This window comes from Mesorhizobium sp. M1338 (assembly GCF_040318045.1).
Taxonomy (GTDB): domain Bacteria; phylum Pseudomonadota; class Alphaproteobacteria; order Rhizobiales; family Rhizobiaceae; genus Mesorhizobium.
Map to the genome: position 1 here is coordinate 1 of NZ_JAMYLL010000014.1, position 53,314 is coordinate 53,314.

A 53,314-nucleotide genomic window follows, 5' to 3' on the forward strand; every position below is an offset into this window, starting at 1 on the left:
TGCCGATCGCCATGGAAGAGAAGCTGCGCTTCGCCATCCGTGAAGGCGGCCGCACCGTCGGTGCCGGCATCGTCGTCACCATCAAAGAGTAATTTGGACTTAAACCGATCTGTCGCGGGCGCAGGAGTTGCCCGCGCCGCGCCAGAACAAGGAAGTGACGCATGAACGGACAGAATATCCGCATCCGCCTGAAGGCGTTTGACCACCGCGTGCTCGACGCGTCGACGAAGGAAATCGTGTCGACGGCCAAGCGCACCGGTGCCAACGTCCGCGGCCCCATTCCGCTGCCGACGCGGATCGAAAAGTTCACGGTCAACCGGTCGCCTCACGTCGACAAGAAGAGCCGCGAGCAGTTCGAGATGCGCACGCACAAGCGTCTGCTCGACATCGTCGATCCGACCCCGCAGACGGTCGATGCTTTGATGAAGCTCGATCTGGCCGCCGGCGTCGACGTCGAGATCAAGCTCTAAGGGAATGAGAGCGCGGTAAGGGGCGGTGCCCCTGGCCCGGAACTCTAAAGGAATTGAACCGATGCGTTCAGGTGTGATTGCAAAGAAGGTGGGAATGACCCGCATCTACAACGATGCCGGGGAACATGTTCCCGTCACCGTTCTCCAGATGGAGAACTGCCAGGTCGTGGCCCAGCGCACGCAAGAGAAGAATGGCTACACCGCCGTTCAGCTCGGCGTTGGCCTTGCCAAGGTGAAGAACACGTCGAAGGCGATGCGCGGCCATTTCGCGACCGCTTCCGTCGAGCCGAAGGCGAAGGTCGCCGAATTCCGCGTCTCCGCCGACAACATGATCGATGTCGGCGCCGAGATCACCGTCGAGCACTTCGTCGCCGGCCAGAAGGTCGATGTTACGGGCACGACGATCGGCAAGGGTTTCCAGGGCGTCATCAAGCGCCACCACATGGGCGGTGGCCGTGCGACGCACGGTAACTCGGTCTCGCACCGTACGCACGGTTCGACCGGCCAGCGCCAGGACCCGGGCAAGGTGTTCAAGGGCAAGCATATGGCTGGCCACATGGGCGACACCCGCGTCACCACGCAGAATGTCGAGATCGTCTCGACCGACGCCGACCGCGGCCTTATCCTGATCCGCGGTGCGGTTCCCGGATCGAAGGGCGCCTGGATCCTGGTCCGCGATGCGGCCAAGGTGGCACTGCCGGCCAATGCGCCGAAGCCCGCCGCGATCCGCGCCGTTGCGGCGGCTGCTAAGAACGAGGCTCCGGCCACAGAGGGAGCGGAATAATGGATCTCAAGATCACAACGCTTGGCGGCAAGGACGCCGGCAAGGTGAAACTCTCCGAGGAGATTTTCGGCCTTGATCCGCGCGAGGACATCCTGCAGCGCGTCGTGCGCTGGCAGCTCGCCAAGAAGCAGCAGGGCACGCACAAGGCCAAGGGCCGCGCCGAGATCGCGCGCACCGGCGCCAAGATGTACAAGCAGAAGGGTACGGGCCGCGCCCGCCACCATTCGGCACGCGCTCCGCAGTTCCGCGGCGGCGGCAAGGCCCACGGCCCGGTCGTTCGCAGCCACGAGCACGAACTGCCGAAGAAGGTTCGCGCTCTCGGCCTCAAGCATGCTCTCTCGGCCAAAGCCAAGAGCGCGTCGATCATCATCATCGACGAGCTGAAGCTGACCGAGGCCAAGACGAAGGCGCTGATCGCGAATTTCGCGACGCTGGGCCTGACCAACGCCCTGCTGATCGGCGGTGCCGAGCTTGACAAGAATTTCAAGCTGGCGGCGACGAACATCCCCAACATCGACGTGCTGCCCATCCAGGGCATCAACGTCTACGACATTCTGCGCCGCGGCACGCTGGTCCTTTCGAAGGCCGCCGTCGAGGCTCTCGAGGAGCGCTTCAAATGACCGACCTTCGTCACTACGACGTGATCGTCTCGCCGGCGATCACTGAAAAGTCGACCATGGCCTCCGAGCAGAACCAGGTCGTCTTCAACGTCGCCAAGAAGGCGTCGAAGCCGGAAATCAAGGCCGCCGTCGAAGCGCTGTTCGGCGTCAAGGTGATGGCCGTGAACACGCTTGTCCGCAAGGGCAAGATCAAGCGCTTCCGTGGCACGGTTGGCCGCCAGAGCGACGTCAAGAAGGCGATTGTGACGCTGGCAGATGGCCAGTCGATCGACGTCGCGACGGGTCTCTGAGCAAGGCCGCGAGGACAGAAACATGGCACTGAAAAAATTCAACCCGGTAACGCCCAGCACCCGTCAGCTGGTTATCGTCGACCGCTCGGGCCTCTACAAGGGCAAGCCCGTCAAGGGTCTGACCGAAGGCCTGACCAAGTCGGGCGGCCGCAACAACCACGGCCGCATCACCGCCCGCTTCATCGGCGGTGGTCACAAGCGTTCGTACCGCATCATCGACTTCAAGCGCCGTAAGTTCGACGTCGTCGGCACGGTCGAGCGCATCGAATACGATCCGAACCGCACCGCCTTCATCGCGCTGATCAAGTATGACGATGGCGAGCTGTCCTACATCATCGCTCCGCAGCGTCTGGCTCCCGGCGACAAGATCGTGTCCGGCGAAGCGGTCGACGTGAAGCCGGGCAATGCGATGCCGCTGGCTTCGATGCCGGTCGGCACCATCGTCCACAACATCGAGCTGAAGCCGGGTAAGGGCGCTCAGGTCGCGCGTTCGGCGGGTGGTTATGGCCAGCTGGTCGGTCGTGACCAGGGCATGGCGATCCTGCGCCTCAACTCGGGCGAGCAGCGTGTCGTTCACGGCTCCTGCATGGCCACTGTCGGCGCCGTGTCCAATCCGGATCATGGTAACATCAATGACGGCAAGGCCGGTCGCACGGTCTGGCGTGGCAAGCGTCCGCACAATCGCGGCGTGACCATGAACCCGGTCGACCATCCGCACGGCGGCGGCGAAGGCCGCACATCGGGTGGCCGCCATCCGGTTTCGCCTTGGGGCAAGCCGACCAAGGGCAAGAAGACGCGGTCCAACAAGGCGACCGACAAGTTCATCCTGCGCTCGCGCCATCAGCGCAAGAGCTAAGAAGAGGTAACGCCAAGTGACTCGTTCGATTTGGAAAGGCCCCTTCATTGACGGCTACCTTCTCAAGAAGGTGGACAAGGTTCGTGAAGGTGGTCGCAATGAGGTGATCAAGATGTGGAGCCGTCGCTCCACCATCCTGCCGCAGTTCGTCGGCTTCACCTTCGGTGTCTACAACGGCCAGAAGCATGTTCCCGTCTCGGTGAACGAGGACATGGTCGGTCACAAGTTCGGTGAATTCGCTCCGACCCGGACCTATTACGGTCACGGCGCGGATAAGAAGGCGAAGAGGAAATAATCATGGGCAAGGCCAAAGCTCCGCGCAGGCTTGCTGATAACGAAGCGCGCGCCGTGTTGCGCACGATCCGTATCAGCCCGCAGAAGCTGAACCTGGTTGCCGCGCTGATCCGCGGCAAGAAGGTCGCGACAGCGCTTTCCGATCTCGAATTCTCGGCCAAGCGGATTTCCGGCACGGTCAAGAAGACGCTGGAATCGGCAATCGCCAACGCGGAAAACAACCACGACCTGGATGTCGATGCACTGATCGTGGCGGAAGCCTATGTCGGCAAGTCGATCGTCATGAAGCGGTTCCATGCCCGTGGCCGTGGTCGCGCCAGCCGTATCGAGAAGCCGTTCTCGCACCTCACGATCGTCGTTCGTGAAGTCGAAGAAAAAGGGGAGGCCGCATAATGGGCCAGAAAGTCAATCCGATCGGTCTTCGCCTCGGCATCAACCGCACCTGGGATTCGCGCTGGTTCGCGAACACCGGCGAGTACGGCAAGCTGCTGCATGAGGACATCAAGATCCGCAAGTATCTCGAGAAGGAGCTCAAGCAGGCTGCCATCTCGAAGGTCGTGATCGAGCGTCCGCACAAGAAGTGCCGCGTCACCATCCATGCCGCGCGCCCGGGTCTGATCATCGGCAAGAAGGGCGCCGACATCGAGAAGCTTCGCAAGAAGCTGATGGAGATGACGAAGTCTGAGACGCACCTCAACATCGTTGAAGTGCGCAAGCCGGAAATCGACGCGACCCTGGTCGCCCAGTCGATCGCCCAGCAGCTCGAGCGTCGTATCGCGTTCCGCCGCGCCATGAAGCGTGCCGTTCAGTCGGCCATGCGCCTCGGTGCCGAAGGCATTCGCATCAACTGTGCCGGCCGTCTCGGCGGCGCCGAGATTGCGCGCATGGAATGGTATCGCGAAGGCCGCGTGCCGCTGCATACGCTTCGTGCTGACGTCGACTACGGCACTGCCGAAGCGCACACCGCTTATGGCATCTGCGGCGTCAAGGTCTGGGTGTTCAAGGGCGAGATCCTCGAGCACGACCCGATGGCTTCGGAGCGCCGTGCGACCGAGGGTGACGCTGCGCATGGCGGTGGTGGTGATCGCGAACGCGGTCGTCGTCGCGAAAACGCCTGAGACATTTAGGAATTTGGAGTTAGAACGATGCTGCAGCCAAAGCGCACAAAGTTCCGCAAGCAGTTCAAGGGCCGTATCCATGGTACCGCAAAGGGCGGCACCAATCTGGATTTCGGTGGTTTCGGGCTGAAGGCGCTTGAGCCGAACCGCGTTACCGCGCGTGAAATCGAGGCGGCCCGCCGCGCGATCACGCGTGAAATGAAGCGCGCTGGTCGCGTCTGGATCCGTATTTTCCCGGACGTGCCGGTCACTTCGAAGCCGACCGAAGTCCGCATGGGCAAGGGCAAGGGCGCGGTCGATTACTGGGCGGCGCGCGTCAAGCCGGGCCGCATCATGTTCGAGATCGACGGCGTCAATGAAGAAATCGCCCGTGAGGCACTGCGTCTCGGCGCGGCCAAGCTCTCGGTCAAGACGCGCTTCGTGCAGCGCATCGCAGAATAAGGACGGGCTGATCATGAAAGCCGAAGACATCCGGACCAAGACCCAGGACCAGCTGACCGACGACCTGGCCAGCCTGAAGAAGGAGCAGTTCAACCTGCGCTTCCAGAAGGCCACTGGCCAGCTTGAAAAGACCGCGCGCGTGAGACAGGTCCGTAAGGACATTGCGCGTATCAAGACCATCGCTGCGGAAAAGTCCGCGGCTAAGAAGGCTTAAGGACGAAAACCATGCCAAAGCGCATTCTGCAGGGCACCGTCGTCAGCGACAAGAACGAGAAGACGGTTGTCGTCAAGGTCGAACGGCGCTTCACGCATCCCGTGATGAAGAAGACCGTGCGCATGACCAAGAAGTACAAGGCGCACGACGAGAACAACGCCCACAAGGTTGGCGATCAGGTGTTCATCCAGGAATCGAAGCCGATTTCCAAGGATAAGCGCTGGATCGTCGTGTCTTCGGACCAAGCCTGACCTCGGGCGTAAACAACGAATTTTGGACAGACCGGGGAGGGGCTTTGAGCCCATCCCGTTAGAAAAGAAGAAGGCGGCCAGTCATGATTCAGATGCAAACAAACCTCGACGTCGCGGATAATTCCGGCGCCCGTCGTGTCATGTGCATCAAGGTGCTGGGCGGCTCGAAGCGGAAATACGCTTCCGTGGGCGACATCATCGTGGTGTCTATCAAGGAAGCCATCCCGCGCGGCCGCGTGAAGAAGGGCGATGTGATGAAGGCGGTCGTGGTTCGCACGGCCAAGGACATCCGCCGCCCGGACGGCAGCGTGATCCGTTTCGACAAGAACGCGGCCGTTCTCGTCGACAACAAGAAAGAGCCGATCGGCACGCGTATCTTCGGACCGGTTCCGCGCGAACTCCGCGCCAAGAACCACATGAAGATCATCTCGCTCGCGCCTGAAGTGCTGTAAGGAGCCGGACCAATGCAAAAGATTAGAAAAGGCGACAAGGTCGTCGTGCTGGCCGGCAAGGACAAGGGCCGTTCGGGCGAAGTCCTCTCGGTACAGCCGAAGGAAGACACCGCGCTGGTGCGCGGCGTCAACATGATCCGTCGTCACCAGAAGCAGTCCCAGTCCCAAGAGGGCGGGATCATCACCAAGGAAGCGCCGATCCAGCTGTCGAACATCGCGCTGGCCGACCCCAAGGATGGCAAGCCGACCCGTGTCGGTTTCATCTTCCAGAAGGACGGCAAGAAGGTGCGCGTCGCCAAGCGCTCGGGAGAAGTCATCAATGGCTAAGGCTCAAACCACGAAGCCCAAGGCTGAAAGCAAACAGTCCAAGGCCCAGAACACGCCGCGCCTCAAGCAGGTCTACAACGAGACCATCCGCAAGGCGCTGCAGGAACAGTTCGGCTACGACAACGAGATGCAGGTTCCGCGCATCGACAAGATCGTGCTGAACATGGGCGTTGGCGAAGCGACCGCCGATTCGAAGAAGCCTTCGATCGCGGCCGAAGACCTGGCGATGATCGCCGGCCAGAAGGCCGTCGTCACCCGCGCCCGCAATTCGATCGCCGGCTTCAAGGTCCGCGAGAAGATGCCGATCGGCGCCAAGGTCACGTTGCGCAAGGAACGCATGTACGAGTTCCTCGACCGCCTCGTGAACATCGCACTGCCGCGCGTCCGCGACTTCCGCGGACTGAATCCGAAGAGCTTCGATGGCCGTGGCAACTACGCCATGGGCATCAAGGAACACATCGTGTTCCCGGAGATCAACTACGACAAGGTTGATCAGATCTGGGGCATGGACGTCATCGTTTGTACGACTGCGAAGACGGACGACGAAGCCAGGGCATTGCTCAAGGCCTTCAACTTCCCCTTCCGCCAGTAACGGCAGCGAGAAAAGGAAAAATCTGAAATGGCAAAGACCAGCTCAGTCGAGAAGAACAACAGGCGCCGCAAACTTGCCGACCAGTACGGTCCCAAGCGCGCTGCGCTCAAGGCGATCATCATGGATCAGTCCAAGCCGATGGAAGAGCGCTTCCGCGCTCAGCTCAAGCTTGCCGCCATGCCGCGCAACTCGGCCAAGATCCGCATCCGCAACCGCTGCGAAGTCACCGGCCGTCCGCGTGCCTACTATCGCAAGCTCAAAGTATCGCGCATCGCGCTTCGTGATCTCGGCAACAACGGCCAGATCCCGGGCCTGGTCAAGTCGAGCTGGTAAGGAGGACATAACATGTCATTGAGCGATCCTCTCGGCGATATGCTGACCCGCATCCGCAACGCGTATGGCCGCAAGAAGTCGAGCGTTTCGACGCCGGCCTCGCGTCTGCGCACCCGCGTCCTCGACGTGCTGAAGGCTGAAGGCTATATCCGCGATTACAGCCAGACCGACTTCGACAACGGCAAGTCCGAAATCGAGATCGAGCTGAAGTATTTCGACGGCGCGCCGGTCGTGCGCGAAATCGCACGCGTCTCGAAGCCAGGCCGCCGCGTCTATGTTTCGGCCAAGTCGATTCCGCAGGTCGCCAACGGCCTCGGCATCGCCATCCTTTCGACACCGAAGGGCGTGATGGCCGACCACGAAGCACGTGAACAGAACGTCGGCGGTGAAATCCTCTGCCAGATCTTCTGATCTGGCAGCTGACCGCAAAGTGGAATCCGGTCTTCGGATCGTTCCCGAAGACAGAGACCTGAAACAAGAGAAGTGACGAGGACAACAAAATGTCTCGTATTGGTAAGAAACCCGTTTCGCTGCCGCAGGGCGTGACCGCGACCGTCAACGGCCAGACCGTGACGGCGAAGGGGCCCAAGGGTGAGCTGAAGTTCGTGGTGAACGACGAAGTGCTGGTCAAGATGGAAGGCAGCGAGATCGCTGTTCAGCCGCGCGACCAGACCAAGACCGCCCGCTCCAAGTGGGGCATGTCGCGCACGCAGATCGTCAACATCCTGCAAGGCGTCAAGGACGGTTTCGAAAAGAAGCTCGAGATCACCGGCGTCGGCTATCGCGCGGCACTTCAGGGCAAGAACCTGCAGCTGGCACTTGGCTTCAGCCATGACGTCGTCTACGAGACGCCGCAGGGCATCACCATCACCGTGCCGAAGCCGACTGAAATCACCGTGGCCGGCATCGACAAGCAGCAGGTCGGCCAGGTTGCGGCCGAGATCCGCGAGTATCGTGGCCCCGAGCCCTACAAGGGCAAGGGCGTCCGCTATGCTGGTGAGAAGATCGTCCGCAAGGAAGGCAAGAAGAAGTAGTCGTGAATGGTGAATGGTGAATGGTGAAATGGCAGTAGGATAGAGCAGGGGCCAGGTGGCACTCCGCTTCTACCGTTCACCATTTTTCCATTCACTATTCACTGCAAATCAACGCCGCGGGGAGCGGTCGCGGGGGGCGCTTTCGCCTACCGCATATGGCGGCCCCCGTTTTTTGAAGGCAAGGAAGACCATCATGGGTACCAAGGAATCCACACAGCGCCGTGCGCAGCGCGTCCGCCGCCAGATCAAGAAGGTCGCCGGTGAGCGTCCTCGTCTGTCGGTCCACCGCACGTCGAAGAACATCTACGTGCAGGTCATCGACGACGCCAAGGGCCACACCATCGCTGCCGCTTCGACGCTTGAGAAGGACTTCAAGGGTTCGCTCAAGACCGGCGCCGATACCGCCGCCGCCGCCGCGATCGGCAAGCTGATCGCCGAGCGCGCCACCAAGGCCGGCGTCAAGGAAGTCGTCTTCGACCGCGGCGCCTACATCTATCACGGCCGCGTCAAGGCGCTCGCCGAGGCTGCCCGCGAAGGCGGTCTTAGCTTCTAAGCATGATCCCGAGAAGTTGCAGACTTTTCGGATAAAGATTATGCGAAGGGAATGACTTTCGCCCCCGGTGACCCACAGAGGCGCCGGATCTTATCAGCAACCGTGCTTCCGGAAAAAAACAAGGAACAGGATATGGCACAGGAACGTAGGGATGGCGGCCGCGGCCGCGATCGTGAAGAACGTGACGACGGCATGGTGGACAAGCTCGTCCACATCAACCGCGTCGCCAAGGTCGTCAAGGGCGGCCGTCGCTTCGGTTTTGCGGCACTCGTCGTCGTCGGCGACCAGAAGGGCCGCGTCGGCTTTGGTCACGGCAAGGCGCGCGAAGTGCCGGAAGCCATCCGCAAGGCAACTGAATCGGCCAAGCGCGACATGATCTTCGTGCCGCTGCGCTCGGGCCGTACGCTGCATCACGACGTCGAAGGACGCTGGGGTGCCGGACGCGTGCTGCTGCGCGCTGCCAAGCAAGGTACCGGCATCATCGCCGGCGGCCCGATGCGCGCTGTCTTCGAGACGCTCGGCATGCATGACGTGGTCGCCAAGTCGATGGGTTCGTCGAACCCCTACAACATGGTTCGCGCCACTTTCGACGCGCTGAAGAGCCAGATGCATCCCAAGGATGTGGCTGCTGCTCGCGGCATCAAGTATTCGACCCTTCAGGCCCGCCGCGGCACCGCCGTCGCGGCTGAAGAATAGTCGATCTGACCAGGGATTTTGACCATGGCCAAGAAAGCAACCAAGACCATCACCGTTGAGCAGATCGGTTCGCCGATCCGCCGCCCGAAGGAGCAGCGCGCGACGCTGGTCGGCCTCGGCCTCAACAAGATGCACAAGCAGCGCACGCTGGAAGATACGCCCTCCGTGCGCGGCATGATCGCTGCCGTCCAGCATCTCGTCCGCGTCGTGGACGAGGGCTGAGCCAGAGCGCAGGAGAACTCAGATGAAACTCAACGATCTGCGTGACAAGGACGGCGCGACGCACTCCAAGAAGCGTCTCGGCCGTGGTATCGGCTCCGGCTCGGGCAAGACCGGCGGTCGCGGCGTCAAGGGCCAGAAGGCGCGCTCCGGCGTCGCCATCAACGGCTTCGAGGGTGGCCAGATGCCGCTCTACCGGCGCCTGCCGAAGCGTGGCTTCAACAACATCTTCGCCAAGAGCTTCACCGTCGTGTCGCTGGCCCGCATCCAGGTGGCCATCGACGCCAAGAAGCTCGACGCCAAGGCGACCGTGACGGCTGAATCGCTGGTTGCCGCCGGCGTTATCCGCCGCGTCAAGGACGGCGTGCGCATCCTCTCGGACGGCGAGATCAAGGCGAAGCTCGCCTTTGACGTTGCCGGCGCCTCCAAGGCCGCGATCGAGAAGATCGAGAAGGCTGGCGGCTCGGTCAAACTGCCGGAAAAGGCAGCTGCCGAGTAACGGCAATTTGAAGCGCGATCGGCAAGAGTGGGATCCATTTTTTGCTCATGATTGCGCTTTGATCTGCGCAATTTAGGCGGCCGCGTCGACGCGGCCGCTTGCATGTTTAGAGCCCGGAGCTTATCTCGTGAGCTTCGGTGAAACGCACCGCCTGACCTCAAGGGCCATCAAGCGTTACCAAGCGGAGAATCAGGCATGGCTTCGGCTGCAGAACAATTAGCCTCGAATCTGAATTTCTCGGCCTTCGCCAAGGCGGAGGATCTGAAGAAACGCATCTGGTTCACGATCGGCGCGCTGCTGGTCTATCGCCTCGGCACCTATATTCCGCTTCCCGGCATCAATCCCGAAGCCTTCGCCCAGGCCTTCTCCTCGCAGAGCAAGGGCGTGCTGGGCATGTTCAACATGTTCGCCGGCGGCGCCGTACAGCGCATGGCGATCTTTGCGCTCGGCATCATGCCTTACATCTCCGCCTCCATCATCATGCAGCTGATGACCTCGGTCATCCCTTCGCTGGAATCGCTGAAGAAGGAAGGCGAACAGGGCCGCAAGGTCATCAACCAATACACGCGCTACGGCACGGTGCTGCTTGCGCTGGTTCAGGCCTATGGCATTTCGGTGGGCCTGGAGAACGGCAACGGCATCGTCAGCGACCCCGGCATGTTCTTCCGCATCTCGACCGTCGTCACGCTGGTCGGCGGCACGATGTTCCTGATGTGGCTCGGCGAGCAGATCACCGCTCGCGGCATCGGTAACGGCATTTCGCTGATCATCTTCTCCGGCATCGTCGCCGGCCTGCCGCATGCCATCTCAGGCACGCTTGAGCTTGGCCGCACCGGCGCCCTGTCGACCGGCCTGATCCTGGCGATCATCGTGCTCGCCATCGTCGTCATCGCCTTGATCGTGTTCTTCGAGCGCGCCCAGCGCCGCTTGCTGATCCAGTATCCGAAGCGCCAGGTCGGCAACCGCATGTTCCAGGGCGATACCTCGCATTTGCCGCTGAAGCTCAACACGTCGGGCGTCATTCCGCCGATCTTCGCCTCGTCGCTGCTGCTGCTGCCGGCCACCGTCGCCGGCTTCTCGCAGACGACCAATATGCCGGCCTGGGCAAGCACGGTTCTGGCCTCGCTTGGCCACGGCCAGCCGCTCTACATGGCGTTCTACGCGGCGATGATCGTGTTCTTCGCCTTCTTCTACACAGCGATTGTCTTCAACCCGAAGGACACCGCCGACCAGCTCAAGAAGCATTCCGGCTTCATCCCGGGCTATCGTCCGGGCGAGCGCACCGCCGATTATATCGACTACGTTCTCACCCGCATCACCGTCGTCGGCGCCATCTACCTGGTGCTGGTGTGCCTGCTGCCGGAGTTCCTGATCTCGGCGACTGGCGTACCATTCTACCTTGGTGGCACATCGCTTCTGATCGTGGTCAGTGTCACGCTCGATACGGTTGCGCAGATTCAGGGTCACCTGATTGCGCACCAGTATGAAGGCCTGATCAAGAAGTCGAAGCTGCGCGGGGGGAAGAAAGCCAGATGAGGTTGATATTGCTTGGGCCGCCAGGAGCGGGCAAGGGGACACAAGCACAAAGACTGGTAGAAAAACACGGCATACCCCAGCTCTCGACGGGCGACATGCTGCGTGCTGCCGTCCAGGCTGGCACCGAAGTCGGCAAGCGCGCCAAGGCGGTGATGGATGCCGGTGAGCTGGTGTCCGACGCCATCGTCAACGCGATCGTCGCCGAGCGTATCGATCAGGCCGACTGCGCCAATGGGTTCATCCTCGACGGATATCCGCGGACGCTGGTGCAGGCCGACGCGGTCGAGCGGATGCTTTCGGATCGCTCCCAGGGCCTCGACGCCGTCATTGAGCTTGTCGTCGACGACAAGGCGCTGATCGGTCGAATCGTCAAGCGCGCCGACGAGGCGCAGGCCGCCGGTCTGCCTGTTCGCAAGGACGACAATCCGTCGGTGTTCGAGGAGCGTCTGCGAGAGTACTACAAGAAGACGTCGCCGCTGATTGGCTACTACTATGCCAAGGGCAAGCTCCGGAGCGTCGACGGCATGGCCGATATCGATGCGGTGACGGGGCAGATCGAAGCGGTGCTCAAGGACGCAGCGCGGGGGAATTAACGATTGCACTTGACGGAAGCGGTTCGCTGCGGTATGGCGGCCCGTCTTCCTATCAGGCATGGGCTTTGCTTGTCCGCAAGGGCAAGGCAGCCGCTTTGAACTGGAAACTCCCGCATGGGCCGGCCTCCACCGGACGCGGGGCAACTGAAGATAGCGCTGGACCCCGCCTTTCTGAAGGTTGGCCGGCCCACATGGAGAAGAGAAGAACATGGCTCGTATAGCCGGCGTCAACATTCCGACCAACAAGCGCGTCGTCATTGCGCTTCAATACATTCACGGCATTGGCAAGAAGTTCGCCCAGGAGATCGTCGACAAGGTCGGCATCCCGGCCGAACGTCGCGTCAACCAGCTCACCGACGCGGAAGTGCTGCAGATCCGCGAGGCGATCGACCGCGATTATCAGGTCGAGGGCGACCTGCGTCGCGAAGTCTCGATGAACATCAAGCGGCTCATGGACCTCGGCTGCTACCGTGGCCTGCGTCACCGCCGCTCGCTGCCGGTCCGCGGCCAGCGCACGCATACCAATGCGCGCACCCGCAAGGGCCCGGCCAAGTCGATCGCCGGCAAGAAGAAGTAATTAAGCGAATAGCGAGTAGCCAATAGCGGGTAGGAATCCCTATTCGCTATTCCCTACTCACTACTCGCTCTCCAGGTGGAGCCGCTGGCATTACGGCGGTGTAGAGATCAACTGAAAGGACCATCATGGCCAAGGAAGCCGCCCGTGTTCGCCGTCGCGAACGCAAGAACATTTCGTCGGGCGTTGCCCACGTCAATTCGACCTTCAACAACACGATGATCACCATCACCGATGCGCAGGGCAATTCGATTGCCTGGTCGTCGGCCGGTGCCCAGGGCTTCAAGGGTTCGCGCAAGTCGACCCCGTTCGCTGCCCAGATGGCTGCCGAGGATGTTGCCAAGAAGGCCCAGGAACACGGCATGCGCATGCTCGAAGTCGAGGTCTGCGGACCCGGCTCCGGTCGTGAATCGGCACTGCGCGCCCTGCAGGCGGCTGGCTTCACCATCACCTCGATCCGTGATGTGACGCCGATCCCGCACAATGGCTGCCGCCCGCGCAAGAAGCGCCGCGTCTAAGCAATTTACCGAACGTCGCGCGAGCGCCCTTTGGGGCGCTCCTCCACGGCATTCCAGGTCGCCCGCCACGATTGGATGGTGGCGGGTCAACGGAAGGAAAGCATCATGATCCAGAAAAATTGGCAGGAACTGATCAAGCCGAACAAGATCGAGTTCTCGTCGAAGAAGAAGACGCTGACCACGCTGGTCGCCGAGCCGCTCGAGCGTGGCTTTGGCCTGACGCTGGGCAACGCGCTGCGCCGCGTGCTTCTGTCTTCGCTGCGCGGTGCGGCTGTTACCGCCGTGCAGATCGACGGCGTTCTGCATGAATTCTCGTCCATCGCCGGCGTGCGCGAGGACGTCACCGATATCGTCTTGAACATCAAGGAAATCGCCATCCGAATGGAAGGCGATGGCCCCAAGCGCATGGTCGTTCGCAAGCAGGGACCCGGTGCGGTTCTTGCCGGCGACATCCAGACGGTTGGCGACGTCGAGATCCTCAACCCCGACCACGTCATCTGCACGCTGGACGAGGGCGCGGAAATCCGCATGGAATTCACCGTCGACACCGGCAAGGGTTACGTGCCGGCCGACCGCAACCGCGCCGAAGACGCGCCGATCGGGCTCATCCCGGTCGACAGCCTCTATTCGCCGGTCAAGAAGGTTTCCTACAAGGTCGAGAACACCCGCGAGGGCCAGGTTCTCGACTATGACAAGCTGACCATGACGATCGAGACCGACGGTTCGATCACCGGCGAGGACGCGGTGGCTTTCGCCGCCCGCATCCTGCAGGACCAGCTCGGCCTGTTCGTCAACTTCGACGAGCCGCAGAAGGAAGTCGCCACCGAGGCCGTCACCGAGCTCGCCTTCAACCCGGCGCTGCTCAAGAAGGTCGACGAGCTCGAGCTTTCGGTGCGTTCGGCCAACTGCCTGAAGAACGACAACATCGTCTATATCGGCGACCTGATCCAGAAGACCGAAGCCGAGATGCTGCGCACCCCGAACTTCGGCCGCAAGTCGCTGAACGAGATCAAGGAAGTCCTCGCGGCGATGGGCCTGCACCTCGGTATGGAAGTGCCGGACTGGCCGCCGGAAAACATCGAAGACCTCGCCAAGCGTTACGAAGACCAATATTGAGCATGAATTCCAAGGATCGGCGGCGTGGGCCGCTCGATCCGACGGTCATGCGGAAAACCATCAGAGGCTGCGGCCTCTTGAGCAACTGAAGAAGGAAAAGAGCCATGCGCCACGGTTTCAAAGGCCGCCGCTTCGCCCGAAGCATTAGCCATCGCAAGTCGATGTTCGCCAACCTCGCCGTGTCGCTGCTCGAGCACGAGCAGATCGTCACCACCCTGCCGAAGGCGAAGGATTTGCGTCCGATCGTCGAGAAGCTGGTGACGCTCGGCAAGCGCGGCGACCTGCACGCCCGCCGCCAGGTGATCGCGCAGATCGGCAATGAAGGCGTCGTCAAGCGCCTGTTCGACACCATCGCCCCGCGCTACGCCACCCGCAACGGCGGCTACCTGCGCATCATGAAGGCGGGCTTCCGCCACGGTGATAACGCTGCCATGGCGGTCATCGAATTCGTCGATCGCGATACCTCGGCCAAGGGCGCCGGCGACCGCGCCCGTATCGAGGCCGAAGGTACCGAAGCGGACGCCGCGGCCGCATAAGGCTCGGTTTTCCGTATTGAATTCAAAGGGGCCCGCGGGCCCCTTTTTGGTTTTCTGAAAGCGATGGATGGAGATCAGAGCCGATCTCCTGGCGCGAAACGAGGGTCTTTGGCCTCAAAATAATCGGATTTCAGCAGCTTAGCCTTTCATTTCGCACAATCGTCGGGACAATGCCCCCGAACTCGCCCTGGAGGATTCGTGAATGCGCGCCAACCGACTGCCCCTTGTTCTGCTCTTCGCCATGATGGCGTTTGCGGCCGCACCGGTGGCCAGGCAGGCATTGGCCGAGGAGACAAAGACCGATCCCGGCCTGTCGGACGTGCTGACGGACCTGCTGCATGGCGTTGAAGGCGAGAACGCGACGTCCGGTCCCGACAAACGCGTTCCGTTCGGTCGTGAGGAGGTGCAGCTCTCGTTTGCGCCGCTGGTCAAGCAGACGGCGCCGGCCGTGGTCAATGTCTATGCCTCGCAGACCGCCAAGGTGACGTCGCCCTTCGACGGAGATCCGTTCTTCGAGGAATTCTTCGGCCGCTCGCAGCCGCGCGCTCAGTCGTCGCTCGGGTCCGGCGTGCTGGTCGACCCGACCGGCGTCGTGGTCACCAATTACCACGTCATCAAGGATGCCGATCAGGTCAAGGTGGCGACCGCGGACGGGCGTGAATTCGACAGCAAGGTGCTGCTCAAGGACGAGACGTTCGATCTTGCCGTGCTTAAGATCTCCTCGGACAAGCCGTTTCCGGTGATTGCCATCGGCGATTCCGACGCGCTTGAGGTCGGCGATCTGCTGCTGGCCATCGGCAACCCCTTCGGCGTCGGCCAGACCACGACCAGCGGCATCGTCTCGGCACTTGCCCGCAGCCATATCGGCGTGTCGGATTCCAGCTTCTTCATCCAGACCGACGCTGCCATCAACCCCGGCAATTCCGGCGGCGCGCTGATCAACATGGGCGGCCAGCTGGTCGGCATCAACACGGCCATCTACAGCCGCGGCGGTGGTTCGATCGGCATCGGCTTCGCCATTCCCTCGAACATGGTTCGCGCCTTTGCCGACGCCGCCAAGGCCGGGCTCGACTTCTTCGAGCGGCCCTATATCGGCGCCGAGTTCGAAGCGGTGACGCCGCAGATTGCCGAATCGCTCGGCATGGAGAAGCCGACCGGTGCACTGGTCTCGTCGGTCGAAGCGACCGGACCGGCCGCCAAGGCTGGGCTCAAACCCGGCGACGTCGTGCTGCAGCTCAACGGCAAGCCGGTCGAGAGCATCGAGGCGCTGGACTACCGGATGGCGACGCTGTCGATCGGCACCACTGCAAATTTCGCGGTTCTGACCAAAGGCCAGCAGGCGGCGATGGACATCGCGCTGGAGCGCGCTCCAGAAGGCATGAAGGCTGCTGAACTGACGTTGCATGGCCGCAGCCCCTTCTCGGGCGCAAAGGTCGCGGAACTGTCGCCCCGGCTCGCTCAGCGGCTTGGCCTGCGCACGGACATCAAGGGCGTGACCGTGGTCGACATCAACCGCGACTCGCCGGCCGCCGATTTCGGCTTCCAGCCGGGCGACATCGTGCGCGAGGTGAACGGCACCATCATCGATACCGCGGCGACCCTGGAACTGGCGGCCAAGACGGATACACGCTGGTGGCGCTTTACCGTCGAGCGCGGCGGGCAGATACTGCGTCAAGTGTTGCGTTATTAGAGCAGGTCCCTTTGGGCTCATGCTCCAACCAAAAAGAAATGCATGGCCGATCTGTTCAGCGTCGATGAACCGGAAAAAGCGTCGCCCGGGCGGCCGCTGGCCGACAGGCTGCGGCCGAGAAACCTTGGCGAGGTCGTCGGCCAGGAACATCTGACCGGCCCTGACGGCGCGCTGACCAGGCTGATCGGTTCCGGCTCGCTCGGCTCGATGATCTTCTGGGGGCCGCCCGGCACCGGCAAGACCACGGTGGCGCGGTTGCTGGCCGGCGAAACCAGTCTCGCCTTCGAGCAGATATCGGCGGTGTTTTCCGGCGTCGCCGATCTGAAAAAAGTGTTTGAAGCGGCCAAGCTGCGCCGTACGAACGGCCGCCAGACCTTGCTGTTCGTCGACGAGATCCATCGCTTCAACCGCGCCCAGCAGGACAGTTTTCTCCCTGTCATGGAGGACGGGACCGTCGTGCTGGTCGGCGCCACGACCGAGAATCCGTCCTTCGAGTTGAATGCCGCTCTGCTGTCGCGCGCGCGCGTCCTGGTCTTCCATTCGTTGGGCGAGGAGAGCATCGCCAAGCTGATAGCGCGGGCCGAGGAGGCCGAGGGCAGGGCGCTGCCGCTCGACGACGAGGCACGAACGATGCTCATCCGCATGAGCGATGGCGACGGCCGCGCGTCGCTGACGCTTGCCGAAGAGGTCTGGCGGGCGGCAAAGCCCGGCGAGGTCTTCGATCCCGAAGGACTGCAGCGCATCGTCCAGCGCCGCGCGCCGATCTACGACAAAGGGCAGGACGGCCATTACAATCTGATCTCGGCGCTGCACAAATCGGTGCGTGGCTCCGACCCCGACGCGGCTCTCTATTATCTTGCGCGCATGTTCGATGCCGGCGAGGATCCGCTCTATCTTGGCCGCCGGCTGGTGCGCATGGCGATGGAGGATATCGGGCTTGCCGATCCGCAGGCGCTGGTCGTCGCCAACGCCGCCAAGGATGCCTACGATTATCTAGGCTCGCCCGAGGGCGAACTGGCTTTTGCCGAGGCCACCGTCTATCTCGCAACCGCGCCCAAATCAAACGCCGTCTACAACGCGTTCAAGGCAGCCACGCGAGCCGCGAAGGAACACGGCTCGCTGCTGCCGCCCAAGCACATCCTCAACGCACCGACGAAGCTGATGAAAGCGGAGGACTACGGCGCCGGCTACCGGTATGATCATGACGAGCCGGATGCCTTTTCGGGCCAGGACTATTTTCCGGAGAAGATGGGCCGCCAGACCTTTTATGATCCGCCCGAGCGCGGCTTCGAGCGCGACATCAGGAAGCGGCTCGATTATTGGGCGAAGCTGCGCAAAGAACGGGAATAGCTGGCTTGCGTGAACCGGTCGTCGTCACGCGTCGAAACGAGGTTTCGCCGTCGGCTTCGAATTCCTGGTTGGCGATCTGGTCCCCGGGGAAAAATGGGACGAGCTTGGCCTGCCGGCGGTGCGTTGACCGATAGTGGCAGGCTTCACAAGGCAGCCAGCCGGCCGCGATAGCAGGGGCCGTTGTGTGGTAACCCAAAAAACCTTATCAAGGCGCACGACCGGGCGGTGGTCGTTGCCGTGATTTGGGCACCTCATTCGCAACAGGATCGCGCGTCGCGCGTGGAAAAATGACAAAAACCCTTCGCAAATCCCTACGCAAATTCGCAATTGCCATCCCGCTTCTCGCCCTTGGCTTCTATTTCATTCCCATCCTGACGACGATCTTCATCGTTTGCGGCCTGATCGACGTGCTGCGTAACGATCGCAAGGATCTGTCGCTTTTCAGCGGCTACTTCCTCGGCAACGGCTTGTTCACCTGGCTGCTTTCGCCGTTCAATCTGCTGGTGGACCTGCTGTGCTACAGAAATCCAGGCGTCTGGAAGCTGGAGCAGTTTCCCGCCGACTATCAGCGCGAGGTCAATGAGGTCCTGGACATTTTCAAGGCACGCAAGGACGAGATCATCGCCGATATCGACGCCAATTTCGGCGCCGGCCGGCGCGGCATGTATGTTTATCAGTGGTACGGCAAGCACAAGATCGACAACGTCGCCGAGTTCAACAAGGATTTCAAATACATCAAGACCATCGCCGTTTCCGTCTTCAGCAAGCGCGAGTCGACCTCCTGGCACTTCGGCCCGCTGCGGCTCAGCCTGCGCATCCTTTACAATCTGATTCCGGTGGAATCCGAGATTTTCATCGAGTGCGGCAACGTCAAGAACTACTGGTACGACAATCCGCTGTTCATCTTCGACGACACGCTGCTGCATCGCTCGGTCAACGAGTATGACGGCCGCCGCTACTGCGTGTTCATGGACATCATCCGTCCATCCCCGGTTCCCGGCCTGATCGCGGCCATGCTCGCCATCGTCTCGGTGAGCGTCGAGCGCATCAATTCCATGTTCTACAAGAACTGGAAGATGATCGGTTCGACCAAGCCGAAGAAGACCGAGACGACCTGAGCTTGAGATCATCGATGCTGCCGGCTCTGTCGGCAGCATCGGATCGCCCTGCATGTGTGAGACCTGGCCATCTTGCGGGCCACTGATGCGCCGGAACGGCTCTTGGCTGCGTAAACGATAGTCCCGGGCCTTTGGCTTCGACAGTTCTCCCTCTTCTCCTCCTGGCGGCCTCAAGTGACGAAGAACAGCTCTCTCGGAGTTTTGGCAAGAACGTATCTATGCACCGTTCTGCTGGGAATTGCCCTTGCAGCCATTTATGTAAGTCTTGAAGAGCCTGTCTATTATTGGGACTTCACTGCCTATTTCGACACGTTTAATCGGCAGGGCGCGCTCTTGGCCGACAGCCCTCTCCAGTGGCTCAGCCAATTGCGGACCTCAATCGCAACGGATGATTACAGCGCGGCAATTTTGGTGCCGCTGATGCCGTTTCACATGGTTTTCGGCGGTTCGAGGCTTTCATACATCGCCGGGATAGTCGCGGCTTACTTGGTTCCGACCGCTCTTTTCATAGGCAAAATGAGCTATCTGGAGGCGGCCACCGAGACCTCTTCATCGCGAAGCTGGCTCACTGTCTGGATTGCGGCCTTTCTCTACACGCCGTTTTGGGCGGCGACGTTTCGTGGGTTGCCTGACATTGCCGGCTGCCTCGCGCTTTCTGCGGCAACCTATTTTCTTTGGAAATCGAAGTTCCTGACCCATGAACCGGTGACCAGCGGAATACGCGTTGGCATCTGCCTGTGGTTGGCGTTCGTGCTACGCCGCTGGTATGCCTATTCGGTTATAGGGCTCGGAATTTCCGCTGCCTTCTTCTGCTTGTTGCAGGTCGCAAAAGACCGGAATTTTCCGGCACTCAGGAATGCCGTCATAGGGGGCTTGTGTGCGGTTCTCGTTGTTGCCGGAGCCGCATTGGCCTTCCAGCAACTTCTGATCCTCAAGATTCTGGGAACCAGCTACGGCGATCTTTACAGCGGGTACAAGACGAACTTCGTTTCGCAGATTGACGAGGTAGGGTCCCGGCTCAGCTATGTGAACTGGCTGTTGATCGTACTGGGCCTTTATATCTCTGTTGTACGCCGAAACGGATTTCCCTTGTTCTGTGCCGTCGCTTCGGCACTCACCTTTTTTCTCTTTACCCGGATGCAGGATCCGGACCGCCATCATTCAATGCCAATGTTTCTCTGGCTCTTCCCTGCATATGCCCAGGCAATCGTTGCGATCGTTTCGACGCCGGCGCTGAGATCGCGATGGTCAGCCATCGCGATAGCCATTGCCGCTGGGTTGGCGTTTTTTGGTACCTTTTTTCCGCTTGGCCGGCAGTTGCTGTCGCCGATCAGCTACGTTTTTGCCAGGGAAGCCACGCTCCCTCTTCACCTCGACAATCTTCCTGAATACAGACGCCTTGTTGATGACCTTCTTGAAAAAATGGAACCCGAGGACCGTTTTTCGGTATTTGCCTCCAGCTCGGTCATGAGCGACTCGCTGTTGTATGAAATGGATAAAGACCTCTACCCCCGCATCGAGTGGGCTTGTCAGGTTGATAGTCGCGATCAATTCAGGCCGGGAACGTTGAAATCCAGATATGTTGTCGTAACCGACCCGCCCGTCACTCATTTGCAATCGGGTGCACAGATTTGTGTCACGATACCGGACCAATATATTGTCGAGGGCAAAGGCATCGGCGCCGCATATAGGCGCATCGCGGCATATCAGTTGTCCGGCGACGTCAAGGGCTATCTCTACGAACAGGTGCGCCCGGTCAGCACAACGGAAATAGATGCCCTCTACGCCGAGTTCAGGAAGAAATATCCAGGCTGGACAACACCTGAGTGGTGACCAGTTCGACTGGTCTGTGCGGTTCCGCCCACAACAAACACAAGGGATTGACCAGGCCGCCCCGGGGGGGGCAGTAAGCGGTCATGTTCAATCTGCTTCTCGTCGTGGTCGGTGGCGGCATCGGCGCCGGCATTCGTCATCTCACCAGCATGGGCGCGCTGCGCCTTGTCGGCCCCAACTATCCCTGGGGCACGATCGTCATCAACATCGTCGGCTCCTTCGCCATGGGCCTGTTCATCGCCATCCTGGCGCGTCGCGGCGGATCGAACGAACTTAGGTTGTTCGTTGCCACCGGCATCCTCGGCGGCTTCACCACTTTCTCCGCCTTTTCGCTCGATTTCGCGACGCTGTGGGAGCGGGGAGTCACGCTGCCGGCGTTCGGATATGCGCTTGCCAGCGTCATTGGCGCCATTATCGCCCTGTTTCTGGGACTTTGGCTCGCAAGAACCGTTTCATAATGCTATTGCCGCGCCGAGAGCAGGGCCGAGCCCTGCCGGAAAACGGATAAGCGAAAAGAATATGGCAGGCGTTGAACAGATCACGGTGGAGGCCGGCGAGGCGGGCATGCGGCTCGATCGCTGGTTCAAGACCCATTTCCCGGGCCTTGGTTTCGGCCATCTGCAGAAGCTTCTGCGCTCCGGCCAGATCCGTGTCGATGGCGGACGGGTCAAGGCCGACACTCGCGTCGAGCCCGGCCAGATGGTGCGTGTCCCGCCGCTCGAGGTGGACAAGAAGGGCGAGAGCGCGCTGACCGGCCACTCGATCCGCAACCAGGGCGATGCCGATGTTCTCGCAAAGATGCTGATCCATGAGGACCCCAAGGTTTTCGTCTTCAACAAGCCGGCGGGCCTTGCCGTGCAGGGTGGCTCCGGCGTCACCCGCAATGTCGACGACATGCTGGAGGCCTGGCGCAACCAGAAGGGCGAGAAGCCGCGCCTGGTGCACCGGCTGGACCGCGATACATCGGGCGTGCTGGTCGTAGCCCGCACCCGCCTTGCCGCCATGAAGCTCGCTGAAGCGTTTCGCGCCCGCGAGACCAAGAAGACCTACTGGGCGCTGGTCAAGGGCGTGCCACCGAAGCGCGAGGACAAGATCTCGACCTGGCTGATCAAGGAGCCGACGCCGGACGGCGACCGCGTCCGTGTCGCCGCGCACGGCGAAAAGGGCGCCGACCACGCCGTGTCCTACTACCGCATCATCGAGCAGGCGGCACAGACGATGACCTGGCTGGAGATGGAGCCTTATACCGGCCGCACCCACCAGCTTCGCGTTCATGCCGCCTACATCGGCTGCCCGATCCTTGGCGATCCGAAATATTTCGAGGCCGACACCAACTGGGATTTTCCCGGCGGCATTCAAAACCGCCTGCATCTGCATGCGCGCCGCATTATCATTCCGCATCCGGACAAGGGCGTCATCGATGTCACCGCGCCGATGCCGCCGCATATGCGCCAGAGCTGGAACCTGATCGGCTTCGACGACGCCAGCGCGGAGGACTGATCGTGAGCGGCGCCACCGACGCGCTCGCCACCGATAAGCTTGATCGCCGCGATACGGTCGACATGGCCGCCGCCGCCATCATGGTCGGCCTGACTTTTTCCTGGGGGCTGAACTACGTCGCTGCCAAGATCTCCTATGCCGGCTACGACCCCGTCTTCCTGTCGATCGCGCGTTCGATCATCGGCGGTTTGTGTGTCTTCGCCTGGTGTCGGTGGCGCGGCATAGCGCTGTTCACGCGCGACGGGACATTGCTCGCCGGCATCGCCGTCGGCGCGCTTTTCGGCATCGAGTTCCTTTGCCTTTATGTAGGTCTGGAGCACACCACCGTCGCCCGCAACACGCTGCTGGTCAACACGATGCCGTTCTGGATGCTGCTCGGCGGCCACTTCCTGCTCGGCGAGCAGATCACGTTGAGGAAATTCCTCGGTCTGCTGCTGGCCTTTGCCGGCCTTGCCGCCGTGTTTTCCGACAAGCTTGGCGGTGACGGGGACATGCTGTTCGGCGATCTCCTGAGCCTCGGCTCCGGGTTTTTCTGGGCCTTGACCAACATCCTCATCAAGCGGTCGAAACTGGTCGAGGCGAGCGCCGAAAAGCTTTTGCTTTATCAACTCGCCGGTGCTGCAATCGTTGGCATATTGGTGCTGCCTCTGGCCGGTCCGCCCGTTCGCGACCCGACCGCGCTGCCGACTTTGGCTTTGTTTTTCCAGGCGGTTTACATCGTCGCCTTCACCTATGTGTTGTGGTTCTGGCTGCTGCGGCGCTATCCGGCGTCAGGCCTGTCCAGTTTCACCTTCCTGTCGCCGGTTTTCGGCGTTTTGTGCGGTGCCATGTTCTTGAATGAGCCGCTGACCATGCGCATTTTCCTGGCACTTGGCCTGATTGCCGCCGGCCTGATCATCGTCAACCGACCGGTGCGCAAGCTGACGCCGGTGTGAGAGAGACTTTTATGCGTGATATCCTCAACGACCTCGAAGCGGGCAAATATCTTTCCGATCCCGATCCGGTGCGTCGCGCCCAGATCCAGATGAAGACGCATCTGCCTAAGCGCTTCTACAAGACCGTCTCGGTCGCGCCGGTGGAGAACGGCTTTGCCGTGCATCTCGACGGCAAGCCGGTGCGCACGCCGGGTAAGGCGCTGCTGGTGCTGCCGACCGAGGCGGCGGCAGCGCTCGTCGCCGATGAGTTCGCCGCCCAGGGCGAGACCATCGATCCGGTGACAATGCCGGTTATGCGGCTTGTGAACACCGCCATCGATGGCGTCGCCAGCGATCCGCAGGCGGTGCTGGAAGACATTCTGCGCTTTGCCTCGTCCGATCTGCTCTGCTACCGTGCCGACGTGCCGCAAGGGCTGGTGGAGCGGCAGAACGAACATTGGGATCCGGTCCTCGATTGGGCGAGGGGGACGCTCGGGGCTCGCTTCAATCTCGCCGAGGGCATCATCCACGTCGAGCAGCCGCGCGAAACCATCGCCGTGCTGGGCAGCCATCTTGCCCAACGGGCCGAACCGCTGCGGCTCGCAGCCATCCATGTGATGACCTCGCTGACCGGCTCGGCGCTGCTGGCGCTGGCTGTCGATTTCGGCGCGCTCGACGCAGAGGGTGCCTGGGCTGCCGGGCATGTCGACGAGGACTGGCAGATCGAGCATTGGGGGCAGGATGCGGAGGCCGTCGCGCGCCGCTCGGCCCGCAAGCGCGACATGATGGCTGCCGCCGGCTTGCTCGAGGCGCTCAAGGGATGACGGCTCCGCCGCTCGCTCTGCTTCATCCCGCAACGCACCTAATACCAAAGTCATAATCCCAAAGACGCGCTGCCTTTGGGCAGCACTTTCTGTCATTTTTCCCGTTGATGGCTGCCCTGAGTCCGCGTTCGGAGGAGAACACGGATGTTGACGCGCAGCTTCGAGGACAACGGGTCTCACGGGAGGAAAACACAATGGCAATCGCATCGACCGCCGGCAGAACGAGCCGCGGCATGACACGGGAAGAGAAGAAGGTCATCTTCGCTTCCTCGCTCGGCACCGTTTTCGAATGGTACGATTTCTATCTCTACGGCTCGCTCGCGGTGTTCATCGGCTCGACGTTTTTCAGTCCGACCATTCCGGAAGCGACGCGCAATATCTTCGCGCTGCTGGCTTTCGCCGCCGGGTTTCTGGTGCGCCCGTTCGGTGCACTGCTGTTCGGCCGCATCGGTGACCTCGTCGGCCGCAAATATACGTTCCTTGTCACCATGACGATCATGGGCCTGTCGACCTTCCTGGTCGGTCTGCTGCCTGGTTATGCGACCTTAGGCATCGCCGCCCCCGTGATCCTGATCATCCTGCGCATGCTGCAGGGCCTGGCGCTGGGTGGCGAATATGGCGGCGCGGCCACTTACGTCGCCGAGCACGCCCCGGACAACCGGCGGGGCTACTACACCTCATGGATCCAGACGACGGCGACGCTCGGCCTGTTCCTGTCGCTGATTGTGATCCTGATCGTACAGGCTTCACTGAGCAAGGAAAGCTATGCTGCCTGGGGCTGGCGTATTCCGTTCATCGTCTCCTTCCTGCTGCTCGGCGTCTCGATCTGGATCCGGCTTTCGCTCTCCGAATCGCCGACCTTCCAGCGCATGAAGGATGAGGGCAAGGGCTCCAAGGCGCCGCTAACGGAAGCCTTCGGCCAATGGAAGAATGCCAGGATTGCCCTGCTGGCGCTGCTCGGCCTCACCGCCGGCCAAGCCGTGGTCTGGTACAACGGCCAGTTCTACGCACTGTTCTTCCTGACCAACGTGCTCAAGGTCGACGCGCAGTCGGTAAACATCATGATCGCCATCGCACTGGCGATCGGATCGATCTTCTTCGTCGTCTTCGGCTGGCTCTCCGACAAGATCGGCCGCAAGCCGATCATCATGGCGGGTCTTGCTCTGGCGATTGTCTGCACCTTCCCGCTGTTCAAGGCGCTGACCTGGGCTGCAAATCCGGCGCTTGCGACGGCGCAGCAGAACACCCGCGCCACGGTGACGGCTGCACCCGGCGACTGCAGGTTCCAGTTCAATCCGGTCGGCACGGCGAAGTTCACGACGTCCTGTGACATCGCAACGTCGTTCCTGACCAAGAACTCGGTTCCTTATGACGTGGTGTCGACGGCTGCGGCCGGAACAGCCGCATCAGTCAAGATCGGCAACGAGACGGTGGCTTCCTATGACGCCGTCGCCGCTGGCGATCAGGCCAAGGCCAAGGACGCAGCCTTCGTGAAAGCCGTCAACATGGCTCTGAAAGACGGAGGCTATCCGCTGAAGCGTGCGGCGATCAAGGTTGCGGACCAGAAGCTCGACGCGTTTGTCGCCGCCAACCCGGAACTGAAGCTGGACGCTGCCGCGATCCGCGCCGGTGAAAAGGCTACTGTGCCGATCGACCAGGCGGTGAAGGACAAGCTGCTGACCACCGATGAAGCAGCGGGTGCGCCCGAAGTCACCGTCTACAATATCCCGGCTGGCGGCGCGTTCGCTATGTTTGCCGACCCGGCGGCCGTCAACTGGCCAATGACCATCGCTATCCTGTTCATCCTGGTCCTGTTCGTGACCATGGTCTACGGGCCGATCGCGGCGATCTTGGTCGAGATGTTCCCGACCCGCATTCGCTACACCGGCATGTCGCTGCCCTACCACATCGGCAATGGCTGGTTCGGAGGCCTGCTGCCGGCAACGGTGTTTGCCCTGAGTGCCTACAAGGGCGACATATATTATGGCCTCTGGTATCCGGTGGTGATCGCGGCGATGTCGCTGGTCATCGGCATGATCTTCGTGAAGGATACGCTCGGCACCAATCTGCACTCCAAGGAGTAGGCGAATTCAAGCGCCCAAAGGAAAACCCGGCGCGAGCAATCGCGCCGGGTTTTTCTTGTTGTAGGACTAGCTTTTGCGAGGCGGTTCGGCTTCCGCGATGGCAGCCTCGTGGTACCAGGCCTCGCCATGATCAAGCGGATGATCGCGCAAAGAGGCAAGCTCTGCCGCGAACTTAGCCTTCACGCCTAAATTTGAGGCAGCCATGCGCGCTGCCATCGGGAACATCAGGATTTTTGCCGACGGACGGGCTGAGGTGATCTCCATGGGCTGTCTCCTTTCTTCTGCGGACCCTTGCCGATTCATCTTTTCATGAAAGTAAGTCCTGCGAACCATTTAGGCAAGATGCCTAAAGAAAGATCAGTATTTGCATGCTATTTAAGCAGATTCTGCTTCTGGTCGATCGTGGCGCATTGCTTAGGCGGCTCGGCTGCATCGCCGGGATGAACGGGCATTTTTGACGCACCCGGCGCAGCGGAAATGGCACACGAATTGCATTTTATCGACTTGGCAGCTGGGCTGCTGGATGGCTCGGCGCGCCGGCGTCATCCAGGTTCGGTGATCAAGCAACGAGAGGCTAGAATGACGAAATACAAGCTCGAGTACATTTGGCTCGATGGATACACTCCGGTCCCCAACCTTCGCGGCAAGACGCAGATCAAGGAATTCGCCGAATTCCCGACGCTCGAGCAGCTGCCGCTGTGGGGCTTCGACGGTTCGTCGACCCAGCAGGCCGAGGGGCACAGCTCCGATTGCGTGCTGAAGCCGGTCGCCGTCTATCCCGATCCCGCCCGCACCAACGGCGTGCTGGTCATGTGCGAAGTCATGATGCCCGATGGCGTGACGCCGCATGCCTCCAACAAGCGCGCCACCATCCTCGACGACGAGGGCGCCTGGTTCGGCTTCGAGCAGGAGTATTTCTTCTACAAGGATGGCCGCCCGCTCGGCTTCCCCGAGAGCGGCTATCCCGCACCGCAGGGCCCGTATTACACCGGCGTCGGTTATTCCAATGTCGGCTCCGTCGCGCGCCAGATCGTCGAGGAACATCTCGACCTCTGCCTCGCCGCCGGCATCAACCATGAAGGCATCAACGCCGAAGTGGCCAAGGGCCAGTGGGAATTCCAGATTTTCGGCAAGGGCTCCAAGAAAGCCGCCGACCAGATGTGGATGGCACGCTATTTGATGCAGCGCCTGACCGAGAAATACGGCATCGACATCGAATACCACTGCAAGCCGCTCGGCGACACCGATTGGAATGGCTCGGGCATGCACGCCAACTTCTCGACGGCCTATATGCGCGAAGTCGGCGGCAAGGCTTATTTCGAGGCGCTCATGGCGGCTTTCGACAAGAACCTGATGGATCACATCGCCGTCTACGGACCGGACAACGACAAGCGTTTGACCGGCAAGCACGAGACCGCGCCGTGGAACAGGTTCAGCTATGGCATCGCCGATCGCGGCGCCTCGATCCGCGTGCCGCATTCCTTCATCAACAACGACTACAAGGGCTATCTGGAAGACCGCCGTCCGAACTCGCAGGGCGACCCCTACCAGATCGCCTCGCAGATCCTGAAGACGATCGCTTCGGTCTCGGAAAGCGCCCAGGTTTCGGCCGCGGCTTAAGCCTTCGTCACGGCGCGGACCAAGGGTTTATGCCGTGACCGTCTGAAGTCCGTCCAACTAGCTATCTGCCCAAGACCCCGGCGAAAGCCGGGGTCTTTTCTGTGATGCAAGTTTGGCGCGCTGTTTGAGCTTTGGAGCGGTCGACGCCATTTCCAATCGACGCAGGTAGTATTGCCTTGCTCAGGGTTGCCGGCGCTTTCGTTGGTCCCTTACAAGCAAACCATCACCCTGTAGGCCTGCTTCCTTATAGAGAGCGATCAAGTCTCTTTGGACGTCGCCCTCCGCCGTCTGAGCCCGATGGCAACGGGGCTGATCATGGTGGTGGCGGCGATGTACGGTCCCTCAAGCCCGCTCGCAAGAACTCCGGCCAAGGGCCCGGGTTCTTTTTCCCGTTAGCCGGCAGATCGCATCCCCGTCGGAATATACCCAGAAAAAGTCAGGCAATTCAGCCGGTCAGAATCCTACTGGATTCCCGGCCGTGGCCGTGTGCGTTTCCAGTGATCATTTGTCGGAAAAGCCCGAAAAATCGCCTTTTTCAGCCCCTTATCCGTGGCAAAGATCCTTCCATAAGCATCTGTTCACGTTGCGAAATCGGCTAACCACAGTCCGCTTGGTGGCGTTGACAGGTCGCGGTGCAGCATGCGTATTCGCAGACCTTGGAGTTACGTCACGCAATGCTGTTCGGACGGGCGGGGTTTTCTTGAACGGCGGCATTGGCGGGGGCGCCGGACGAGCGGTCACTGTAGCCTGAGACAGTGCGCCGCTCGCTCCTGGCTTCATGTTCGCGATCGAACAGTGATCCTCTTGTCATCCATCGGACCTTACTGTGCCTGAGGCCAACGTCACCGGATTGACGTGCCGTGCGCGCCAATGGACCGCGCTCATGAATCCGGGCACGCGCGATCGTCGAAAAGTCAGCGTGGATACGCCGCCCAGTCGGCGCGCGCGAGAGCGGGCCGATCAGTAGGCACGGCGTATTGGAGCGCAGCAAAAAGCCCTTGAAAGAGGAAAATCTTTCAAGGGCTTGAATATCATATTGAATCTTAGTCCGAGATTGGATCTCAGACGGAGTAGTACATGTCGTACTCGACCGGATGCGGGGTCATTTCGAAGCGCATCACTTCGGCCATCTTCAGCTCGATGTAGCTGTCGATCTGGTCGTCGTCGAACACGCCGCCGGCCTTCAGGAAGCCGCGGTCCTTGTCGAGGCTCTGCAGCGCTTCACGCAGCGACCCGCAGACGGTCGGGATCTTTTTCAGTTCCTTCGGCGGCAGATCGTAGAGATCCTTGTCCATCGGCTGGCCGGGGTGGATCTTGTTCTTGATGCCGTCGAGGCCGGCCATCAGCAGCGCCGCGAAGCCGAGATAGGGGTTCGCGCCCGGATCGGGGAAGCGGATCTCGACCCGCTTGGCCTTCGGCGACGAGCCGAACGGGATGCGGCAGGAGGCCGAGCGGTTGCGCGCCGAATAGGCGAGCAGCACCGGCGCTTCATAACCCGGAACCAGACGCTTGTAGGAATTGGTCAGCGGATTGGTGAAGGCGTTGATCGCCTTGGCGTGCTTGATGATGCCGCCGATGTAGAACAGGCAGGTTTCCGACAGCCCGGCATATTCATTGCCGGCGAAGGTCGGCTTGCCGTTCTTCCAGATCGACATGTGGACGTGCATGCCCGAGCCGTTGTCGCCGAAGATCGGCTTCGGCATGAAGGTCGCCGTCTTGCCGTAGGCATTGGCAACCTGATGCACGACGTATTTGTAGATCAGCATCTTGTCGGCGTTGCGCACCAGCGCGTCGAACTTGATGCCGAGTTCGTGCTGGGCAGCCGCCACCTCATGGTGGTGCTTTTCGACGCGCACGCCCATCTCGGCGAGCACGGTCAGCATTTCCGAGCGCATGTCCTGCGCACTGTCGATCGGCGGTACCGGAAAGTAGCCGCCCTTGATGCGCGGACGGTGGCCGAGATTGCCGGTCTCATAGTCGGTGTCGTCGTTCGACGGCAGTTCGGTTGAGTCGAGTTTGAAGCCGGTGTTGTAGGGGTCGGCCTTGTACTTCACATCGTCGAAGACGAAGAACTCGGCTTCCGGGCCGACAAAGACGGTGTCGCCGATGCCTTCCGACTTCATGTAGGCCTCGGCCTTCTTGGCCGTACCGCGCGGATCGCGATTGTAGGACTCACCCGAAACCGGATCGAGGATGTCACACAGGATGACCATGGTCGACTGGGCGAAGAACGGGTCCATGTGGACGGTGTCCGGATCAGGCATCAGCACCATGTCGGACTCGTTGATGGCCTTCCAACCGGCAATCGACGATCCGTCGAACATCACGCCGTCGGCGAACATGTCTTCCTCGACCTCGATGACATCCATCGTCACGTGCTGCAGCTTGCCCTTCGGGTCCGTGAAGCGCAGGTCGACGAATTTCACGTCGTTGTCCTTGATCTGCTTCATGATGTCTTTGGCTGTCGTCATGTCATGTATCCCTGTGTGATGACGTTTTTTTATGATGACGTTCTAGGAGAATGCGGGGTCGGGTCAGACCGCGTCCATGCCTGTTTCGCCGGTACGGATTCGCACGACTTCCTCGATATTGGAAACGAAGATTTTGCCGTCGCCAATACGGCCGGTCTGCGCCGCCTTGCGGATGGCCTCGATCGCGCCTTCGACCGCATCGTCGCCAAGAACGACCTCGATTTTCACCTTGGGCAGGAAATCGACGACATATTCGGCGCCGCGGTAGAGCTCGGTATGGCCCTTCTGACGACCGAAGCCCTTTGCCTCGGTGACAGTAATGCCCTGCAGTCCGGCCTCCTGAAGCGCTTCCTTCACTTCGTCCAGCTTGAATGGCTTGATGATCGCTTCGATCTTTTTCATGTAAAAAGTGGCCTCCACTGCCAAAAAAACGGGTTGTGAACCCCCGCTTGCGCTTCCATCAAGCACGAACTATGCCAATTAGACGGATTCGAAGCGTTCTCATACGATTTCAAAGTCGCACCGCACCTGGATGCAAATTCACGTCATACGCTGCACCGGAAGCGGCATGGGCTGTTGGAGCCTACACAGCGCCGGCACCTGCGTTCGCACAAAGATTAGGCGTATCGCCTATCCCTCAGGCAATCTTGTGCCTGCGATGCCCTCATGCCTACGATATGACTCCTGATCTCGGCAACTCCCCCGTTTGCTTCGGATCGAAAATTGGACAATGCTTGATCGAATGCGGATCGGCAATCCATGAGCAACGAACTTCTTGTCCCCGCCGAAATGAGCGAGGCGGATCGGCTGACGATTGCCGCCGGTCCAGTCGACGGTATCGGCCTGATGCGCCGAGCCGGCGAGGCGGTCGCGGCCGAGGTTCTCATGCGATATCCCTCGGCGATGCACGTCCATGTGCTGTGCGGACCCGGCAATAACGGCGGTGATGGCTACGTCGTCGCCCGTATCCTGGCCGACAGCGGCGTCGGCACCACAATCTGGGCATCCGGACCGCCGAGGCCGGAAAGCGATGCGGCGCTCGCGGCCTCGGAATGCCCGATCAAGCCGCGGCCGCTGTCTGGATTTGATGCCGAGGCCGGCTCGATCGTGGTCGACGCGCTCTATGGGGCCGGACTGTCCAAGCCGCTGTCCGGCGATGCCGCGAAAGCTGTCGAAAGCGTGACAGCCTTGCGCCTGCCGGTGGTCGCGGTCGACCTGCCGTCGGGCGTCTCGGGTGCCAGCGGCGAAATATTGGGCCGGGCGTTTCGCGCCGAGGTCACCGTCACCTTCGCACGGAAAAAGCCTGGCCACCTGCTGCTGCCGGGACGCGGACAATGCGGTGAAATCGTGCTCGCCGATATCGGCATCGGCGACGGCATCATCGCCCAGCTCGCCGTCTCGACTTTCGAGAATGGGCCGGACCTGTGGTTGCGGGATTTTCCCGCGCCGGCGGTCGACGCGCACAAATACAAGCGCGGCCATGTCGGCGTCTTTTCCGGCGGCCCCAGCGCGACGGGCGCGGCGCGGCTGTCGGCGATGGCCGCCGCGAGAAGCGGGGCAGGGGCGGTCACCGTGCTGTCGCCGCCCAATGCCATGCAGGTGAACGCGACACATCTGACCTCGATCATGCTGCGAGAGGCGGGTTCGCTCGAGGAGGTGCAGGAATTCCTGACGGCGCGCCATCCCGAAGCGCTGGTGTTCGGACCGGGGCTCGGCCCCAAACCCAAGGTCGGCGATTTTGCCCTGCAACTGATCAAGGCTTTGGAGGATGGTGCGCGCGCGTCGGCGACCGCAAGCCACGCAAATGCGATTGTCCTGGACGCCGACGCCATCACATCGCTGGCTCACCAATCCGAGGCATTGTTCGAAGCCGCCCGTCAGCCGAACGCTCCAGCGTTGGTGATAACGCCGCATGAGGGTGAATTCGGCCGACTGTTCCCTGATATCGCGGGGAATGAGACCCTGCCGAAGCTGGCCAAGGCGCGCGCGGCAGCCGAGCGCGCCAATGCCGTCATCGTCTACAAGGGCGCCGACACGGTGATCGCTGCTCCCGATGGCAAGGCGGCGATCAATTCCAACGGCGCGCCGTGGCTGGCCACAGCCGGGTCGGGCGACGTGTTGTCGGGCATCATTGCCGGCCTGCTCGCACAAGGCATGCCGCCCTTCGCGGGAACCTGCGCGGCGGTGTGGCTGCACGCCGAAGCCGGCAGCCGGTTCGGACCCGGTCTGATCGCCGAGGATCTGCCGCTGGCGCTGGTGCCGGTGCTGCGCGAACTCTTCGACGCGCGGTAGCGCAAGCCAATCATCCGATTACCCAACTATTCCAAGCCGCGGAATTCGCATCGCTCGATTATTCCACGCTGAAAACAGGTGCGCGCGCCTCACAGCGGGATGTTGTCGTGCTTCTTCCAGGGGTTCTGCATGTCCTTGTTGCGCAGCATCCTGAGCGCCCGCGCAATACGGCGGCGGGTCGAGTGCGGCATGATCACCTCGTCGACATAGCCACGCTCGGCGGCGACGAAGGGCGACAGGAAGCGATCCTCGTAAGCCTTTGTATGGGCTGCGATCTTTTCGGCGTCGCCAATGTCCTTGCGGTAGATGATCTCGACCGCGCCCCGTGCGCCCATCACCGCGATCTGCGCCGTCGGCCAGGCATAGTTCATGTCGCCGCGCAGATGCTTTGACGCCATCACGTCATAGGCGCCGCCATAGGCCTTGCGGGTGATGACGGTGATCTTCGGCACGGTGGCCTCGGCATAGGCAAACAGCAGTTTGGCGCCATGCTTGATCAGCCCGCCATATTCCTGCGCCGTGCCGGGCAGGAAGCCGGGAACATCGACGAAGGTGACGATCGGGATCGAAAAGCAGTCGCAGAAGCGCACGAAACGCGCCGCCTTACGGCTGGCGTCGGAATCGAGCACGCCGGCCAGCACCATCGGCTGGTTGGCGACGAAGCCGACCGTCCGGCCCTCGACGCGCCCGAACCCGGTGACGATGTTTTTCGCAAAATTCTGCTGGATCTCGAAGAAGTCGCCTTCGTCGGCGACTTTCAGGATCAACTCCTTGATGTCATAGGGCTTGTTGGCGTTGTCGGGGATGAGCCGGTCGAGCGACAAATCATGGTCGGTGACCGACTGGTAGCATTCGATCTCGGGAAGCTCTGAAGTGTTGGAAGCCGGCAGCAGGTCGACCAGCCGGCGCATCTGCAGCAGCGCTTCGACGTCATTATCATAGGCGCCGTCTGCGATGGAGGATTTCGTCGTATGGACGGAAGCGCCGCCGAGGCTCTCGGCGGTCACGGTCTCGTTGGTGACGGTTTTCACCACATCCGGCCCGGTGACGAACATGTAGGAGGTGTCGCGCACCATGAAGATGAAGTCGGTCATGGCAGGCGAATAGACGTCGCCGCCGGCGCAAGGCCCCATGATCACCGAGATCTGCGGAATGACGCCGGACGCCAGCACGTTGCGCTGAAAGATCTCGGCATAACCGCCGAGCGCGGCCACGCCTTCCTGGATGCGCGCGCCGCCGGCATCATAAAGCCCGACGATCGGCGCACGATTGCGCAGCGCCATCTCCTGCACCTTGATGACTTTCTCGGCGTGAGCCTCCGACAGCGAGCCGCCGAACACGGTGAAATCCTTGGCGAAGAGGTAGACCGGACGGCCGTTGACCGTGCCCCAGCCGGTGACCACGCCGTCGCCGGCGATCTTGGTCTTCTCCATGCCGAAATCGGTCGAGCGGTGCTCGACATACATGTCGAATTCCTCGAACGAGCCCTCGTCGAGAAACACTTCGATGCGTTCGCGCGCGGTAAGCTTGCCCTTCTTGTGCTGCGCATCGATGCGCGCCTGGCCACCACCCATGCGGGCGATCTCGCGCCGGCGCTCGAGTTCCTTCAGCACGTCCTTCATCGATTACCTCCCAGGCCAGCGGCATTTCGTGGTAATCGTGCCTGCAGGCGAGCGCAAGCGCCGCTTACGCCCGTCTTTGTTGCGCTGCAGCATGACGCCCCTTGCATTTGGCGGCGAACTGGGCCATATGCGGCGACATAGGCGCTTGGGCCGGGACACTCCGGCCTTCTCGACGAATGAGACTGGTTGCGTCTGTTTTCCCTCTTTCCGGTATATCGGCCCCTCTTTCCGGTACATCACAAAGCGGCGAAAAAGCCCCGTGGCATGATGCCCGCGGGCACGACAGCGCAGCCGCGCGGACGGAAACGTCCGCCGCCTTGTCGTTCCATGACAATTTGTTCGACGGCAGGTTGCGCCCTGCCGCCATCGATGTTTGCGGCCGAAGCCGCGTGAAAGAAGATTATTTTGACAAACGAAAACACTTTGCCCGGTAGCAACACCGCGGAACTTACCGGTTTCGCCGCACTGGGTATTACGGGCGCGCTGCTCAAGGCCACCCATAACGCCGGTTTCACCGAACCGAAGCCTATCCAGGCACAGGCGATCCCGCCGCAGATGGAAGGCCGTGACATTTTCGGCATCGCCCAGACGGGGTCCGGCAAGACCGCGGCCTTCGCGCTGCCGATCCTGTCGAAGATCATCGCTCTCGGCACCAAGCGGCGCGCCAAGACGGCGCGTGCGCTGATTCTGGCGCCGACGCGCGAACTCGCCGTGCAGATCGAGGACACCATCAAGATCCTCGCCAAGGGCGCGCATGTCTCGACCGCGCTCGTGCTCGGCGGCGTCTCGCGCTTCAGCCAGGTGAAGAAGGTTGCGCCCGGCGTCGACATCCTGATCGCAACGCCCGGCCGATTGACCGATCTTGTGCGTGAAGGCGACCTCGTGCTTGCCGACACCAAATGGCTGGTGCTCGACGAGGGCGACCGCATGCTCGACATGGGCTTCATCAATGACGTCAAGCGCATCGCCAAGGCGACCGCGCCCGATCGTCAGACGGTGCTGTTCTCGGCGACCATGCCCAATGAGATCGCCGAACTGGCGAAGGGCCTGCTGAAGAACCCGATTCGCGTCGAAGTCGCGCCGCAAAGCACGGCAGCGGCCGAGATCGTGCAAGGCGTCGTCTTTGCCCGCACCAAGCAGAAGCGCCAGGTGCTGTCGACGATGCTCGCCGACGAAGCGATGAAGTCCGTCATCATCTTTTCGCGCACCAAGCATGGTGCCGACAGGGTGACCAAGGACCTCGAGCGCGACGGCTTCAAGGCCGCCGTCATCCACGGCAACAAGTCGCAGAACGCCCGCCAGAAGGCGCTGAACGATTTCCGCGAGGGTTCGGTGCGCATTCTGGTGGCGACCGACATTGCCGCGCGTGGCATCGACGTCCCCGGCATCAGCCATGTCGTGAATTTCGACCTGCCGGACGAAGCGGAGAGCTATGTCCACCGCATCGGCCGCACCGGCCGCAATGGCATGGACGGCATCGCCATTACGCTTTGCGATCCCTCTGAGAACAGCAAGCTGCGCCAGGTCGAGCGCATCATCCGCACCAAGCTGCCGATCGTTGCCGACCATCTCGGCAGCCCCGATCCGCAGCGCAATCCGGCTGAAAAGAACGAGCGCTTCGAACCGGCCAATGACCGCAATGGTCGTCGCGACGGCAGGCGGCCCGGTGGCGAGAACAAAGGCAACGGTTTTGGCAAGAAGCGCTTCGGCGACAAGCCGGCCTTCGCCGGCGAGCGCAAGCCGGAAGGCGCCAAGCCAGCCTTTAAAGGCAACAATAAGCGCCGCTTCGGCGGCAAGCGTCCGGCGGCGCGGGCTGCGTAAGCCAGACCGTATCGCAATCAGTCAGGCTCAGGCTGGCTGATTGCCGGGACCGACAAAAAGGGCGGCTGAAGCAAAGCTTCGGTCGCCCCTTTTTTCATCCGCTTACTTGACCACCGCCTCGACCCAGACGGCAATCCTTTGCGCCAGAAAGGCCGTGGTCGATGGCGACAGCGCGTCGCCGGCGATGACGTGGTTGTCCGGGTCGCCGGTGTCGTCGACAGGAACCAGTTCATGCGGCGCGCCCCAGCGCCCGGCGATCTCGCGGGTGCGGTCGGGCCGCACCACTTTGTCCGAATCCGAGAAGATGAACAAAGCAGGGATGGTCGCCTTCTCCACCGGGGCGCCATAGGCAAGGTCGGTCAGCGCCTGCATCGGCAAGGTCGCTTCGATCGGGTAGCGGTAGGTCCAGAATTTTTCATGCAGCGCGTTGCGCGGCACGAAGATGTGTTCCTTGCCCGCAACCAGCCTGGCGATCTGTTTTCCCCATGGCACGGTCAGGATTTCGGCACCCGAAGCCTTCACGCCGAAATTCGGCGAGATGAACGCGATCGCCGCCACCCCGTCCGATGCGCCCGGCTGCGTTGCCGCCCATGTGACCAGCGAGCCGCCGGTCGAAGTCGAGATGACGATCACCTTGTCGCCGATCGCCCGGCCAATGGCGAGCGCCTCCACATAGTCGTTGATCCAGGCATTGATGCTGCCTTGCGTCATCGCCGCGCCGTCCTGCCCGTGACCGGTAAGACGGGTGTAGAAGAGATTGGCATCGAGTTGGTCGGCCACTTCGTCCGGCAGCGGGCGGACCTCGCCTTTCGATGCGGAAAAGCCGTGGATGTAGACGATCGCCAGCGGCGTCCTGGCATGCAGCATCGGGTTGGCCCAGACGATCTCCTTCTCCAGCCCGTCGCGGATTCCGGGAATGGCGGCTTCGACCTTTGCCACATAGGCCTGCGGATCGTCGCCGATGACCGAGGGATCGAAGCGGATCGTGGTGTCGACGGGGACGCGTGGGCCGAGCACGATGGCCAGTGCGAGGATGGCGACAAAACCTAGCACAGCAAGCACGATCCGTCGCCCCATCGCAGACTCCACGCAAACAATCTCTCAACCTATGGCGGCGGCCACCGCAGGCAAACGGCGGCCCGAAGCGGGGCGCCCGCCAACTTCGCCAGCGACCCTATTCGATTGGCGGCTTGCGGTCGTAATGCAGCGGCCGCGCCTTCCAGTTGGTCATCAGGCTGATAAATCCTCTGCACAGCGGCCTCGGCAGGACGCTGAGCAGTTTCAGGGGCCAGCTTGTTCGGCGCGGGAAGGTGACTTCGAAACCGCCGGACTTGATGCCCCGCGCCATGCGGCGCGACGCGCGGCTGACCGGCATCAGTCCCGGCATCGGCAGCATGTTCTTCTCGGTCAGCGGGGTGTCGATGAAGCCCGGATTGAACACCTGGATGCGCACGTTCATCTTGTCGAAATCATACTTCAGCGACTCGGCCAGGATATTGATTGCCGCCTTGGTGCCGCCATAGGCGGCCGTTGTCGGCCAGCCGAAATAGGACGTGACGGAGCCGACCAGCACGACATGGCCGCGCGCCCGCACGCGCATGCGTTCCATGACGGGCACCAGGCCATTGATGATGCCGAAATAGTTGACCTCGAAGGACCGGCGAAAGTCGTTGACGACGAGATTTTCACCCGGCGTCGAAATGTAGTTTCCAGCATTGAAGATGGCGAGCACGATGGGACCGAGTTCCTTCTCGATCGCGGCGACGGTTCTTGTCATGCGCGGTTCGTCGGTGACGTCGCAGGGAAAGGCCGTGACACTGCCCGGCATCTGCGCGGTCTCGACGACAAGCGTGTCGATCGGATCGTCGTCAAGCGCCGTCACCGCCACGGCATAGCCCTGGGATGCAAGATCTCTGGCCAGCGAACGGCCGATGCCGCTGCTGCCGCCCGTGATCCAGGCGACGCCGTGCTTCGGGTTGGCCCGGTAGAGTGTCATGCTGCGCCCTGTCGACTTGTTGGTGCTTTGCTCTAGCGATGAAGAAATCGAATGAAAAGCTGCTTTTCAACCTCAGCTGGAAAATGAACAGTGGCGTAAGAGAGCGGTCTCGGGAAGCGTTGGTGCAACAACAGTACCGCAAATGCGACTGGACCAGACAAATTCTTGCCTTGAAACCGAAGCTTCGGGTTTCTAGGGTTCGGCGCACCTACACAAGGAATCCTGAATGCCCCGTTCTGTGATCGACGCGATCGGCAACACGCCTCTGATCCGCCTCAACAAAGCTTCTGAGCAAACCGGCTGCGAGATCCTGGGCAAGGCCGAATTCATGAATCCGGGCCAATCGGTCAAGGATCGCGCGGGCCTGTTCATCATCCGTGACGCCGAGCAGCGCGGGCTGCTGAAGCCCGGCGGTGTGATCGTCGAGGGAACGGCAGGCAACACCGGCATCGGATTGACGCTGGTCGCCAAGGCGCTCGGCTACCGCACCGTCATCGTCATTCCGGACACGCAGAGCCAGGAAAAGAAGGACACGATCAAACTGCTCGGCGCCGAACTGATCGAGGTGCCCGCGGTGCCTTACAAGAACCCCAACAATTACGTGAAACTATCGGGCCGGCTGGCCGAGCAGATGGCGGGCACGGAGCCGAACGGCGCCATTTGGGCCAATCAGTTCGACAATGTCGCCAACCGCGACGGCCATATCCGTACCACGGCGGAGGAGATCTGGAACCAGACCGGTGGCAAGGTCGACGGCTTTGTCTCGGCGGTTGGTTCGGGCGGAACGCTGGCCGGCGTCGCCTTCGGGCTGAAGGCGAAAAGCAAGGATGTAAAGATCGCGCTCGCCGATCCGCTGGGAGCTTCGCTCTACTCCTTCTACACCAGCGGCGAGCTGAAGTCCGAAGGCAGCTCGATCACCGAAGGCATCGGGCAAGGGCGCATCACCGCCAATCTCGAAGGCTTCACGCCGGATTTTTCATTCCAGATCCCCGACGAGGATGCGCTGCCGATCGTCTTCGACCTCATCCAGGAAGAAGGCCTTTGCGTCGGCGGCTCGACCGGCATCAACATTGCCGGCGCGATCCGTCTGGCTCGGGAATTGGGCCCCGGCCACACCATCGTGACCATTCTTTGCGACTACGGCACACGCTATCAGTCGAAGCTGTTCAATCCGGAATTCTTGCGCGGGAAGCAGCTGCCGGTGCCAGGCTGGATGGAGCTGAAGAGCAAGATTTCGGTGCCGTTCGAAAAGGTCGCGTGATGCCGCACAAGACACATGCGCTGTTTCGCGACGACGCCTATCTGCGCACGGCGGACGCGACGGTCGTTGCCATCAACGACCGCGGCGCCATCATTCTCGATCGGACGATCTTCTACGCCACGTCGGGCGGTCAACCGGGCGATATGGGTCATCTCGAGCGCGGCGACGGCAGCCGCATCGCCATTGCCGCCACCATTACCGGCGAGACCAAGGACGAGATCATCCATGTGCCGGCGCCGGAACAGGCGGCGCCACGGATCGGTGAGACAGTGAGGCTGGCGATCGACTGGGAGCGGCGGCATCTGTTGATGCGCATGCATGCCGCCTGCCATCTGCTCACCGTCGTCTGTCCATTTCCGATCACGGGTGCCGCGGTTTCCGAGGACGACAGCCGCGTCGATTTCGACATGCCGGATGCCAGCTTCTCCAGGGATGACGTCACGGCGAGCCTGATGGACCTGGTGCGGGCCGACCACCCCATCTTCACCAGATTGATCAGCGACGAGGAACTGGCCGCCAACCCCGGCCTGGTGAAATCCAAGAACGTCCGGCCCCCGGTCGGCACCGGCAATATCCGCCTGGTCTGTATCGGCGACAACGCTTCGGTGGACAGCCAGCCCTGCGGCGGCACCCATGTGAAGAGCACCGGCGAAGTCGGTGAAATCCACATCGGCAAGATCGAGAAGAAAGGCCGCGAAAACCGGCGCTTCCGCATACGTTTTGGCCCGATGCCGGCAAGCTAGGCAAGCTACATTCGACCGTTTCGTGCTCTCGCGACGCACCTAACCAAAGTGGCGGAAGCTGGAAGGCGGGCGCTCCACCCACGCTTCGATCTGCTCGGTGACGAACCTGGCCGCCTGGTGGTGAATGAAGTGGCCGGCGCCTGGCAACGCCACCAGTGCGGTCACGTTGTCGACCTCGCGGAACGTGCATCGAAAGCGTTTACCGGAACATAGGGATCGTCGGTGCCGAACAGCACAAGGGTCGGCGCCTTGACGAGAGGCAGTGGTCCGACATCGGTCACCTTACCAAGCGGTATGTTGGCTCTGTAATAGCCGAGCATCGCCTCGGGATCGGATCGCCTGAGCGAGTCGACTAGGGCCTGCCTGTCCTGCGGATCGGCCACCCAGGCTGTGAGTTCGTCGATATCCAGCATCTGGGCTGCGCCCGGCACCTGGAAGCGACGTATATATTCCGTGATCTCGGCATTGGCCGGATCGGCGATAGCGCGCAGATGATTGCGCGGGTGCGGCGTAGACAACAAAATGAGATGGCGCACGACCTGCGGCACGCGTATGGCCAGCCACCAGGCGATAATGGCGCCCCAGTCGTGGCCGACAATCGCGGCCTGGGTTAGCTTTTCGGCTGCGAGAACGGCCAGCACGTCGTTGACCAGGTTTGCCAACACATAGTTGCCGTATCCTTGCGGCGCATCGCTTTGTCCGAAGCCCCGCAGGTCCGGCGCGATCACGCGATAACGCCCGCAAAGCGCCTGCAGCTGTCGTCGCCATCCCATCCCGTGATCCGGAAAACCGTGCAAAAACACAATCGGCGGGCCAGAGCCCGCCGCCGTGTAGTGCAGTTTGACGTTGCCGTTTACCGCAACCTTGGATTCAAACACCACGTCCAGTTCAGTCAATTGCAATCCATTCGACGCTGCAGTCCGAGTTCGATAGCCCGAACCGCTGGGCTACATCTTGACTTCGAGGCGCAGGAACGGCCCGTGGAACGTCTGGGTGCTCTTGTCGGAGAGAAGAAGAAGATTGTGCCACTGCTCAACTCGATAACCAGCGGTGAACGTGGTGTTCTCCCACGGCTTGAAGGTCACGCCGCCGGAAAGGTCGACATTCGTCACGACCTCGCTGGAATGCTCGCTTTCGCTGACGTCGACATCTGGATCGGGCGTAGGATCGCTCGGATCGTCCTCATGTACGTGGAAGCTGATCTTGTCCGTCCGGCGGCCCCACATGGCCGAGCCGGAAACCGCTCCGGTGAGCCCCCATGTCTCGCTGAGCGGATAATAGACTTCGGCGCCGAGGCGCGGACCAATGCCATAGAATTCCGATGAGCCGAGCTTGTCGACATTGCCGCCCTTGTCGGTTGGATCATCCGGCGTTGCGCTCACGTTGAAATTCAATTCCTCCTTGGAGTGCAGCAAGCGCACGCCGCCGAAGAAGCGAATGTCGGCGCTCTGCACTTGGACGTGTTTGCCGACATCAAAATCCAGCGTTTGAAAATTGTAGCTGTTGCCGAACGATAGACCGACAACACCACCGGGTACCGTCGCGTCCACATTGAAGTCATTATCCTGTCCGGCGTGAAAAGCGCCGGCGATGCGCCAGTCGACATCCGGAGAAATCTGTTTGGTCAGCGCTACCGACCCATAGAGATCGCCAAAGTCACTGCCGCTGCCCAGCTTGTCGCTGGTGTCGCCGACCTTGTCGACATTGGACTGATAGACCGCGCCTTCAAACGCGATCTTGATGCGGGAATCGACCACGGCCTGGTCGGTAACCTGTGCATCAGCCGCATGGGCTGCAACCACGCCGATCGAGGTCACCGAGGCGGCAGACGCCGCAACCGTGGCAAGAAGCTTGCCTGAAACATGATTTCGCATTTTTTCCCCGCCTGGAATCAAAATAAATTCGCTTTAGCCCACCCGCACATTACCGTAGCGGCATCTGGCGTCATAGCTGGTCAAATAATTAGGTCGGGCAGTGTTACGCGTTTGCCACAGAGGGCTTTTTATCCCTGCGAATCAAATATGATAGAGCTGGGTTTTCTGGTCGAGACGTCAGCGCGATGCCTGTGGCGTTCATGGCTGCTTGGGGGCATTGATGGACAATCAGGCGCAAATCGAAAGCGTTCTAAACAATCTCGTCTACGCGCTTTTTGCCCAAAGCGGGCAGGTGGGGCCTAATGGAAAGGCCCGTGACCTCGGCAATGTGACTGTCTTCGACAATCCCGAGGCCGTCGACGTAATCGTCAAGGCGCCGGAGCTTTTCCGAAAGAACTTCTCTCTGATCTCGGCGCTCGGATTCAGCCGCTTCAACACCAATGATGAAGACTGGTCCGTCCGGCGCGCCATTACCCAGGATATCTATTTGGCAGCCGCCAGGTCGGCGCAGCAGCATCCCGTGGCGGAAATCTATGCCACCAGTCTTTCCGGGAGCGAGGCGACGCTGCCCGCGATTCAGCAAGCCCTGTTTGCTGCGTCAATGACGATATTTTACCGGGCTTTCGGCCTTGTTCCCGATATGGCGGCGACACTCGTGTTGCTCGACAGGGTGCGCGAGGTGCTGAGGCGTCTCCAATTTTATTCCTGGGTGTCGCCGACGACCGCCGAACGCGCGAATGCGATCAAGGACGCCCGTGCAGTGATCGCCGATTTCGGATCGCGGCTGATGGCGGACCCACGGGCGGCGGCCGAGATGGACCGCTTCAGAAGCGAGGCCCACGACGTTGAAGGCTTTTCGCCGGTCGAGGAGTTCGTCATGAATTTCTTCGCCGGCGTCGAGACAACAGTGACGACGGCACTTTGGGTCATCGACCGGCTGGGGGCCAATCAGCAGGTGCAGGAGCGCATCCATGCCGAGATACTCTCGGGCGAGGTGCTCACGCCGTATACCGATTGCATCATCAATGAGACGATGCGTTATTTCCCTCCGATACCGTTTCTGACCCGAGAAGTCGGCGCCGATACCGTTCTTGACGGCCGCGACCTGCGCGCCGGGCAGCTGATCATGGTATCGATCATCGGCGTGCACCAGCATCCAGCCTTCTGGGAAAACCCGCGCACGTTCGACGCAAGCAGGAAGGAATTCATCGAGAACAGCTTCGACCGACGGGCTTTTATTCCGTTCCTCACCGGACCGCGCATGTGCGGTGGCGCCCGTCTTGGCCGGCTGGAAGTAAAGGAGGCTATTCTCGCCGTGGTACGCCAGTTCGCCTTCAGTCGGGCCGACGATGTGATCCGGTTCGACTATGCGCTGGCATTACGCCCGGCGGAGGGGTCTTCGGTCAGTGTTTCGCGTCGATGAAGCGCAACGTCAGGCGCGTTCTCGCCAAAACCGCCGGATGTAGTCCCCGAATTGCCTTCCGACCATGGTCTTGAACTCGACATCATGCGCATAGCGCTTGCTTGTCGATATGGCCTTTGACTTCAGCTCGAAGTCCGGGAACCAATTGCTCATTGTGACGGATACGTTTTCCTGCTGGTTCGCGACAAAGTCTTCGTAGCAAACATCAGCCACTCTCTGGCGATCAATGCTGTTCAGGTAATTTTTCCACCTGATCTCGCTGTCGAAAATGTACTGCGCGGTATCTCGGACAACCCTCTCGCTCAAAATTGTCACCGTGGGAATCCCAGGCAGTGTCTCCTGACTGTCGAAGGGCTGGCCTGTATGGAGCATCGAGAGCAGGCTTATGGTCTGCTCTACCTTGTTTCTCCTGGAGAGGAACACGTAGAACGAGTTACCGTCGTCATCGCCGATCGAACTGCGCGCGAATGGCAGGTTTTCAAAAAAGATCTTGGCGCCGAATACGCCGTTTTCAGTCCTCTTCTTCAGGAGATGCCGACCGAAGACCGGCGCCTGCTCATTGAGTTTTTCGAGGTCAATGGTGTCGTCGGCCGACCATCGTCTCATCAACGGCAAGGCATATTGCCACTGAAAATATTCGGTGGGTATTCCAAGGCCGAACTGCTGCAAGACCTGGCAATAGGAATGCCCGGCGGTTCGCGGAGTCGTGCAAATCAGGATCTTGGCGGGATTTTCAGCCGAGCTTTGGCGATCATAAGTCGCGGCGATATATTCACTGTATAAATCGTCGAAATGCATTTTCCGAAACCAACCCCGCCACGACAAATCCAGTTTCAGACAGCAGACAGGAAACCCAGGATGAGCAGGGCCTGGTCCAGCGTCATCAGCGACGGCGGATCGCCCGCATCGATATTGTCGGCAAGCCACAGATCGGGCCGTGCCTTTCGCGTGCGGTCGATGGCCTGCCGGTCGATGACTTGGCTGCCGCGGCCGTACATCATGAGGATGCGGGCATCGATCTTGGCTGCGATTGGGAACAGATCGTAATCGCGCCCGGTCATGGCGTCGAAGTTTCCGGTCGTGGCCGGGTCATAGGCAAGTCGGAAGCCATCCGGGCTGGCGGCGATTCTGTTCTCGACATAGCGGTTGAAGACCGTTTCCTCGACCGACCCCATGACGGCTCTGGAGGCGCCCAGATACTCCTTCGCCGCTGCGCGGGTCTCGAACTTGAGCGCACTTTCCTTCGTGACTCCGCTTCTCATCGCGTCGACCTTCGGCCCGCCGAGCATTGGCACGTCGTTGAGAACGATTTTCGCGGCCTTGGAACGAGTCATATACAGGAACAACAGCAAGATCGTGCCACCCCACGAAGTGCCGATGAAGTGGTTCTCCGTCCCGGCGAACTCGCCAAGCGCACGCAGGCATTTGGAGTAGACGTTGATATCGTATCCTGAACCCAGATAGGCGCTGCGCCCGCGTCCCAACAGGTCTGGGCAGATCACCAGGAAGCCATTGCGGCACAGGAATGTGGCAAGGTAGTCAAAGTCGGCACCATTGCCGGTGAAGCCGTGCAGGCAGAAGACCGTTGCGCGCGACGTGCCGGCCGGCCGCCAGATGCGCACGAACATCGCGGCGTAGCGATCATCCAGCCGGATGAGGATTTCTTGCGTCAGCGCCTCGGCGGAGTCGGCCGAATCCATCAGACGTCGCGCTTGCGGACGGCACGCTTGACCGAGCCGCGGTTGTCGATGAAGTCGCGTTTCCAGAATACCGACTTGTCGAGGTTGATGAGCTTGGCCTTCTTGATCATCGGCAGGATGTGGGACGAGGACCGCGTCGCCAGAACCGTCACCGCGGTGGCGTCGCCCCCGGGAAGGGGATTGAGTGGTCCGCCGTTCGTCGCCCAGGCTTCTGCTATCTCGCGGCTGGTCTGTATCCAACCGACATAAGCGACGATGGCGTCGTCAATCGAGCCGATCATGTGTGTCTGCTGGTCCAGTTGATAGCGCAGCGTCTTCACCATCAAGCCGAACTCGTAACCGTCAAAAGGCGGATAGTGCGCAATAAAATTGCAAACAAGCCCGAGCGAAACCGGATTGCTGGGAACACGGGAAAACAGGAGATTGCTCATGTCGAGATTTTATTGACCCCGCCCACCCCAGATCATAACCATCACTCCGTACTCGCCACGAAACACGAAAACAATCGGAATCAACGCACTGCCACGGCAGACATGTCGTGCGCTCACAATACATCCGGATTGTCGAGCCGAACATGATCCCGAACCGAAGGTCAGCCAAAGGATTGCGGTCGGCCAAGAAGGCAGGCTCAATGTTGGCCGAAGACGAAGCAGGAGAACAAGAATGGCAGAGGACAGCCCTTTCACCGTCGATGCGGACTGGCTGCAGCAGCGTCTCGGCGAGCCGGGTCTGACGATCATCGATGCGTCCTGGTATCTCCCGGCGCAAAAGCGCGATGCGCGCGGCGAATACGAGGCGGCGCACATTCCGGGCGCGCGGTTCCTGGATCAGGATGCCGTTTCCGACCCGGACTCGCCGCTGCCGCACATGTTGCCGTCGCCGCAGCACTTCGCCCAGTATGTGGGCGCCATGGGCGTTTCGGCCGATGACACCATCGTCGTCTATGACGGCCCGGGTTTCTTCTCCGCGCCTCGGGCATGGTGGATGTTCCGGGTGATGGGCGTCTTCCAGACCTATATTCTGGACGGCGGCTTTGATGGCTGGAAAGCCGCCGGCCGGCCGGTAACGGCCGAACCGACGAAGATCGCGCCAAGCGTATTTCATGCCGATTTCGACGCTGGTCGCGTCGCCAGCCTCGCCGACATGCGCCGGATCGTCGACACCGGGGAAAGCCAGATCGCCGACGCCCGTGGGCCGGGCCGCTTCACCGGCACCGAGCCAGAACCGCGCGCGGGTATCCGCTCCGGCCATATGCCTGGCGCACGCAATCTGCCCTATTCGGCGCTGTCGGAAAATGGCGAGCTGTTGTCGAAGGACCGCCTGCGCAAGGTGATCGAGGAGGCCGGTATCGATCTGTCGAAACCCGTCGTCACCTCATGTGGCTCCGGCATTACCGCGGCGGTGGCAACGCTGGCGCTGGAAACGCTTGGCCATACCGACAACAGGCTTTACGACGGCTCATGGACGGAGTGGGGTGGGCTTTCCGACACGCCTGTCGTGACCGGCAAGGAATGACGGCAATGGAAAACGGCGCGCTGGAAGACATCGAAGTCACTGTGACATTTCTCGAGATGCACGTGCCGCCGGCCTATTTGCCGCCTGTGCCCTATAACCGTCAGGTCGCGCTGCTGAAGACCAAGGACATTCCGCTGCATTTCTACCGGTATTTGATGGACCGGGTGGGGCGCAAATGGCACTGGGTCAATGTGCTGAGACTGGATGATGACGAGCTTTCCGCCGGCATCCACCGCGAGGATCGCGACATCAGGGTGCTCTATCTCGACGGGGCACCGGCCGGCTTCTTCGATCTCAAGCCGCATCTGCCGGAAGAAGTCGAACTTGCCTATTTCGGCATGATGGAACATGCCACCGGACAGGGCATCGGCCGCTGGTTCCTGGGCTCCGCGATCGCCGCCGCGTGGTCGTATGGTCCGAAGCGGGTGACGGTGCAGACCTGCACGCTCGATCATCCGGCGGCTCTGCCGCTCTATCAGAAGCTCGGCTTTGCACCTGTGGCGCAAAAGAAAGAGACCGTGCATCCGCTGCCTTTCGCCGAACGCTCGGCCAGCGTCATGCGGCCGTGATGCCAGCCGGAATCTGCCCCCGTCGTTCATCGGCGCTTCAGGCTGCCTTTGGCATGTTGCCCGCACCATCAATGCGGCCAAGGCCGAAGGAAACGAAGACATGTTGACCCGCCGTACACTTGCCGCCGCGCTGATCGCGGCCATTGCCATGCCGAGCCTTGCCGCCGCCCAGGCGACAACGCCTTCGGCCGCGACGATCGAGAGGAACCTCGAGGCGGCACCGCGTGTGAAGCTGCGGCCGAATGAACGCGTCACCATCCGCGAATTCAAGCGGCGCCCGGATTTGCGCCGCATGGCCCGCTCGATCGATATCCAGTCGATCAATTTCGCCTTCGGTTCGGCGGCCATTTCCAACTCGCAATACGACAAGATCGAGAACATTGCTGACGCGCTGCGGCGCATCCTGCGCCGCGATCCGGGTGCCCGCGTGCTGATCGAGGGCCATACCGACGCCGTCGGCTCCTTCCAGTCGAACCAGGCCCTGTCGGAACAGCGCGCCGCTTCGCTCAAGCGCACACTGGTGCGCCAATTCCGTGTGCCCGGCTATGCACTGGAAACGGTTGGTTACGGTGAGGAGTTTTTGCTCGTGCAAACGCAGAACGAGAATTGGCAGAACCGGCGCGTGACGCTCCGCCGCTTCGACGATTTTATCCGCTGAGCGGGACAGTATTCTTTAGCCGGCGCAATATGCCGGACGGACAAAACCCGATCCGAACAGAACTGGTCGCAGGACCGATTGCCGAGAATCGATCGGTCCTGCACCTTGGCAGGAATCGGGTGGGAGGCGCGGACCTGGCGACATAATTTCCGGTCAACGACACCGGAGAAATTCACCATGACCATCCAGTTCAAAGCGTTGCCGACCGACGATGTCAGGAACCTGCAGCGGGGCGGTCCCGATGCTTACGGTGACACGCCCGAGCGAAAGATCTCCGACGGTGACGGCATGCCTTGCCGGCACTGCCTGAAGAACATCGCCGCCGGCGACGCTTACCTCATCCTGGCCTACCGGCCATTTCCGGAGCTCCAGCCCTACGCCGAAACCGGGCCGATCTTCCTGCATGCCGAGGAATGCGAACGCGCCGCCGGAAGCGAGGCGCTTCCCGAGATCCTCGAAAGTCCCGACTACATCGTGCGCGGCTATGGCAGGGATGATCGCATCGTCTATGGCAGTGGCGGTGTCATCCCGACCGGAGCAATCGCCGCACGGGCAGAGGCGCTGTTCGAGCGCGACGATATCGCCTACGTCCATGTCCGTTCGGCTCGCAACAATTGCTACCAGTGTCGCATCGAGCGCGCATGAGGCGCTGGGATCGCCGACAGGAGACGCTGTCGTACTCCCGTCGCATAATCGCGATAGAACGCGATTGTCGATCGATTGGCCGACCGCGGATGAACCGGCGGCAAATCTCGACATCGAGGAAGCGGGGCTTTGGCTCCGCTTTTTTGTTGCCTGCTTCGATCCCAAAGAAAAACCCGCCGGCATGAAACCGGCGGGTGAGACGGGAAGAAGCAGTCTTTTTGTGAAATCAGGCGGCCAGAACGGCTTTCGGCTCGACCAGTTCGTAGCCGAGTGCCTCGGCGACAGCCCGGTTGGTGATCTTGCCCTTGTGGACATTGAGGCCGTTGCGCAAATGGTGGTCGTCGATCAGCGCCTTCAGGCCCTTGTCGGCAAGCTGCAGGCCATAGTGAAGCGTTGCGTTGTTGAGCGCATGGGCCGAGGTGACCGGCACCGCGCCCGGCATGTTGGCGACGCAATAGTGGATGACGCCATCGACCTCATAGGTCGGATCGGCATGGGTTGTGGCGTGCGAGGTCTCGAAGCAGCCGCCCTGGTCGATGGCGACGTCGACCAGCACCGAGCCCTTCTTCATGCCTGAGAGCATTTCGCGCGAAACCAGCTTCGGCGCCGCGGCACCGGGGATCAGCACGGCGCCAACGACGATATCGGCCGAAAAACACTCTTCTTCCAGGGCCTCGACCGTCGAGTAACGGGTGTGGACGCGGCCGGCGAAGAGGTCATCGAGCTGACGCAGGCGCGGGATCGAGCGGTCGATGATGGTGACATCGGCGCCAAGCCCCGCCGCCATCCTGGCAGCGTGCAGGCCGACAACGCCGCCGCCAAGCACGGTGACCTTGCCGGGCAGCACGCCGGGCACGCCGCCGAGCAGCACGCCGCGGCCGCCATTGGCCTTCTGCAGCGCCGTGGCGCCGGCCTGGATCGACAAGCGTCCGGCGACCTCGGACATCGGCGCCAGCAGCGGCAGGCCGCCACGATCATCGGTCACGGTCTCGTAGGCGATTGCCGTCACGCCGGAAGCGAGCAGGCCCTTGGTCTGCTCCGGATCCGGAGCAAGATGAAGATAGGTGTACAGGATCTGGCCTTCGCGAAGCTGCGCCCATTCGGTGGGCTGCGGCTCCTTGACCTTGACGATCATGTCCGACTTGGCGAACACGTCGGCAGCCGTCTTGGCAATCGTCGCGCCGGCGGCGCGATAGGCGTTGTCATCGGCCCCGATGCCGGCTCCGGCTCCCGTCTCGACCAGCACTTCGTGGCCATGGGCGACATATTCGCGGACCGAGCCGGGCGTGAGGCCGACGCGATATTCGTGGTTCTTGATTTCCTTGGGGCAGCCGACGCGCATTTTTCTTCTCCTGATCCGGCCCTTTTGGGCTCGTTCCCTGTATTGCAGGAGTGAACCACGAATCGGTGTGCAAGTGTTTGCGAATGCGCTTGCGCCAGCGGCAGTGTTTCGATAATCGTTGCGCAAAACAGTCAGATTTTCGCAGGATTCACGAAAAATGCCGCTCGACAGGATTGATATCGCCATTCTCGAGACTTTGCAGAAGGATGGCCGGATACCCAATGCGGCACTCGCCGAGAAGGTCGGTCTATCGCAGTCGGCCTGTTCGCGCCGGCTCGACAATCTGGAGAAATCCGGAACCATCCGCGGCTACCATGCCCGGCTCTCCAATGCTGCGCTTGGCCACCAGATGACGGCGATCGTGCACATATCCTTGTCGGGACAATTCGAGAAGACGCTGTCGGATTTCGAGGCGGCGATCAAGCGCTGTCCGAACGTGCTGTCCTGCCATCTGATGTCGGGCGAGTACGACTATATTCTCAGGATCGCGGCAAAGGATCTCGTCGACTATGAGCGCATCCACAAGGAATGGCTGTCGGCGATGCCGCATGTGACCAAGATCAACTCATCTTTTGCGCTACGCGAAATCGTCGACCGCACGGCCATGGGCATGAAGCCGGAAATGGCCTGAGCTATATCGATTCAGGTGATGCCGGCCTGCGAACGGCGGTTTCCTGTGCTTCCGGCACTCACGGACTCTAACGTCCGCTCCGTTCCGGTTCTCGGAACCCGCCATTCTCGACTCGGCCTAACCTGAATCTCAACACCGCTAACCGATCCTGAATGCCTCGGTCACCACCCGATCCATCGGGATATCGTGCGGCTGCGGGTAGATGGTGGCGATGCGCTGCAGCTCGTAGCCGACGCCGATGACCAGGGGCTTGAACGGCATCGCGGCCAGCGTGCGGTCGAAGAAGCCGCCGCCATAACCCAGGCGGTAGTTCTGGGGATCGATGCCGACGATCGGTGAGATGACGATGTCCGGCAGCACCGGATCGCCCTCGGCTGGAATCGGGATGTTCCAGACGCCTTTCTCCAGCCTGTCGCCCGGCGCGTAGGTGCGAAAGGTCAGCGGGTGCCCTTTCTCGACAACGATGGGCAGGGCGGTGCGGCCGCCGCGTGCATTGACGGACGCCATCCATGGCCGCAAGTCCGGCTCGCCGCGAAACGGCCAGTAAAGACTGACCATGCGGCCGGCGATCTTGCCAATGATCGCGTCGAGGCCATCGGCGATCCGTTGCGACATGACCGTTCTCGCGTCGGCCGAAACGGCAAGGCGGGCCGTGATCAGGCGTTCGCGCTCGGGCTTGCGCCAGCGTCTCACATCGGTCCAGTCGCTCAGAGGCGCTCTGAATTCCGGATCGAGTTCATGCATGAAACAGGGCGGCGAAGAATACCGCGCCGGAGCGGCGTCGTCTCGATCGTTGGCCATGCCTCACCTCGTGGTGCCGTTTGAAGAACGCTATACCGGGCCACGGTGCCCGACATGTGCATTCACGACATTCGAAGGCGACTCCCGGGCAATCATCAAAGGATGGAGCGTTGTTGCAGTGCACAAAAATACCTACATCAGGTCAGATGCATTGGGGTGAATTGAGATGAACCAAGCCAGCCATCATGTCGTCGTCGTCGGCGCGGGTTTCGGCGGTCTCGAATTCACACGTGCGCTTGGCGGTGCGCCGGTGCGCATCACCATGATCGACAAGCGTAACCATCACCTCTTCCAGCCGCTGCTCTACCAGGTGGCGACCACGGCGCTGGCGACATCCGAGATTGCCTGGCCGGTCCGCCATCTGCTGCACAAGCGTAAGGACGTGACGACATTGCTCGCCAATGTCGTCGGCGTCGATCGCGCCGGCAAACGCGTGCTGCTCGAAGACGGCAGCGCGGTCGCCTACGACACGCTGCTGCTCGCCACCGGTGCCCGCCATGCCTATTTCGGCCATGACGAGTGGGAGCCTTTCGCGCCTGGCCTGAAGACGCTGGAGGACGCCACCACGGTTCGGCGGCGCATACTTCTGGCTTTCGAGCAGGCCGAGCGGGAGACCGATCCCGCCAAACGCCAGGCGCTGCTGACCATTGCGATCGTCGGTGGCGGGCCGACCGGCGTGGAACTGGCCGGCACCATCGTCGAGCTGGCACATGACACGCTGCATGGCGAGTTCCGCAACATCGATACACGCGACACGCGCGTGGTGCTGATCGAGGCCGGTGACCGTATTCTGGCCAATTTCGCACCGAAGCTTTCCGACTATGCCTCGAAGGCGCTCGAGCGGCTCGGCGTGACGGTCGAACTCGGCCGGGCTGTTACGCGTTGCGACGCCGAGGGCGTCGTCTTCGGCGACAAGCACCTGGCGGCGAAGACGATCCTGTGGGCGGCGGGCGTTGCCGCTTCACCGGCCGCCGAGTGGCTCGGCGCGGCGGCGGACCGGGCGGGCAGGGTGCTCGTCGAGCCAGACCTGACCGTCCCTGGCAGCCCGGAGATTTTCGTCATCGGCGATGCCGCTCATGTCCTGCGGCCTGACGGGCGGCCCGTTCCTGGAGTGGCGCCCGCCGCCAAGCAGCAGGGCCGGCATGTTGCCGCCACGCTGAAGGCGCGGCTTGCCGGCGACACCACCTCGCGCCCGTTCCACTATAGGCATGACGGCGATCTCGCCACGATCGGCAAGCGTGCCGCCGTGATCGACTTCGGCTGGATCAAGCTCACCGGCTGGGCGGCCTGGTGGCTGTGGGGGATTGCACACATCTATTTCCTGATCGGCTTTCGTAACCGGCTCGCCGTTTCGTTGAGCTGGCTATGGATCTACGCGACGGGTCAGCGCAGCGCGCGACTGATCACCCAGGGCGACGACGACAAGGGCTGATCTTCCCCGGCTGCGTATGTTCATCCGCGCCGGACGACAATTGGTCGTTCATGCCGCTGCCCGGAATCAGCGCCGTGTTCGAAACCGGCGCCAAGGCGAAGGATTTTATTGGGCGGGTGAAATCGCTGAAGATCGAACCGGCGGGTGAGGGCGAGGCAGGATTCGCGAAATACCGCATCCTGCTCTGACCACTTCCGTTCGAAGCTCGGTTCCATGCCGTCACCGCGGCGTCGATCTAATAAGCCTTGTAGACCACCTGGCGCACGTCGATGTAGCTGGCGCGGAATCCGGCCTCGCAATAGTGCAGGTAGAACTCCCAGAGCTTCTTGAAGCGGTCGTCGAAGCCGAGCGGGACGATCTTCTCCCATGACGCCCAGAACCGGTGGCGCCATTCGGCGAGCGTGCGGGCATAGTCGTCGGGAAACACGTGTTCGCGCAGATGGGCGAGGCCATGATCCCTGCCGAGCGCCTTGAGGATAGACGGCGTCGGCAGCATGCCACCGGGGAACACGTAGCGCTGGATGAAATCCGGCCTTGCGCGATAGGTGTCGTAAGAAGCTTCGTTGATGGTGATGATCTGCAGGCCAGCAGTGCCGCCGGGCTTCAGGCAGGCCTTCATTTTGCTGAAGAATAGTGGCCAGTATTTCTCGCCGACCGCCTCGAACATCT

Annotated in this window: 65 protein-coding genes (1 of these 65 cut by a window edge); 50 read left to right on the plus strand and 15 right to left on the minus strand. The window is 61.4% G+C overall.

All coding sequences use genetic code 11. From position 1 onward, the window contains the following. The 37 genes from NKH19_RS15140 to NKH19_RS15320 form a co-directional block, all read left to right on the plus strand. On the plus strand, nt 1-92 hold a 92-nt coding region (locus NKH19_RS15140), incomplete at its 5' end, for an EF-Tu C-terminal domain-related protein (protein WP_023785181.1). A 69-nt stretch (nt 93-161) separates the two neighbouring features. Continuing rightward, nucleotides 162-470, plus strand: coding sequence for a 30S ribosomal protein S10 (gene rpsJ / locus NKH19_RS15145; RefSeq protein ID WP_010909272.1), 309 nt, complete (start codon nt 162-164; stop codon nt 468-470). 61 nt (nt 471-531) lie between these two features. Next, on the plus strand, nt 532-1,254 hold the full coding sequence (rplC, locus tag NKH19_RS15150) for a 50S ribosomal protein L3 (RefSeq protein WP_023757978.1): 723 nt from the start codon (nt 532-534) through the stop codon (nt 1,252-1,254). Then, nucleotides 1,254-1,874 (plus strand): 50S ribosomal protein L4, encoded by a 621-nt coding sequence (gene rplD, locus NKH19_RS15155; protein WP_023757977.1) that lies wholly within the window; start codon nt 1,254-1,256, stop codon nt 1,872-1,874. The genes rplC and rplD overlap by 1 nt, the downstream gene beginning before the upstream one ends. After that, entirely contained in the window at nt 1,871-2,164 is a 294-nt protein-coding gene (locus tag NKH19_RS15160) for a 50S ribosomal protein L23 (protein WP_023757976.1), read from the plus strand. The genes rplD and NKH19_RS15160 overlap by 4 nt, the downstream gene beginning before the upstream one ends. 22 nt (nt 2,165-2,186) lie before the next feature. Further along, nucleotides 2,187-3,020, plus strand: coding sequence for a 50S ribosomal protein L2 (gene rplB, locus NKH19_RS15165; RefSeq protein WP_027026960.1), 834 nt, complete (start codon nt 2,187-2,189; stop codon nt 3,018-3,020). A 16-nt stretch (nt 3,021-3,036) separates the two neighbouring features. Further along, the gene (gene rpsS / locus NKH19_RS15170) at nt 3,037-3,315 is read left to right on the plus strand and encodes a 30S ribosomal protein S19 (protein ID WP_006205463.1); all 279 of its coding nucleotides are present in this window, start codon (nt 3,037-3,039) and stop codon (nt 3,313-3,315) included. A gap of 2 nt (nt 3,316-3,317) precedes the next feature. Continuing rightward, nucleotides 3,318-3,707 (plus strand): 50S ribosomal protein L22, encoded by a 390-nt coding sequence (rplV, locus tag NKH19_RS15175; protein ID WP_006205462.1) that lies wholly within the window; start codon nt 3,318-3,320, stop codon nt 3,705-3,707. Then, nucleotides 3,707-4,432 (plus strand): 30S ribosomal protein S3, encoded by a 726-nt coding sequence (gene rpsC / locus NKH19_RS15180; protein ID WP_023672753.1) that lies wholly within the window; start codon nt 3,707-3,709, stop codon nt 4,430-4,432. Before rplV ends, rpsC begins: the two co-directional genes overlap by 1 nt. 27 nt (nt 4,433-4,459) lie before the next feature. Then, the gene (gene rplP, locus NKH19_RS15185) at nt 4,460-4,873 is read left to right on the plus strand and encodes a 50S ribosomal protein L16 (RefSeq protein WP_352868298.1); all 414 of its coding nucleotides are present in this window, start codon (nt 4,460-4,462) and stop codon (nt 4,871-4,873) included. Between the two features lie 13 nt (nt 4,874-4,886). Next, nucleotides 4,887-5,087: a 50S ribosomal protein L29 gene (gene rpmC, locus NKH19_RS15190; protein WP_006205459.1), complete on the plus strand. Its 201-nt coding sequence runs from the start codon at nt 4,887-4,889 to the stop codon at nt 5,085-5,087. 11 nt (nt 5,088-5,098) lie between these two features. Continuing rightward, the gene (gene rpsQ / locus NKH19_RS15195) at nt 5,099-5,338 is read left to right on the plus strand and encodes a 30S ribosomal protein S17 (RefSeq protein ID WP_010909280.1); all 240 of its coding nucleotides are present in this window, start codon (nt 5,099-5,101) and stop codon (nt 5,336-5,338) included. Nucleotides 5,339-5,421: 83 nt separating this feature from the next. Beyond that, nucleotides 5,422-5,790 carry a 50S ribosomal protein L14 gene (rplN, locus tag NKH19_RS15200; RefSeq protein ID WP_006205457.1) on the plus strand — a complete coding sequence of 123 codons (369 nt, stop codon included), beginning with the start codon at nt 5,422-5,424 and terminating at the stop codon, nt 5,788-5,790. Nucleotides 5,791-5,802: 12 nt separating this feature from the next. Continuing rightward, on the plus strand, nt 5,803-6,117 hold the full coding sequence (rplX, locus tag NKH19_RS15205; RefSeq protein WP_013531428.1) for a 50S ribosomal protein L24: 315 nt from the start codon (nt 5,803-5,805) through the stop codon (nt 6,115-6,117). Further along, nucleotides 6,110-6,709: a 50S ribosomal protein L5 gene (gene rplE, locus NKH19_RS15210; protein WP_013531429.1), complete on the plus strand. Its 600-nt coding sequence runs from the start codon at nt 6,110-6,112 to the stop codon at nt 6,707-6,709. Before rplX ends, rplE begins: the two co-directional genes overlap by 8 nt. A 27-nt stretch (nt 6,710-6,736) precedes the next feature. Next, nucleotides 6,737-7,042, plus strand: a complete 306-nt coding sequence (gene rpsN / locus NKH19_RS15215) for a 30S ribosomal protein S14 (RefSeq protein WP_013895695.1) — start codon at nt 6,737-6,739, stop codon at nt 7,040-7,042. 12 nt (nt 7,043-7,054) lie between these two features. Then, nucleotides 7,055-7,453 (plus strand): 30S ribosomal protein S8, encoded by a 399-nt coding sequence (rpsH, locus tag NKH19_RS15220; protein ID WP_013531431.1) that lies wholly within the window; start codon nt 7,055-7,057, stop codon nt 7,451-7,453. 89 nt (nt 7,454-7,542) lie between these two features. Continuing rightward, a complete protein-coding gene (gene rplF, locus NKH19_RS15225; protein ID WP_013531432.1) occupies nt 7,543-8,076 on the plus strand; it encodes a 50S ribosomal protein L6 in 534 nt (177 codons plus the stop codon). Between the two features lie 193 nt (nt 8,077-8,269). Further along, entirely contained in the window at nt 8,270-8,629 is a 360-nt protein-coding gene (gene rplR, locus NKH19_RS15230; protein WP_352633700.1) for a 50S ribosomal protein L18, read from the plus strand. A gap of 132 nt (nt 8,630-8,761) precedes the next feature. After that, nucleotides 8,762-9,325 (plus strand): 30S ribosomal protein S5, encoded by a 564-nt coding sequence (rpsE, locus tag NKH19_RS15235; RefSeq protein WP_006333394.1) that lies wholly within the window; start codon nt 8,762-8,764, stop codon nt 9,323-9,325. Nucleotides 9,326-9,349: 24 nt separating this feature from the next. Beyond that, on the plus strand, nt 9,350-9,547 hold the full coding sequence (rpmD, locus tag NKH19_RS15240) for a 50S ribosomal protein L30 (RefSeq protein ID WP_006205449.1): 198 nt from the start codon (nt 9,350-9,352) through the stop codon (nt 9,545-9,547). Nucleotides 9,548-9,569: 22 nt separating this feature from the next. Beyond that, the gene (gene rplO / locus NKH19_RS15245; protein ID WP_027028844.1) at nt 9,570-10,043 is read left to right on the plus strand and encodes a 50S ribosomal protein L15; all 474 of its coding nucleotides are present in this window, start codon (nt 9,570-9,572) and stop codon (nt 10,041-10,043) included. Between the two features lie 195 nt (nt 10,044-10,238). Next, nucleotides 10,239-11,579: a preprotein translocase subunit SecY gene (secY, locus tag NKH19_RS15250; protein ID WP_352868307.1), complete on the plus strand. Its 1,341-nt coding sequence runs from the start codon at nt 10,239-10,241 to the stop codon at nt 11,577-11,579. Then, nucleotides 11,576-12,172 (plus strand): adenylate kinase, encoded by a 597-nt coding sequence (locus NKH19_RS15255; RefSeq protein ID WP_352868309.1) that lies wholly within the window; start codon nt 11,576-11,578, stop codon nt 12,170-12,172. The genes secY and NKH19_RS15255 overlap by 4 nt, the downstream gene beginning before the upstream one ends. Before the next feature lie 208 nt (nt 12,173-12,380). Continuing rightward, on the plus strand, nt 12,381-12,749 hold the full coding sequence (rpsM, locus tag NKH19_RS15260) for a 30S ribosomal protein S13 (protein ID WP_023757968.1): 369 nt from the start codon (nt 12,381-12,383) through the stop codon (nt 12,747-12,749). 125 nt (nt 12,750-12,874) lie between these two features. Beyond that, on the plus strand, nt 12,875-13,264 hold the full coding sequence (gene rpsK / locus NKH19_RS15265; protein WP_006205444.1) for a 30S ribosomal protein S11: 390 nt from the start codon (nt 12,875-12,877) through the stop codon (nt 13,262-13,264). Between the two features lie 105 nt (nt 13,265-13,369). Beyond that, nucleotides 13,370-14,380, plus strand: coding sequence for a DNA-directed RNA polymerase subunit alpha (locus NKH19_RS15270; protein ID WP_352487615.1), 1,011 nt, complete (start codon nt 13,370-13,372; stop codon nt 14,378-14,380). 104 nt (nt 14,381-14,484) lie between these two features. Beyond that, entirely contained in the window at nt 14,485-14,916 is a 432-nt protein-coding gene (gene rplQ / locus NKH19_RS15275) for a 50S ribosomal protein L17 (protein WP_027044984.1), read from the plus strand. Between the two features lie 202 nt (nt 14,917-15,118). Continuing rightward, nucleotides 15,119-16,606, plus strand: a complete 1,488-nt coding sequence (locus NKH19_RS15280; RefSeq protein WP_352868314.1) for a Do family serine endopeptidase — start codon at nt 15,119-15,121, stop codon at nt 16,604-16,606. A 42-nt stretch (nt 16,607-16,648) separates the two neighbouring features. Next, complete coding sequence (locus NKH19_RS15285; protein ID WP_352868317.1) at nt 16,649-17,956, plus strand: replication-associated recombination protein A; 1,308 nt, start codon at nt 16,649-16,651, stop codon at nt 17,954-17,956. A gap of 287 nt (nt 17,957-18,243) precedes the next feature. Beyond that, the gene (locus NKH19_RS15290) at nt 18,244-19,074 is read left to right on the plus strand and encodes an aspartyl/asparaginyl beta-hydroxylase domain-containing protein (protein WP_352868319.1); all 831 of its coding nucleotides are present in this window, start codon (nt 18,244-18,246) and stop codon (nt 19,072-19,074) included. Nucleotides 19,075-19,248: 174 nt separating this feature from the next. Beyond that, nucleotides 19,249-20,907 carry a hypothetical protein gene (locus NKH19_RS15295; RefSeq protein WP_352868321.1) on the plus strand — a complete coding sequence of 553 codons (1,659 nt, stop codon included), beginning with the start codon at nt 19,249-19,251 and terminating at the stop codon, nt 20,905-20,907. An 83-nt stretch (nt 20,908-20,990) separates the two neighbouring features. Further along, nucleotides 20,991-21,365 (plus strand): fluoride efflux transporter CrcB, encoded by a 375-nt coding sequence (gene crcB, locus NKH19_RS15300; RefSeq protein ID WP_352868323.1) that lies wholly within the window; start codon nt 20,991-20,993, stop codon nt 21,363-21,365. A gap of 61 nt (nt 21,366-21,426) precedes the next feature. Further along, complete coding sequence (locus tag NKH19_RS15305; protein ID WP_023757961.1) at nt 21,427-22,407, plus strand: RluA family pseudouridine synthase; 981 nt, start codon at nt 21,427-21,429, stop codon at nt 22,405-22,407. A 62-nt stretch (nt 22,408-22,469) separates the two neighbouring features. Then, nucleotides 22,470-23,342 carry a DMT family transporter gene (locus tag NKH19_RS15310; RefSeq protein WP_352868556.1) on the plus strand — a complete coding sequence of 291 codons (873 nt, stop codon included), beginning with the start codon at nt 22,470-22,472 and terminating at the stop codon, nt 23,340-23,342. Nucleotides 23,343-23,353: 11 nt separating this feature from the next. After that, nucleotides 23,354-24,145 (plus strand): ATP12 family chaperone protein, encoded by a 792-nt coding sequence (locus NKH19_RS15315; RefSeq protein WP_352868325.1) that lies wholly within the window; start codon nt 23,354-23,356, stop codon nt 24,143-24,145. Nucleotides 24,146-24,339: 194 nt separating this feature from the next. After that, nucleotides 24,340-26,229 carry an MFS transporter gene (locus NKH19_RS15320; protein WP_352868327.1) on the plus strand — a complete coding sequence of 630 codons (1,890 nt, stop codon included), beginning with the start codon at nt 24,340-24,342 and terminating at the stop codon, nt 26,227-26,229. Between the two features lie 66 nt (nt 26,230-26,295). On the opposite strand, the gene NKH19_RS15325 is transcribed toward NKH19_RS15320, so the two are convergent. Then, nucleotides 26,296-26,493, minus strand: coding sequence for a DUF2735 domain-containing protein (locus tag NKH19_RS15325; protein WP_352868329.1), 198 nt, complete (start codon nt 26,491-26,493; stop codon nt 26,296-26,298). A gap of 315 nt (nt 26,494-26,808) precedes the next feature. On the opposite strand from NKH19_RS15325, the gene NKH19_RS15330 reads away from it, so the two are divergent. After that, nucleotides 26,809-27,849, plus strand: a complete 1,041-nt coding sequence (locus tag NKH19_RS15330) for a glutamine synthetase beta-grasp domain-containing protein (protein WP_352868330.1) — start codon at nt 26,809-26,811, stop codon at nt 27,847-27,849. A 1,061-nt stretch (nt 27,850-28,910) separates the two neighbouring features. Here the strand turns inward: NKH19_RS15330 and glnA are convergent. Next, nucleotides 28,911-30,320, minus strand: a complete 1,410-nt coding sequence (gene glnA, locus NKH19_RS15335; RefSeq protein WP_352868332.1) for a type I glutamate--ammonia ligase — start codon at nt 30,318-30,320, stop codon at nt 28,911-28,913. Nucleotides 30,321-30,383: 63 nt separating this feature from the next. Continuing rightward, nucleotides 30,384-30,722, minus strand: coding sequence for a P-II family nitrogen regulator (locus NKH19_RS15340; RefSeq protein ID WP_006205430.1), 339 nt, complete (start codon nt 30,720-30,722; stop codon nt 30,384-30,386). Between the two features lie 357 nt (nt 30,723-31,079). On the opposite strand from NKH19_RS15340, the gene NKH19_RS15345 reads away from it, so the two are divergent. Continuing rightward, on the plus strand, nt 31,080-32,612 hold the full coding sequence (locus NKH19_RS15345; protein WP_352868334.1) for an NAD(P)H-hydrate dehydratase: 1,533 nt from the start codon (nt 31,080-31,082) through the stop codon (nt 32,610-32,612). Nucleotides 32,613-32,701: 89 nt separating this feature from the next. Here NKH19_RS15345 and NKH19_RS15350 read toward each other — a convergent pair whose 3' ends face one another. Further along, the gene (locus NKH19_RS15350) at nt 32,702-34,234 is read right to left on the minus strand and encodes an acyl-CoA carboxylase subunit beta (protein WP_352868337.1); all 1,533 of its coding nucleotides are present in this window, start codon (nt 34,232-34,234) and stop codon (nt 32,702-32,704) included. Nucleotides 34,235-34,639: 405 nt separating this feature from the next. Between NKH19_RS15350 and NKH19_RS15355 the strand changes: the two genes are divergently transcribed. After that, a complete protein-coding gene (locus NKH19_RS15355; RefSeq protein ID WP_352868339.1) occupies nt 34,640-36,055 on the plus strand; it encodes a DEAD/DEAH box helicase in 1,416 nt (471 codons plus the stop codon). A gap of 102 nt (nt 36,056-36,157) precedes the next feature. Here the strand turns inward: NKH19_RS15355 and NKH19_RS15360 are convergent, their stop codons facing one another. Continuing rightward, a complete protein-coding gene (locus NKH19_RS15360) occupies nt 36,158-37,132 on the minus strand; it encodes an alpha/beta hydrolase (RefSeq protein ID WP_352982338.1) in 975 nt (324 codons plus the stop codon). Between the two features lie 97 nt (nt 37,133-37,229). After that, the gene (locus NKH19_RS15365; protein WP_352868344.1) at nt 37,230-38,051 is read right to left on the minus strand and encodes an SDR family oxidoreductase; all 822 of its coding nucleotides are present in this window, start codon (nt 38,049-38,051) and stop codon (nt 37,230-37,232) included. 226 nt (nt 38,052-38,277) lie between these two features. Between NKH19_RS15365 and NKH19_RS15370 the strand changes: the two genes are divergently transcribed. Further along, entirely contained in the window at nt 38,278-39,312 is a 1,035-nt protein-coding gene (locus tag NKH19_RS15370) for a cysteine synthase A (protein ID WP_352868347.1), read from the plus strand. Beyond that, on the plus strand, nt 39,312-40,055 hold the full coding sequence (locus NKH19_RS15375; protein ID WP_352868349.1) for an alanyl-tRNA editing protein: 744 nt from the start codon (nt 39,312-39,314) through the stop codon (nt 40,053-40,055). The genes NKH19_RS15370 and NKH19_RS15375 overlap by 1 nt, the downstream gene beginning before the upstream one ends. Nucleotides 40,056-40,094: 39 nt before the next feature. Here the strand turns inward: NKH19_RS15375 and NKH19_RS15380 are convergent, their stop codons facing one another. From NKH19_RS15380 to NKH19_RS15390, 3 genes are read right to left on the minus strand one after another with little or no spacing between them, the layout of a single operon-like run. Then, nucleotides 40,095-40,220, minus strand: a complete 126-nt coding sequence (locus NKH19_RS15380) for a hypothetical protein (RefSeq protein ID WP_352982341.1) — start codon at nt 40,218-40,220, stop codon at nt 40,095-40,097. Further along, complete coding sequence (locus NKH19_RS15385) at nt 40,217-40,951, minus strand: alpha/beta fold hydrolase (RefSeq protein ID WP_352982343.1); 735 nt, start codon at nt 40,949-40,951, stop codon at nt 40,217-40,219. Before NKH19_RS15385 ends, NKH19_RS15380 begins: the two co-directional genes overlap by 4 nt. Nucleotides 40,952-41,002: 51 nt before the next feature. Continuing rightward, nucleotides 41,003-41,929 carry an Lpg1974 family pore-forming outer membrane protein gene (locus NKH19_RS15390; protein ID WP_352868354.1) on the minus strand — a complete coding sequence of 309 codons (927 nt, stop codon included), beginning with the start codon at nt 41,927-41,929 and terminating at the stop codon, nt 41,003-41,005. 220 nt (nt 41,930-42,149) lie between these two features. Between NKH19_RS15390 and NKH19_RS15395 the strand changes: the two genes are divergently transcribed. Beyond that, nucleotides 42,150-43,352 (plus strand): cytochrome P450, encoded by a 1,203-nt coding sequence (locus NKH19_RS15395; protein ID WP_352868356.1) that lies wholly within the window; start codon nt 42,150-42,152, stop codon nt 43,350-43,352. A gap of 9 nt (nt 43,353-43,361) precedes the next feature. Here NKH19_RS15395 and NKH19_RS15400 read toward each other — a convergent pair whose 3' ends face one another. From NKH19_RS15400 to NKH19_RS15410, 3 genes are all read right to left on the minus strand, one after another. Then, nucleotides 43,362-44,150 (minus strand): Stf0 family sulfotransferase, encoded by a 789-nt coding sequence (locus NKH19_RS15400; protein ID WP_352868359.1) that lies wholly within the window; start codon nt 44,148-44,150, stop codon nt 43,362-43,364. A gap of 35 nt (nt 44,151-44,185) precedes the next feature. Next, nucleotides 44,186-44,980 carry an alpha/beta fold hydrolase gene (locus tag NKH19_RS15405; protein WP_352982346.1) on the minus strand — a complete coding sequence of 265 codons (795 nt, stop codon included), beginning with the start codon at nt 44,978-44,980 and terminating at the stop codon, nt 44,186-44,188. A gap of 71 nt (nt 44,981-45,051) precedes the next feature. Further along, nucleotides 45,052-45,483, minus strand: coding sequence for a hypothetical protein (locus tag NKH19_RS15410; protein ID WP_352868365.1), 432 nt, complete (start codon nt 45,481-45,483; stop codon nt 45,052-45,054). A gap of 232 nt (nt 45,484-45,715) precedes the next feature. Between NKH19_RS15410 and sseA the strand changes: the two genes are divergently transcribed. The 4 genes from sseA (at nt 45,716) to NKH19_RS15430 (ending at nt 48,439) form a co-directional block, all read left to right on the plus strand. Next, complete coding sequence (gene sseA / locus NKH19_RS15415; protein WP_352868367.1) at nt 45,716-46,567, plus strand: 3-mercaptopyruvate sulfurtransferase; 852 nt, start codon at nt 45,716-45,718, stop codon at nt 46,565-46,567. A gap of 5 nt (nt 46,568-46,572) precedes the next feature. After that, nucleotides 46,573-47,136 (plus strand): GNAT family N-acetyltransferase, encoded by a 564-nt coding sequence (locus tag NKH19_RS15420; RefSeq protein ID WP_352657912.1) that lies wholly within the window; start codon nt 46,573-46,575, stop codon nt 47,134-47,136. 100 nt (nt 47,137-47,236) lie between these two features. Further along, complete coding sequence (locus tag NKH19_RS15425; RefSeq protein WP_352868371.1) at nt 47,237-47,794, plus strand: OmpA family protein; 558 nt, start codon at nt 47,237-47,239, stop codon at nt 47,792-47,794. Nucleotides 47,795-47,971: 177 nt separating this feature from the next. Further along, a complete protein-coding gene (locus NKH19_RS15430; protein ID WP_352868374.1) occupies nt 47,972-48,439 on the plus strand; it encodes a DUF1203 domain-containing protein in 468 nt (155 codons plus the stop codon). A gap of 226 nt (nt 48,440-48,665) precedes the next feature. Here the strand turns inward: NKH19_RS15430 and ald are convergent, their stop codons facing one another. After that, a complete protein-coding gene (ald, locus tag NKH19_RS15435; protein WP_352868377.1) occupies nt 48,666-49,781 on the minus strand; it encodes an alanine dehydrogenase in 1,116 nt (371 codons plus the stop codon). A 157-nt stretch (nt 49,782-49,938) separates the two neighbouring features. Here ald and NKH19_RS15440 point away from each other — a divergent pair, with 157 nt between their 5' ends. Continuing rightward, nucleotides 49,939-50,412 carry an Lrp/AsnC family transcriptional regulator gene (locus NKH19_RS15440; protein WP_010909317.1) on the plus strand — a complete coding sequence of 158 codons (474 nt, stop codon included), beginning with the start codon at nt 49,939-49,941 and terminating at the stop codon, nt 50,410-50,412. Between the two features lie 138 nt (nt 50,413-50,550). Here the strand turns inward: NKH19_RS15440 and NKH19_RS15445 are convergent, their stop codons facing one another. Then, nucleotides 50,551-51,213: a 5-formyltetrahydrofolate cyclo-ligase gene (locus NKH19_RS15445; RefSeq protein ID WP_352868381.1), complete on the minus strand. Its 663-nt coding sequence runs from the start codon at nt 51,211-51,213 to the stop codon at nt 50,551-50,553. 166 nt (nt 51,214-51,379) lie between these two features. On the opposite strand from NKH19_RS15445, the gene NKH19_RS15450 reads away from it, so the two are divergent. Together NKH19_RS15450 and NKH19_RS15455 are read left to right on the plus strand one after the other, a co-directional pair. Further along, entirely contained in the window at nt 51,380-52,645 is a 1,266-nt protein-coding gene (locus NKH19_RS15450; protein ID WP_352868383.1) for an NAD(P)/FAD-dependent oxidoreductase, read from the plus strand. Between the two features lie 50 nt (nt 52,646-52,695). Beyond that, the gene (locus NKH19_RS15455; protein ID WP_352868568.1) at nt 52,696-52,833 is read left to right on the plus strand and encodes a hypothetical protein; all 138 of its coding nucleotides are present in this window, start codon (nt 52,696-52,698) and stop codon (nt 52,831-52,833) included. Nucleotides 52,834-52,880: 47 nt separating this feature from the next. On the opposite strand, the gene NKH19_RS15460 is transcribed toward NKH19_RS15455, so the two are convergent. Beyond that, nucleotides 52,881-53,314 carry the end of a class I SAM-dependent methyltransferase gene (locus NKH19_RS15460; RefSeq protein WP_352868386.1) on the minus strand. It continues 826 nt past the right edge of the window, so the window shows 434 of its 1,260 coding nt (coding positions 827-1,260); its start codon lies beyond the right edge, outside the window — the gene reads right to left on this strand; it ends in the stop codon at nt 52,881-52,883.

What these genes read in the sequence shown, in the direction of transcription:
- rpsN (WP_013895695.1), top strand. Translation starts at nt 6,737, where the DNA reads ATGGCAAAGACCAGCTCAGTCGAGAAGAACAACAGGCGCCGCAAACTT.
- NKH19_RS15445 (WP_352868381.1), bottom strand. Translation starts at nt 51,213, where the DNA reads ATGGCCAACGATCGAGACGACGCCGCTCCGGCGCGGTATTCTTCGCCG.
- NKH19_RS15420 (WP_352657912.1), top strand. Translation starts at nt 46,573, where the DNA reads ATGGAAAACGGCGCGCTGGAAGACATCGAAGTCACTGTGACATTTCTC.
- NKH19_RS15325 (WP_352868329.1), bottom strand. Translation starts at nt 26,493, where the DNA reads ATGGAGATCACCTCAGCCCGTCCGTCGGCAAAAATCCTGATGTTCCCG.
- NKH19_RS15400 (WP_352868359.1), bottom strand. Translation starts at nt 44,150, where the DNA reads ATGCATTTCGACGATTTATACAGTGAATATATCGCCGCGACTTATGAT.
- NKH19_RS15160 (WP_023757976.1), top strand. Translation starts at nt 1,871, where the DNA reads ATGACCGACCTTCGTCACTACGACGTGATCGTCTCGCCGGCGATCACT.
- secY (WP_352868307.1), top strand. Translation starts at nt 10,239, where the DNA reads ATGGCTTCGGCTGCAGAACAATTAGCCTCGAATCTGAATTTCTCGGCC.
- rplC (WP_023757978.1), top strand. Translation starts at nt 532, where the DNA reads ATGCGTTCAGGTGTGATTGCAAAGAAGGTGGGAATGACCCGCATCTAC.
- NKH19_RS15410 (WP_352868365.1), bottom strand. Translation starts at nt 45,483, where the DNA reads ATGAGCAATCTCCTGTTTTCCCGTGTTCCCAGCAATCCGGTTTCGCTC.
- NKH19_RS15255 (WP_352868309.1), top strand. Translation starts at nt 11,576, where the DNA reads ATGAGGTTGATATTGCTTGGGCCGCCAGGAGCGGGCAAGGGGACACAA.
- rplQ (WP_027044984.1), top strand. Translation starts at nt 14,485, where the DNA reads ATGCGCCACGGTTTCAAAGGCCGCCGCTTCGCCCGAAGCATTAGCCAT.
- NKH19_RS15350 (WP_352868337.1), bottom strand. Translation starts at nt 34,234, where the DNA reads ATGAAGGACGTGCTGAAGGAACTCGAGCGCCGGCGCGAGATCGCCCGC.
- NKH19_RS15450 (WP_352868383.1), top strand. Translation starts at nt 51,380, where the DNA reads ATGAACCAAGCCAGCCATCATGTCGTCGTCGTCGGCGCGGGTTTCGGC.
- rpmC (WP_006205459.1), top strand. Translation starts at nt 4,887, where the DNA reads ATGAAAGCCGAAGACATCCGGACCAAGACCCAGGACCAGCTGACCGAC.
- rpsK (WP_006205444.1), top strand. Translation starts at nt 12,875, where the DNA reads ATGGCCAAGGAAGCCGCCCGTGTTCGCCGTCGCGAACGCAAGAACATT.
- NKH19_RS15330 (WP_352868330.1), top strand. Translation starts at nt 26,809, where the DNA reads ATGACGAAATACAAGCTCGAGTACATTTGGCTCGATGGATACACTCCG.
- NKH19_RS15365 (WP_352868344.1), bottom strand. Translation starts at nt 38,051, where the DNA reads ATGACACTCTACCGGGCCAACCCGAAGCACGGCGTCGCCTGGATCACG.
- crcB (WP_352868323.1), top strand. Translation starts at nt 20,991, where the DNA reads ATGTTCAATCTGCTTCTCGTCGTGGTCGGTGGCGGCATCGGCGCCGGC.
- rpsH (WP_013531431.1), top strand. Translation starts at nt 7,055, where the DNA reads ATGTCATTGAGCGATCCTCTCGGCGATATGCTGACCCGCATCCGCAAC.
- NKH19_RS15315 (WP_352868325.1), top strand. Translation starts at nt 23,354, where the DNA reads ATGCGTGATATCCTCAACGACCTCGAAGCGGGCAAATATCTTTCCGAT.
- rpsE (WP_006333394.1), top strand. Translation starts at nt 8,762, where the DNA reads ATGGCACAGGAACGTAGGGATGGCGGCCGCGGCCGCGATCGTGAAGAA.
- NKH19_RS15340 (WP_006205430.1), bottom strand. Translation starts at nt 30,722, where the DNA reads ATGAAAAAGATCGAAGCGATCATCAAGCCATTCAAGCTGGACGAAGTG.
- sseA (WP_352868367.1), top strand. Translation starts at nt 45,716, where the DNA reads ATGGCAGAGGACAGCCCTTTCACCGTCGATGCGGACTGGCTGCAGCAG.
- rplV (WP_006205462.1), top strand. Translation starts at nt 3,318, where the DNA reads ATGGGCAAGGCCAAAGCTCCGCGCAGGCTTGCTGATAACGAAGCGCGC.
- NKH19_RS15405 (WP_352982346.1), bottom strand. Translation starts at nt 44,980, where the DNA reads ATGTTCGTGCGCATCTGGCGGCCGGCCGGCACGTCGCGCGCAACGGTC.
- NKH19_RS15395 (WP_352868356.1), top strand. Translation starts at nt 42,150, where the DNA reads ATGGACAATCAGGCGCAAATCGAAAGCGTTCTAAACAATCTCGTCTAC.
- NKH19_RS15320 (WP_352868327.1), top strand. Translation starts at nt 24,340, where the DNA reads ATGGCAATCGCATCGACCGCCGGCAGAACGAGCCGCGGCATGACACGG.
- ald (WP_352868377.1), bottom strand. Translation starts at nt 49,781, where the DNA reads ATGCGCGTCGGCTGCCCCAAGGAAATCAAGAACCACGAATATCGCGTC.
- rpsJ (WP_010909272.1), top strand. Translation starts at nt 162, where the DNA reads ATGAACGGACAGAATATCCGCATCCGCCTGAAGGCGTTTGACCACCGC.
- NKH19_RS15345 (WP_352868334.1), top strand. Translation starts at nt 31,080, where the DNA reads ATGAGCAACGAACTTCTTGTCCCCGCCGAAATGAGCGAGGCGGATCGG.
- NKH19_RS15280 (WP_352868314.1), top strand. Translation starts at nt 15,119, where the DNA reads ATGCGCGCCAACCGACTGCCCCTTGTTCTGCTCTTCGCCATGATGGCG.
- rpsC (WP_023672753.1), top strand. Translation starts at nt 3,707, where the DNA reads ATGGGCCAGAAAGTCAATCCGATCGGTCTTCGCCTCGGCATCAACCGC.
- rplB (WP_027026960.1), top strand. Translation starts at nt 2,187, where the DNA reads ATGGCACTGAAAAAATTCAACCCGGTAACGCCCAGCACCCGTCAGCTG.
- NKH19_RS15455 (WP_352868568.1), top strand. Translation starts at nt 52,696, where the DNA reads ATGCCGCTGCCCGGAATCAGCGCCGTGTTCGAAACCGGCGCCAAGGCG.
- NKH19_RS15305 (WP_023757961.1), top strand. Translation starts at nt 21,427, where the DNA reads ATGGCAGGCGTTGAACAGATCACGGTGGAGGCCGGCGAGGCGGGCATG.
- NKH19_RS15290 (WP_352868319.1), top strand. Translation starts at nt 18,244, where the DNA reads ATGACAAAAACCCTTCGCAAATCCCTACGCAAATTCGCAATTGCCATC.
- NKH19_RS15285 (WP_352868317.1), top strand. Translation starts at nt 16,649, where the DNA reads ATGGCCGATCTGTTCAGCGTCGATGAACCGGAAAAAGCGTCGCCCGGG.
- rpmD (WP_006205449.1), top strand. Translation starts at nt 9,350, where the DNA reads ATGGCCAAGAAAGCAACCAAGACCATCACCGTTGAGCAGATCGGTTCG.
- rplO (WP_027028844.1), top strand. Translation starts at nt 9,570, where the DNA reads ATGAAACTCAACGATCTGCGTGACAAGGACGGCGCGACGCACTCCAAG.
- NKH19_RS15440 (WP_010909317.1), top strand. Translation starts at nt 49,939, where the DNA reads ATGCCGCTCGACAGGATTGATATCGCCATTCTCGAGACTTTGCAGAAG.
- NKH19_RS15370 (WP_352868347.1), top strand. Translation starts at nt 38,278, where the DNA reads ATGCCCCGTTCTGTGATCGACGCGATCGGCAACACGCCTCTGATCCGC.
- rpsQ (WP_010909280.1), top strand. Translation starts at nt 5,099, where the DNA reads ATGCCAAAGCGCATTCTGCAGGGCACCGTCGTCAGCGACAAGAACGAG.
- NKH19_RS15375 (WP_352868349.1), top strand. Translation starts at nt 39,312, where the DNA reads ATGCCGCACAAGACACATGCGCTGTTTCGCGACGACGCCTATCTGCGC.
- NKH19_RS15270 (WP_352487615.1), top strand. Translation starts at nt 13,370, where the DNA reads ATGATCCAGAAAAATTGGCAGGAACTGATCAAGCCGAACAAGATCGAG.
- rplX (WP_013531428.1), top strand. Translation starts at nt 5,803, where the DNA reads ATGCAAAAGATTAGAAAAGGCGACAAGGTCGTCGTGCTGGCCGGCAAG.
- rplF (WP_013531432.1), top strand. Translation starts at nt 7,543, where the DNA reads ATGTCTCGTATTGGTAAGAAACCCGTTTCGCTGCCGCAGGGCGTGACC.
- NKH19_RS15390 (WP_352868354.1), bottom strand. Translation starts at nt 41,929, where the DNA reads ATGCGAAATCATGTTTCAGGCAAGCTTCTTGCCACGGTTGCGGCGTCT.
- NKH19_RS15360 (WP_352982338.1), bottom strand. Translation starts at nt 37,132, where the DNA reads ATGGGGCGACGGATCGTGCTTGCTGTGCTAGGTTTTGTCGCCATCCTC.
- rplP (WP_352868298.1), top strand. Translation starts at nt 4,460, where the DNA reads ATGCTGCAGCCAAAGCGCACAAAGTTCCGCAAGCAGTTCAAGGGCCGT.
- glnA (WP_352868332.1), bottom strand. Translation starts at nt 30,320, where the DNA reads ATGACGACAGCCAAAGACATCATGAAGCAGATCAAGGACAACGACGTG.
- rplR (WP_352633700.1), top strand. Translation starts at nt 8,270, where the DNA reads ATGGGTACCAAGGAATCCACACAGCGCCGTGCGCAGCGCGTCCGCCGC.
- rplD (WP_023757977.1), top strand. Translation starts at nt 1,254, where the DNA reads ATGGATCTCAAGATCACAACGCTTGGCGGCAAGGACGCCGGCAAGGTG.
- rplN (WP_006205457.1), top strand. Translation starts at nt 5,422, where the DNA reads ATGATTCAGATGCAAACAAACCTCGACGTCGCGGATAATTCCGGCGCC.
- NKH19_RS15430 (WP_352868374.1), top strand. Translation starts at nt 47,972, where the DNA reads ATGACCATCCAGTTCAAAGCGTTGCCGACCGACGATGTCAGGAACCTG.
- NKH19_RS15425 (WP_352868371.1), top strand. Translation starts at nt 47,237, where the DNA reads ATGTTGACCCGCCGTACACTTGCCGCCGCGCTGATCGCGGCCATTGCC.
- rpsM (WP_023757968.1), top strand. Translation starts at nt 12,381, where the DNA reads ATGGCTCGTATAGCCGGCGTCAACATTCCGACCAACAAGCGCGTCGTC.
- NKH19_RS15310 (WP_352868556.1), top strand. Translation starts at nt 22,470, where the DNA reads ATGGCCGCCGCCGCCATCATGGTCGGCCTGACTTTTTCCTGGGGGCTG.
- rplE (WP_013531429.1), top strand. Translation starts at nt 6,110, where the DNA reads ATGGCTAAGGCTCAAACCACGAAGCCCAAGGCTGAAAGCAAACAGTCC.